This is a genomic window from Sphingomonas aerolata (assembly GCF_023935825.1).
Classification (GTDB): domain Bacteria; phylum Pseudomonadota; class Alphaproteobacteria; order Sphingomonadales; family Sphingomonadaceae; genus Sphingomonas; species Sphingomonas aerolata.
The window spans coordinates 3,451,667-3,509,337 of sequence record NZ_CP098762.1; the positions used below are offsets into that span (position 1 = coordinate 3,451,667).

Here is a 57,671-nt window from a genome sequence, read left to right on the forward strand (position 1 = left end):
AGTCGTGCTCGGCATTGGCATCCCGCAATGCGCGACGCCGCTCGCGCGGCTGTTCTCGCCCGACCTGCTCGCCATGTCGCAGTGGCGGACCCTGTACCTGTTCGAGCTGGGCCTCGCGCTGCTGTCGCTCGCCGCGGTCGCGGCGCTGCGCCTGCCGCCGACGACGCGGAGAAAGGCGTTCGAGCCGCTCGACTTCCTCACCTTCGTGCTGTTCGCGGGGTCGACCGCGCTGTTCGCCGCGGTGCTCGGGCTCGGGCGGATCCTGTGGTGGACCAATGCGCCGTGGATCGGCTGGGCGCTGATCGTCGCGATCCCGATGTTCGCCGCCGCGATCGTCGTCGAGCATCACCGCGTCAATCCGCTGCTCAACACCCGCTGGCTCGGCAGCGCGGATATCTTGCGCTTCACGGTCGTCATCGTGATGGCGCGGATCGTGCTGTCCGAACAGACCTATGCCGCGGTCGGCCTGCTGACCGTGCTGGGGCAGAACAACGACCAGCTCATCCCCTTCTTCCTGATCATCTTCGTCGCCTCGGTCGCGGGCGTGATCGCGAGCGCGGTGACGCTCGACGTCGAGCGGCTCGGCCATCCGATCATGCTCGCGATCGGGCTGGTCGCGGTGGCGGCGTGGTTCGACTCCTATGCGACCAGCCTGACGCGCGCGCCGCAGATGTACGTGACCCAGGCGATCATCGGCTTCTCCGCGACCTTCTTCCTCGGCCCCGCGTTGCTGTTCGGGATGACGCGGGCGCTGAAGGAGGGTGCGGGCCACATCATCAGCTTCATCGCGCTGTTCGGGATCATCAACTCGCTCGGCGGGCTCGGCGGGACCGCATTGCTCGGCAGCTATCAGGTGGTTCGCGAGAAGGCGAACAGCGCGGCGCTGGTCCAGCAGATCTCGCCGACCGACCCGATCGTCGCGCAGCGCATCGCCGCGGGCGGCGCCGCGGTCGGCCGGGTGATCGTCGACCCGACGCTGCGCAGCGCGGAAGGCGCGGCGATTCTGTCGCAGACCACGACGCGCGAAGCAAACGTGCTTGCCTATGCCGACGTCTTCCGCTTGGTCGCGATTCTCGCCGGAGGGACGTTCGGGTATCTCGTCTTCCTGATGGTGCGACGCCAACGACGCGAACGCCGTGCGCGACTTGAGAGGACGACATGACCGACGCCCGCAGCCCGGTGGCAGAAGGACCCGCGACGGAGGAGAAACAGGCGGAGACGGCCGCCGCCCCTACGGCCGCGCCTGCGCCTGCGCCCGCCGCGACGCCCGCCACCCCGGTCGGCTCGGGCTGGCGACCGCAGCCGCCGAGCCCGCGGGTCATCGGCGTCATCGTCCTGCTCGTGATCGCGGGCGTCTGCGCGGTGCTCGCGGCGTGGCGGCTGCCGCCGTTCGCGACCAGCTACCAATCGACCGACAATGCCTATGTCCGCGGCCGCACCACGGTGATCAGCCCGCAGGTCAGCGGCTATGTGACGCAGGTGCTCGTGCGCGACTTCGCGGATGTGAAGGCGGGCGATCCGCTGGTGAAGATCGACGACCGCATCTATCGCCAGCGGATCGACCAGGCGCAGGCGCAGGTCGACGCGCAGGCGGCGACGCTGTCGAACAGCCTCCAGACCGCGCGCAGCCGCCAGGCGAGCCTCGCCGCGCAGGACGCCGCGGTCGCCAATGCCGCGGCGCAGCTGATGCGCGCGCAGGCGGACATGGCGCGCGTCAACGACCTCGTCACCGACGGCTCGGTCAGTCTGCGCGAACGCGACCAGACGCTCGCCGCGCTCCGCCAGGCGGAAGCACAGGTCCAGCAGGCCAAGGCCGCGCGCGAGATCGCCCGGCAGGATATCCGCACCGTCGAGGTCGGGCGCGGCGGCCAGGAGGCGGGCGTCTCGGGCGCGGAGGCGGCGCGCCAGCTCGCGCGGATCGACCTTGCCAACACGGTGATCCGCGCACCCGAGACGGGGCGGCTGAGCGAGGTCGGCGTCCGGCTCGGCCAATATGTGACCGCGGGGTCGCAGCTGATGTTCCTCGTGCCGCCCGAAACCTGGGTGATCGCGAACTTCAAGGAAGCGCAGACCGCGCGGATGGCGGTCGGCCAGCCCGCGTCGTTCACCGTCGACGGGCTCGCGAACGAGCGGCTGACCGGGCACGTCGAACGGATCTCGCCCGCGGCGGGGTCCGAATTCGCGGTGCTGAAGGCGGACAACGCGACCGGCAACTTCACCAAGGTGCCGCAGCGCATCGCGGTGCGCATCCGCGTCGATCCGGGCCAGCCGCTGAGTGCGCGGTTGCGGCCGGGGATGTCGGTGCAGGCGCGGGTCGATACCGCCGGCGGGCCGGGGCCGCGGTGATGTTGCAAACATCCCTCGGTCCCTGTTCTCCAGCCCAGCTTGGATCGCCGCCTTCGCGGGGAGACATTTTGGCAGGGGCGACAAGCCAAACCAAGATTTCCACCCCGGCGAAGGCCGGGGCCCAGTTGAGGGACGGCGATAACGGAGCGTTGTCCGCCCTTACTGCGACCTTCCCAACTGGGCCCCGGCCTTCGCCGGGGTGGTGGCAGGGGGTGCGGGCGATACCCGATGCTTCGTTTGCGTCCTGTTCTCCCGCGAAGGCGGGAGCCCAGACTGGGTCCCCGCCTTCGCGGGGAGACATCTTGAGGGAGGGCGCTGCGCCGCCTCACGCCGCCACCCCTACCAAAACCGCTACCCCGGCGAGTATCCCCACCCCGGCGGAGGCCGGGGCCCAGTTGGGGGACGGCGATGACGGAGCACTGTCCGTCGTTACCGCGGCCTTCCCAACTGGGCCCCGGCCTTCGCCGGGGTGGTGGTTGACAGTGCGGGTGCGGCGCGGCGTGCCGGGGTGGTGGGCACCAGTGCGGGCGTGGGGCGGCGTGCGTGCGTGGCGCCGAAAACACGCATGGCGGACCGCCGCCGCCCTCCCCCTCGCGCTGCTCGCCACCGCGTGTATCGGCCCCCGCCCCGAGGCGCCTGCCGCGACCGCGGTTGCCCCACCCCCCGCGTGGCGGACCGCGCTGGGGCCGGGTACGCCGATCCGGGCGGACTGGTGGAGCGCGTTCGGGGATCCGGTGCTGACGCAGCTGGTCGGGCGGGCGCTCGCCAACAGCCCCGATCTCGGCGCCGCCGCGGCGCGGATCGACGAGGCGCGGGCCGCCGCGCGGCTGGCACGGGCGCAGCAGACGCCGCTGGTCAACGGATCCGCGCCCGGCACCACCGGGCAGACGGTCGGCGCGCTCGGCACGCCGATCGATGCGATCGGCGCGCAGCCCGCGGTCAGCATCAGCTATGATCTCGACCTGTTCGGCCGGCTGCGCCAGGCGAGCCGCGCGGCACAGGCGCAGTTGCTCGCGAGCGAAGCGTCGCGCGACACTGTCCGCCTCGCGATCGCGAGCAGCGTCGCGACCGGCTACATCACGTTGCGTGCGCTCGACCAGCGGCTCGCGGTCGCGCGCCAGACGCTCGACGCGCGCGCCGAGGGGCTGCGCATCGCCCGCCGCCGCGCCGAGACCGGCTACACCTCGAACCTCGAGCTGCGGCAGGCCGAGGCGGAATATCACGCCACCGAACAGCTCGTCCCCGCCGCCGAACTGTCGATCAGCCGCCAGGAAAACGCGCTGAGCCTGCTGCTCGGCGATGTCCCCGGGCCGATCCCGCGCGGCCTGCCGCTCGACCGGCTCGCCGCGCCTGCGATCCCCGATGGGCTGCCCGCCGACCTGCTCCGCCGCCGGCCAGACCTGTATCAGGCTGAGCAGACCCTGGTCGCGACCGACCGCTCGCTCGACAGCGCGCGCGCGGCGATGCTGCCCAATCTCGCGCTCACCGGCTCGGCGGGCGTCGTGCTGTCGAGCGCGCTCGCCGATCCGATCGCGGTGTTCTCGATCGGCGCGAGCGTGCTCAGCCCGATCTTCGACGGCGGGCGGCTGGGGGCGCAGGCCGATGCCGCGACCGCGCGCCGCGACCAGGCGGCGTTCGCCTATCGCCGCACCGCGCTGCAGGCGTTCCGCGAGGTCGACGACAGCCTTGCGGGCGTCCGCCGCTCGGGCGAACAGGCCAATGCCTTCGCCGCACAGCGCGATGCGCTCGCGGGCGCGCTGCGCAACGCGTCGAACCGCTACCGCGCGGGCTATTCGGCCTATATCGACCAGCTCGATGCGCAGCGCGGGCTGCTGACCGCGGAGCTGTCGCTGGTCCAGGCGCGCGCGGACCGGCTGACGGCCTATGTGACGCTCTACCAGGCGATGGGCGGCGGCTGGTCGCGCGACGATGCGGCGATCGTGCGGCGCTGAGGGGCGTGCCCCCAGGGTTACGCAGGCCGCCGCCTGCAACCCTGGGCTCCCGCCTTCGCGGGAGAACAGTTTCTGCCACACCGGATTCGCCACCGTTCCCCCGCGCAGGCGGGAGCCCAGAATCAAAGCAGGACGGCAGGCGCGACTTTGCCCCCCGCATCCACGGACGAAGCGCTGCATTTTCCTGCCACAGTTGATGCATAAGCGGGTGCCATGAAGGCCATCATCCTTGCCGCGGGCCACGGATCGCGGCTCCTGCCGCTGACGCTCAGCACGCCGAAATGCCTGGTGCAGGTCGGCGGGCGGGCGATCCTCGATTCGCAGCTCGACGCGGTCGCGGCGGCGGGGTTCGATGGCGCGGTGATCGTCGGCGGGTACCGTATCGACCAGATCGCCGCGCATCTGGCCGGGCGACGCGGCGATCCGCCGACGACGCTGCTCTTCAACCCCTTCTGGTCGGTCGCCAACAGCATCGGCAGCGTCTGGGCGGCGCGCGCGCATCTCGGCGCCGCGTTCGCGCTGATGAACGGCGACACATTGTTCGACGCCGCGATCCTGCAGGCGGCGCGTGCCGAGGCCGGGCCCGGCGTGACCCTGGTGGTCGAGCCGCTCCACGAACCCGGCCTCGACGACATGCTGGTCGAGGCGGACGGCGAGCGGGTGATCGCGGTCGGCAAGCATCTGGTCGGGCACCAGGCGACCGACCGGTCGCTCGGGCTGATCCTGTCGGGCGGCGGCACCGCCTATGCCGACGCGCTGCGCGCGGTAATCGGCGAGGACGAGGGGATCCACGCCTATCACCACGCGGTCGTCCGCCGCGTCGCCGAAGGGGCCGGCGTCCGCGCGCTGCGGATCCCCGCCGGCGCGCGCTGGCAGGAGATCGACCGGCCCGAGGACATCGCGCATTGGCAGGCGTCATGACCCGGAAGGTCGCGTTCCTGTTCCTCGGCGAGACGCTGCTGATCCCGCATCTCTATCCGATCGTCGAGGCGCTCGCCGCCGCCGAGCCGACGCTGCCGATCGAATTGTGGGTCAGTACGTCGGTGCACGAAGCGCTGCTTGCACGCTGGAGCACGGGGCTTGGGCAGGTGACGATCCGGCGCGCGCCGGGGTTTCGCGCGCTGCCCGGCCGTGCCGAGGGCGACAATCCGCCGCTGCCGCCCAAGCTGCCGACGCTGTTCCGCCTCCTGCCGCATCTGCTGCGCACGCCGGTGGTGGTGTGCGCCGAACAGACCAGCCTGTGGCTGCCCGCGACGCTGCCGCTGCGGACGCGGTTCATCGACACGTTCCACGGCGCGGGGTCGATGATGGCGCGCGGGCACTGGCGGCGGCGCGCAGGGTGGCGCACCTTGGTCGCGGCCGAGCGCGACCGGCAGGCGCTGATCGACGGCGGCGACGCGCCCGAGCGGATCGTCACCACCGGCTATGTGAAGGCCGCATTCCGCCAGCGCACCCCCGCCGCGCGGCTGTTCGCCGATCCGCGCCCGGTGATCCTCTACACCCCGCACTGGCAGGCGCATCGCTCGTCCTGGTGGCGCTGGGGGCCCGAGGTGGTCGACCGGATCCTCGCCGATGGCCGCTACAACCTGATCTTCGCGCCGCACCAGCGGCTCGTCGAGCGCGCGCCCGAGCTGCGCGGCTTCGTCGCCGGGCTCGCCGGCCGCGCGGGCGTGCATGCCGATCTCGACAGCTTCGCGATGGTCGATGGCAGCTACACCGCCGCCGCCGACCTGTATCTCGGCGACACGTCGAGCCAGGTGGTCGAATATATGATGCGCCCGCGGCCGTGCGTGTTCCTGAACGCGCTGGGGGCCGACTGGGTGGACGATCCCTCTTATGCGATGTGGGGCGCAGGCGCGGTGGTCGACAGCCTCGACGCGCTGATCCCCGCGATCGACGCCGCGCCCGCGCTGCATCCCGGATATCGGGATTTCCAGACGCGGTTCGTCGAGACCGCGCTCGGCGACGTGTCGGGCGGCGCGCCCGCACGCGCGGCGCAGGCGGTGCTCGCCGCGCTGCGCTGATCGCGCCCGGGCTCGCAATCCGCGCGTAATCGGCTATCGGGCAGCGGATGCAAGACATGCCAGCACTCGTGCCCCTGGGCGACAATCCGACCCTGCTCTGGGGGATGCGTAACGACGAGCGGCTGCGGCGGATCGGCGTGGCGCAGGGCTTTGCCGGCAGCGACGCGGCGGACGGCCCGGCGATCCTCGCCAACATGGCGTTCGCGTTCGACCCGGTCTGGACCGCGCATCTGAAGACGCGTCCCGGCACCGTGATGACGCGCGCGGGCGTTCCCGTGCTGGCGCATGTCCGGACCGCCGAGGAGCGCGCGCGGGTCGCCGCGGCGATGCACGCGGACGCAACCCTCGACGCCGCCAGCGGGCTGACGATCATCGCCGCCGAGTCGGACGAGGGGATCCTCAACGAGGCGCTGCGCAAACGCGAGAAGCCGTTTGCCGAGCGGCTCGTCCCCGCCGCGGTCCCCGCGATCGAGCGGGCGAGCTATGTCGGCGCGTACAAGGGCGTCACCGACCTGCTGACCAAATATCTCTGGCCCGAATGGGCGCTGGCGATCACCCGGGTCTGCGCGCGCGCGGGGATCACGCCGAACCAGGTCACCGCGATGGGATCGGTGCTGTGCATCGTCGCGACGATCGCCTTCTGGTATGGCTGGTTCTGGACCGGGCTCGCCACCGGGCTCGTCTTCATGGTGCTCGACACCGTCGACGGAAAGCTCGCGCGCTGCACGATCACCGCGTCGAAGCTCGGCAATGCGTGGGATCACGGCGTCGACCTGGTCCATCCGCCCTTCTGGTGGTGGGCCTGGGCCGCGGGCTGCGCGCCCTATGGCCGGCCGCTCGACGATGCGACCTTCTGGGCGGTGATCGGCACGATGCTGTTCGGCTATGTCGCGCAGCGGCTGATCGAGGGCGCGTTCATCGTCCGGTTCGGGATGCACATCCATGTCTGGGAACGGTTCGACAGCTGGTTCCGGCTGATCACCGCGCGGCGCAACCCGAACATGGTGATCCTGTTCGCGGGGCTGGTCGTGACGCGGCCCGACTGGGGGATCATCGGCGTGGCGGCGTGGACCGCGATCTCGCTGGTCGTCCATCTCGTCCGGCTGTTCCAGGCGATGGCGCGGCGCGCGAAGGGCGGCGCGATCACGAGCTGGCTCGCCTGATCGCGTCGCACGCCCCGACCCGCCAGCCGCGACTTGCCGCACCGCACCGCGCGCTTTAGGGGCCGCAGGGCGCATGACCCAGGCCCCCGCCCCTTCCCCCACGACCAAGGATTTCGGTGGCGTGCTGCGTTCGGCGGCGCGCAACCTGGGCTGGCTGCTCGCGAGCCGCAGCGTGCTGGCGATCCTGTCGCTCTTCTATCTCGGCTTTGCGACGCGGACATTGGGGGTCGTCGATTTCGGCCGGTTCGCGCTGATCACCGGCGCGGTCCAGGCGCTGACGACGTTCGTCGGCTTCCAGACGTGGCAGATCATCGTCCAGTACGGCGTCCAGCCGCTCCATGACGGCGACAGCCCGCGGCTCGCACGGCTGTTCCGGCTGGCGGCGCGGCTCGACCTGTCGAGCGCGATTCTCGGCGCGCTGCTGACGATCGGCATCCTCCAGATCTGGGCAAACGCGTTCGGCATCCCGCGCGACCTGATGCACTACACGCTCGTCTTCGCGGTGATCCAGCTGCTGACGATCCGATCGACCCCGCTCGGCATCCTGCGGCTGCGCGACAAATTCTCGCTCTCCGCGCTCGCCGACAGCATGACGCCGGTGATCCGCTTCGTCGGCGCAGGCGCGGCGATGCTGTTCGACCCGACGATCCGCGGCTTCATGATCGCCTGGGCCGCGGCCGAGCTGGTCACCGCGGCGACCTACTGGATCATGGTGTGGCGCAGCGGCGACTTCGCGCTGATGCTCGGCGGGCGCAGCGGCTGGCGCGCGCTGGTCGCGGAAAATCCCGGCGTAGTGAAGTTCGCGCTGAGCACCAACGCCAGCGCGACGCTCGGCCTGTCGAGCAAACAGATCCCGCTGCTGCTCGTCGGTGCGTCGATCGGCCCGGCCGCGGCGGGCGCGTTCCGGCTGGCGGCGCAGGTCGCGCAGGCGCTCGCCAAATTGTCGCAGCTCCTGTCGCGCGCCGCCTTCCCCGAGATCGTCCGCGCGGTGCGGACCGCGGCGCCCGAGCGGCTGCGCTACATTCTGGTGCGGACGATGCTGGCGAGCAGCGCAGCGGCGCTCGCGATCCTCGCGGTCGTCGCGCTGATCGGTGAGCCAATGCTTAAACTGGTCGGCGGCAAGTCGTTCGGCAGCGCCTATCCGGTGCTGCTCTGGCTCGCCGCGGCGGGCTGTTTCGACCTTGCGACCGTCAGCCTCGACACCGTGCTGACCGCGGTCAACCGCGCGGGCACGGTGTTCGCGATCCGCGTCGTCGGCGTCGTCCTGCTGTTCATCGGCGCGTTCGCCTTGATGCCGCTCTACGGTTCGTCCGGGGTGGCGATGGGCGTCGCGATCGGTTCGGTCGCGGTCGCGATCCTGCTCGGCTTTGCCGCGGCGAATCTGACGCGCCGCCGTCCCTGAGGGCGGCACGCCCCGCCGCGGTCGATAAAGCGCGGGTTCACAGAGCCGACGTCATTGGCCTCCAAATTGCCGTTATGCGATTGCAAGGGTCCCCCATGACGAATCTGCCTCTCCTGCTCGCGCTCGCCGCGGGTGCAACGCTCGCCTCGACGTCCGCGGCTGCCGCGGAGACGTGTGTCGGCACGCCCGGGAACGGCGCGGCCAAGCTCGTGCTCGAGGCGACCACGCTGCACAATGCGGCCGGCGAGGTCGCGTTCACCGTCTATCCGGACGACAAGGGCCGGTTCCTGTCCAAGGGCGGCAAGCTGGCGCGCGCGCGCGTGCCCGCCGCGCAGCCGCATGCCTGTTTCTGGCTGAAGCCCGGCTATTACGCGATCGCGCAATATCACGACGAGAACAGCGACCATGATTTCAACCGCACGCTGTTCCTGCCCAAGGAGGGGTTTGGATTTTCGAACGACGCCCCCACATCGGTCGGCCTGCCCTCCTTCGCGTCGGCGCGGGTGGCGCTGCCGGCCGGGGGGACGGTCGTGCGGATGAAGATGCGGTATCGGCGCTAGCGTCGATCAAGGGCAGACGTGCCATAAAAATGTAGCGATACTAGCCTGCGACAGGTAGCCAAGAGTGTGAGCGACGCCGTTTCCAATTTCCAGGCCTTTGATGGCGTGCCGTTTCCAGCGGCCAGACGCGGCGCGGCACCGGACGTGACCGCGCGCAGTGCTGCGTCACAGATCCGCACCGGGATCATCTGCAACCCCAAGAGCCACCGCAACCGCAGCAGCGTCGAGGCGACGCGGCCGTTCGTGTCGGGCACGGTGCTCGCGGTCACGCCGCGGACCCAGGCCGAGCTGGCCGAGGTGCTGACAGATTTCGCGCAGCACGGGATCGAGCTGCTGGTGATCGACGGCGGCGACGGCACGATCCGCGACGTGCTGACCGCGGCGGCGACGGTGTGGACGGGCGCGATGCCGCGCGTCGCGATCGTCCCGTCGGGCAAGACCAACGCGCTCGCGCTCGATCTGGGCATTCCCGATCACTGGACGCTCGACCAGGCGCTCGCCGCGGCGCGCGACGGCGCGAGCATCGTCCGTCGCCCGGTCGAGGTCGAACGCGCCGGCACCGGCCAGAAACTCCGCGGTTTCCTGTTCGGCGCGGGCGCGTTCGTCGAGGCGACCGGACTGGCGCAGCGCGCGCACCGCGCGGGCGCGTTCAAGGGGTTCGCGGTCGGCGTCGCGCTGAGCTGGGCGATCGTCCAGACTTTGTTCGGTCGCGCGTCGGGCATGTGGCGCGCGGGCAACCGGATGCACGTCCGCTACGATGCCGCCGCCGATGCCGGCCGGGTCGCGGATACCGACACGCATCGCTACATCCTGCTCGCCTCGACGCTGACGCGGATGCCGCTGGGCGTCCAGCCGTTCGGCGCGGCGCGCGACGGGCTGAAGACGCTGCTCGTCGATGCGCCGCCGCGCTGGCTCGCCGCCGCCGCACCGCTGATCGTCGCGGGGTCGCCCGCCAAATGGCTCGACCGGGCGGGCTATCACCGGATCGACACGCCCGCGCTCGACGTGACGATGGAGGCGGGCTTCATCCTCGACGGCGAAGTCTATCCGGGCGGCGCGCTGACGATCCGCCAGGCGGCGCCGATCAGCTTCGTCGTCCCGTGAGCGCGACGCTTGGCGCGCTGGTCCGCGACCAGCTCGCCACCCCGGTAATTCCCGCGGTGCGGCGCGTCGCCGAGGCGCTTGCGGCGACGCCCGGCGCGGTCGGCATCCTGTTCTACGGCTCGAACCTGCGGACCGGCGCGACCGAGGGCGTGCTCGACTTCTACGTGCTGACCGCGGGCGCGCCCGAACGCGGCATCTGGCCGACCGTCAGCTACCGCGAGTTCGACGAGGCGGGCGAGACGCTGCGCGCGAAGATCGCGACGATGCGGCTGTCGACCTTCGCCAGGGCGGCGGACGCCGGGACGCTCGACACGACGATCTGGACGCGCTTCGTCCAGCCCTGTGCGCTGGTGTGGTCGCGCGACGAGGCGACGACCACGCGGATCGCCGAGGCGATCGCCGCCGCCGCGCGCTCCGCCGCGCGGTTCGCCGCCGCGCTCGGCCCCGTGACGGGCACCCCGCGCGACTATTGGCGGGCACTGTTCCTCCAGACCTATGCCGCCGAATTCCGCGTCGAAAAGGGCGGGCGCGAGGATCAGATCATCGGCTTCGACCCCGACCGCTATGACCGGCTGCTCCCGCTCGCCTGGGCGGCGGACGGGATCGCGGTGACCGCCGAGGGCGCCGCGTTGCGCCCTGCGCTGCCGGCCGCACGCCGCGCCGCGGTGCTGCGCGCGTGGCGGCTGCGGCGACGTGCGGGCAAGCCGATCAACATCGCCCGGCTGATGCGCGCCGCCTTCACCTTCGACGGCGCCGCCCGCTACGGCGCGTGGAAGATCGAGCGACATACCGGGATCGCCGTGCCGCTGTCGCCCTGGGCCGAACGGCATCCGATCCTTGCCGCGCCCGGCGTGCTGTGGCGCGTCTGGCGCGCGCGGCAGGCGGCATGACGGACGCCGTGACCCGTGGCCGCCCGCCGTTCAACGCGCTGATCCTCGCCGGGTCGCGCGGCGGCGTCGATCCGCTCGCGGCCTATGCGGGCGTCGCGCACAAGGCGCTGATCCTGCTCGAGGGGCGGACCTTGCTCGCGCGGGTCGCGGACGCACTGCGGGAGGCGGGCGCGGGCGTGATCGCGGTATCGGTATCGGACGACGCGGTGCGCGATCATGCGGTCGCGCTGGGGCTGCGGGTGCTCGACGCCGCGACCGGCCCGAGCCTGAGCGTCGGCGACGGGATCGCCGCGCTCGGCACCCCGCTGCTCGTCACCACCGCGGATCATGCGCTGCTCCGGCCCGAATGGATCACGCGGTTCCAGGCCGACATCCCCGCCGACGCCGATGTCGCGGTGCTGCTCGCGCGCCGCGACGTGGTCGAGGCGGCGGCGCCCGGGACGCGGCGCACCTATCTCCGCTTCGCCGATGGCGGCTGGTCGGGGTGCAATTTGTTCCGCTTCGCCACGCCGCGATCGATCGCCGCGATCGATCTGTGGCGGCAGGTCGAGGCGGATCGCAAGCGGCCGTGGCGGATCGTCCGCCGGCTTGGCCCGGGGCTGTTGCTGCGCTATGCACTGGGCCGGCTGACGCTCGGCGATGCGATCGCGCATCTCGGGCGCAAGGCGGGGCTGGTCGCCGCGGCGGTCGCGACGCCGTACGGGCTGGCCGCGGTCGATGTCGACAAGCCCGCCGATCTCGACCTCGTCCGGTCGCTCCCGTCCGTCCCGCGATAACGCTATCGCGCGGATTTGGGGTCTATTCGCGCCCCCCCGCTTCGTGCGAAAGCGCGCGCATGATTGCACCGACCTCGCCTCCGTCCGCCCCCCGGGCCCGCATGACCGCGATCGGCATCTATGGCAGCGCCGGCCGGATGGGCCGCGCGATCACCGACGCGATCGAGACCGCGGGCGCGACGCTCGCGGGCGGCGTCGATGCGGGCGACGACCCCAGCCCGCTCGCGGCAGCCGCCGACGTGCTGGTCGACTTCTCGACCCCCTCGGCGATCGAGGCGCATCTCGCCGCCGCGCGCGCGGCGGGCACCGCGCTCGTCATCGGCACGACCGGCCTGACCCCGCAGCACCAGTCGCTGATCGACGCGGCGGCTGCCGACATCGCGATCCTCCAGACCGGCAACACCTCGCTCGGCGTCACGCTGCTCGGCATCCTGGTGCGCGAGGCCGCGGCGCGGCTCGGCCCCGACTGGGACGTCGAGATCGTCGAGATGCATCACCGTCACAAGGTCGACGCCCCCTCGGGCACCGCGCTCCTGCTCGGCGAGGCCGCCGCCCGCGGGCGCGATTCGACGCTCGCCGAGCTGCGCGTCGACAGCCGCGCCGGGCTGGTCGGCGCACGCAGCGAGGGGACGATCGGCTTCGCCTCGCTGCGCGGCGGATCGGTGATCGGCGACCACAGCGTGATCTTCGCGGGCGAAGGCGAGCGGATCGAGCTCAACCACCGCGGCGACGATCGCAGCATCTTCGCGCGCGGTGCGGTGCGCGCCGCGCTCTGGCTCGCCGACCAGCCCGCCGGCCGCTACCGGATGGGCGACGTGCTGGGGCTGTGAGCCAGTGAAGAAGGCCGACGTCGTCGACTTCTATGCCCGGCTGGCCGAGGCCGATCCGCATCCCGAGACCGAGCTCGAATTCATCAATCCCTACACGCTCGTCGTCGCGGTCGCGCTGTCCGCGCAGGCGACCGACATCGGCGTCAACAAGGCGACGCGCGCGCTCTTCCGCATCGCCGACACGCCGCAGGCGATGCTCGCGCTCGGGATCGACGCGCTGAAGGAGCACATCAAGACGATCGGCCTGTACAACACCAAGGCCAAGAACGTCATCGCGCTGTCGCAGATGCTCGTCGACGAGCATGACGGCGTCGTCCCGAACGACCGCGCCGCGCTCGAACGGCTGCCCGGCGTCGGCCGCAAGACCGCCAATGTCGTGCTCAACGTCGCGTTCGGCGCGGAGACCTTCGCGGTCGACACGCACATCTTCCGCGTCGGCAACCGCACCGGCCTCGCGCGCGGCAAGACTCCGCTCGCGGTCGAGCTGAAGCTCGACGCGGCGACGCCGCAGCCCTTCCGCCTCCACGCGCATCACTGGCTGATCCTGCACGGCCGCTATGTCTGCAAGGCGCGCACCCCCGAATGCTGGCGCTGCCTCGTCGCGGACCTGTGCGCGTTCAAGCCCAAGACCCCGCCGCCCAAGCTCGCCGCCAAGATCGGCACGGCCAAGAAAATGGCTGGCGCACCCGACTAGGCTTTGCTACGCGCACGCCTCAGGCACCCGTAGCTCAGCTGGATAGAGCGCTGCCCTCCGAAGGCAGAGGCCACTGGTTCGAATCCAGTCGGGTGCACCAATTCCGTTCCGCCATGTACGCCGACTGCGCTTAGCCGACCGCCGCCACCCGGTACCGCAAATTGACCGCCCCGGCGGCCAGGTGTTCGCATCCGAGCAGCGACAGCGTCACCTTGCCCTTCAGCCCGTCGCCCGCCGCGACGATCCGCTCCGCATCGGCCCCACCGTCGAGTGCGGGTGCGATGACGAGGCTGAGTTCGTCGACCAGACCGGCGGCGAGGAACGAGCCGTTGATGCCGGCGCCGCCTTCGAGCAACAATGTTTCGATACCGAGTTCGCGGCGCAGCGTTGTGAGCGCACCGGCGAGGTCGATCTCGTCGCTGTCCGACACGAGGTAGGACACGCCATTGGCGGCGAGCTCCGCGAGATGGGCGTCGCTCACACCGCATGCGAGCAGCACGACCACAGGGTCGCCGCCGATGTCGGGACCGGCGAAGCGGGTCTTGCCGGCGCGATCGAGCGTGATCGCGAAGGACGCGGCATCGCGCGCCTGGAACAGCGACGGTCGCGCGGGCGCGTCCGCGGTCGTCGACGCACGCGGCTCTCCCTTCGCCATCTCCGCCATGGTGACGCGTCCGACGATCCAGCCATCGGCGTCGAGGCGCTCGTGCAGCGACTCATAGGCGCGCGTCCACGCCTTGGCGGTGCCATCCGGGCTGTTGGTGTAGCGGCTGGGATGCAGGCCACCATCGACCGACGCGGTCATGAGGCAGATGATGCGGGGACGGTCGGTCATGGTGGGATACTCGCGGGTGCAGATCGGGGATGAACGCCGCTCGGCATCCGCGGTTTCCGCGGTATCGGGCCGGATGACCGCGCCGAGGGAACGGTCCGCGCCGCGGTTCGTCGAGCAGGGATCAGCCCGCCGGCGCCCCCGACCACCGACAAGGATCCGATCATGAGCAACGGTGAAACCTCACGCCGCAGTATCCTGGGCAGTGCCGCCATCGGCCTTGCAGCCGCGGCCGCGCCGGGCATGGCGCGGGTACAATCGACCGAGGCCGCCGCCATCGGGCCCGCCCCCAGCCTGCGCGACCCGCGCAATGCGTACACCCGCACCCCCTTCCCCGAGCAGCGCCAGGCCTGGCCCGCGCTCGCCAGCAAGATGAACCCCCGCCCCGATCATGGCGAGCAGAGCTACCGCGGCAGCGGCAAGCTGGTCGGTCGCAAGGCGCTGCTCACCGGTGGCGACAGCGGCATCGGGCGCGCCGCCGCGATCGCCTTTGCGCGCGAGGGCGCGGACGTCGCGATCAACTATTATCCCAGCGAGGAGCCGGACGCGCGCGAGGTCGCCGACCTGATCCGACAGGCGGGGCGCAAGGCGGTGCTGCTGCCCGCCGACATCCGCACCCAGAAGGCCTGCGAAGACACGGTCAAAAAAGCGATCGCGCAGCTCGGCGGTCTCGATATCCTGGTCAACAATGCCGCCTATCAGCAGTCCAAGGCGGACATCATGGAGATCAGCGACGAACAGTTCGTGCGCACCTACGAGACCAACGTGTTCCACGTCTTCCGCTTTTCGAAGGCTGCGATCCCCGCGATGCCGCCGGGTTCGGTGATCATCAACACGATCTCGCAGAACGCCTATGACCCGAATGACGACCTGATCGATTATGCCTCGACCAAGGCGGCGACCCAGAATCTGACGCGCGGCATGGCCAAGCAGCTCGCCAAGAAGGGCATCCGCGTCAACGCCGTGTCGCCCGGCCCGATCTGGACACCGCTCCAGGTCGCGGGCGGGCAGCTGCCGGGCAAGATGCACGAATTCGGCCAGGACACGCCGCTCGGCCGCGCGGGACAGCCGTCCGAACTCGCGATATTGTTCGTCGCGCTGGCGTCCGGCGAGGCGAGCTACTCGACCGGGACCGCGGTCGGCGCGCATGGCGGTGCGGGCTTCCCCTGATCCCGGACCGCGCCCGCGCCGCCAAGCGCCATGGACATCGACCGCAGCGCGTCCTGCCGCGCTAACCAACTGTAAACACACTGCCGCTAGGGTTCCTTTGACCCTCCGGGACGGATGTCCGTGGACGAGGAAAAGAGGACTGCCGTGGGCATCAGAGCAATCGTCCGCGCAGGGGCACTCGCGATCGCGCTGGCGTCCGCGCTGACCGCTACCGCTGCCGCCGCGCAGGTCCGCGTTCAGATCGGCGGGCAGGTCCAGGACGTCCCGGCGAACACCGTGCGCACCGTCACCACAATCAACGGTCGTACCCGCATCGTCGACACCGCCTGGCGCGGCGGCACGGCGACGCCGGGCATGGCGGTGATCACGACGACCGAGACGACCGACGAGGACGACGAGGGGCACATATTGTCGCGCACCGTCGTCACCTGCATCGAGCCGCAGCGCACGATGGTCGCCGCCGTGAGCTATGCGCCGCCGCCGCCGCCCCGCATCGAGCTCGACCCCGCCGATTTCGACCCCGCCGATTTCGACGAGCCCGTGACCTTCGCGCAGCCACATGTCCTGCGGATCAATCGCGATCCCTGGGGCGGGCATTTCGTCGCGGCGATGATGGTCAACGGCGTCCGCATCCGTGCGATCGTCGATACCGGCGCGGCCTACACCATCCTGTCGGCGGACGATGCGCGCGCGACAGGGGCCGACCGTGCCGTGCAGCGCGAGGAAACCGCGATCGGCATCGGCGGCTATACCCGGCTCGGCGTCGCGCGCGTCGCCTCGGTCGAGATCGGCGGGCAGAGTCTGGGCCGGATGGCGATGCGCATCGGCCAGCGCGGCATGCCCTACACGCTGCTCGGCCAGCCCGAGATCGCGCGGCTGGGACGCGTGACGATCGAGGACGGGGTGATGACGATCACGCCGCGCGCGCTGACAACGCAGCTCGCGATGCGCTGAGTCCCGGGCCACGCGCTGGCCCCGGCAGTTACGAAGCGTCGACCGTCCGGCTCCCGGTCACACCGTGCAGGTCCGGACCGCCTGGGCGAGCGCCGTCAGGGGATCGCCGACCGGCACGAATTCATGCGCGAAATAACCCTGGAATTTGAGATCGGCGACGCTGCGCGCCACCGCCTGCCAATCGACCTCCTGCGTGCCGTCGAGATTATGCCGCCCGGGAACCCCGCCGGTATGGAAATGACCGATCCACTCGATGTTCTTGCGGATCGTGTCGATCAGGTCGCCTTCCATGATCTGCATATGATAGATGTCGTAGAGCAGCTTCACGCGGGGCGAGGCGACTTCCTTGGCGACCCGCACGCCCCAGGCGGTGTGGTCGGCCATGTAATCGGGGTGGTCGACCTTGCTGTTGAGCAGTTCGACGCAGATCGTCACATCATGATCCTCGGCGATCCGCTTGAGACGGTTCAGCCCCGCGACGGCGTTGTCGGCGCCCTCCGCGTCGGACAGGCCGCGGCGATTGCCCGAAAAGGCGATCACATTGGGAACGCCGGCCTTGGCGGCCTGCGGGATACCGATGCGGAACGCCCGTTCGATCGCCGCGTGGTTTTCCCGCCGGTTCAGACCATTGGGGATGGTCATGATGTCGGCGGCATAGCCCATGGTTCAGCGCAGTCCGTGCCGGCGCGGCACCGCATATTCGGCGGGCTGGAGCAGGTCGATGCCGTCCAGCCCGATGCGCGCTGCGGCGGCGCACAGCGCGTCGAGCGGCATGTCCTGATAGCACCAACGGCTGACGGACTGCTTCAGCCGGCCACGCCGTGCGGGCGCCGCGGCGATCGCCGAGGTCGCGCACAGGGCGAGAGAAGAAGCGATGACGGTGCGCCGAGTAATCATGCCCGCACACTAGGCCAGACGGCCCTGCCGGCAAGCGGTATTGCACCCCGAAGCCACACGCCGCGAATGGCGTGCGACCAAGCCCTTGATCACGGGAAGATTTCGTGGTGGTCGGGGGACAAAGCGAACCTCGCTTGTCAGGGACCGGGGGCGCATGATGGAGATGCCGGCGATGTCCGACGATTATGCACGCGGACGGCGGGACGGGCTTCGTCTCGCACTCTCGATCCTGGCCGCTGAAGAGGCCAAATGGGAGGCGCTGCTCGGCGAGAGTTCCTCCTGGCGGACGAACGCGACGCGCGGGATCCGGCACAAGACCTATCAGGTCGCGACCAAGCGCGTGCAGACCGCGCTCAACCGCCTGTTGCCCAAGGCGGAAACCGCGTTGCCGGCCGAGATCGCATCGATGATCGATCAGGCCGGATTATAGGGGAATCGTGTCAGCGGCGGTTGGCGTTGAACGCAGCCTTTTCGGCCTCGGTGGCGCGACGCGGGGCGGATTCGAGCTGGGGCAGGCGCAAGGGCGGGCGTGACGGGTCGCGGCGGGTGGTCGCGGCGTCGGTGCTTGCCGCGCGGCGCGGGGTGGGCGTCGGGGCGGCCGCGGGCGGTGCAGATGGCGGGGCATCCTGCAGCGCATAGGCCTTGGCCTCGACGGCCGCGAGACGGCCCTTGAGCAGGTCGATCTCGACCGTCTCGGGCGTGGTCTGCATCTCCGCGAGCGATTTCTCGAGTGCCTCGATGCGCTTTTCGGCAATCGAGAGGCGGACGGACTCTTCGGTCCGGGCAATATCCTGCGCGACGCGCTGCGTCTCGGTGCGCCTGAAATCGGCATCACGCCGTGCCATCGGGTCGCGGCTGTCCGTATCAGCGCCCCCGCGCGCCCAGCGTGGCGGATCGCAAGCCGACAATGCCAGGGGCAGTGCGAGCGACGGGACGATCAGGGCGCAGCATCGGATGATACGGGTCATGCCCCAGCCCTACACGGCGCGGCCTTGAAACGTCTATCGCCCGATACCGGGCGACAGAGGTTGCGGGGGCGGCGCGACCGCCGCCCCCGCGCTTAACTCAGTTGCTGTCCGAGTTGTCGTCGTCATTTTCCTTGTCGATGACGAGATATGCAACACCGGCGATCACGCCTGCGCCGATGACCAGCGGTGCGATGCTGTCCGCAGCGACCTTGCTCGAACGCTTGGTTGCGGTGCCGGCACGCGCCGACGACGCGACCGACAGCGACTGTGCGGCGTTGCCGGTGACAGGTGCTGCGCTCGCCGCGACGGGGAGGGCGGTCATGGCAAGCGCGGCTGCGCCAAGGATCAATGTCTTCATAAAATTCGCTTTCTCGAAAATGAGCCCGGTTGGGAACCACCGCCCTAACGATTGCGCCAGTAAAGTGTTCCTAATTCAGATCAACGATGCAGGAGGGTCTTCACGGCCCCGCGTGCCTGCCTGGACGACGACGCGCAATCGGCCGCGGCCCGGCCGGGTGGTTGATTCCGGTCGTCCCGTCACCATTTTTCAGCCTGAATTCTTCTGTATCGACGACGATACGTCACCCGAAAATGGTATGATCATGGCAACCGCATTCGTCACGCCCGACCCCCTTGCTGCGACCCTGTCGCGGGCCTCGGCCGCGCTCGCACGCCCCAAGGCGGCGCAGGCGGGTCGCGAGGATATCGCGATGATCAAGGCCGCGGCGTCGCTGACGCGCGACCTGCATGCGGCGCGCCCGATCGTCTATTGGACCGACCTGATCGCGTCGGCGGGTCTGGGCTATGCGGGCATGGCGGTGGCGATCGTCGCGACGCCGCTCTGGGCCAAGCTGCTCGGCGCGGTCGTCGCCGTGCTCGCCCTGTACCGCGCGCTCAGCTTCATCCACGAACTGTCGCACATGAAGCCGAACGCCGTGCGCGGCTTCACCGCGGGGTGGAATATCCTGTTCGGTGTGCCGGTTATGATGCCGTCGCTGATGTATGAGGGCGTCCATACGCTCCACCATGCCAAGACTCGTTACGGCACGAACCGCGATCCAGAATATATGCCGCTCGCTCGTGGGCCTGCGGCGACGCTCGCGATCTTCGTGCTGGTGTCGGCGCTGCTGCCGATCGGGCTGATCCTGCGCTACGGCGTGCTCGCGCCGCTGTCGCTGCTGTCGCCCAAGCTGCGCGAGATCGTCGTCACGCGCTATTCCGCGCTCGCGATCAACCCGCAGTTCCGCCGCAAGCCGCCCGAGGGCGCCGCGCTGCGCAGCTGGCGGATCTGGGAGACCGCGGCTAGCGTCTGGGCGATCAGCTTCGTCGTGCTGACCGCGACCGGCGTGTTCCCGCTGGCCGCGTCGCTCACCTTCCTCGCCATCGTCTCGGCGATCGCGGTGCTCAACCAGGTCCGCACGCTGGTCGCGCATCTGTGGGAGAATGAGGGCGATGCGATGAGCATCACCGACCAGTATCTCGACAGCGTCAACGTGCCGCCGCCGGGCCTGCTCGCCGAGATCTGGGCGCCGGTGGGCCTGCGCTATCACGCGCTGCACCATCTGCTGCCGGGGCTGCCCTATCATGCGCTGCCCGAGGCGCATCGCCGCCTGACGGGCGAGCTTGGTGACGGGTCGTCCTATCACCACGCCAATTACTCGACGCTGTCGGGGCTGATCGTCAATCTGGTCAAGGCCTGCCGCAAGGCGGTGCGCGGCTGATCACGCCGGTATCGCTGCGCCGATCATCACGGTAAGCCCCCGCCCGGGCAGCACCCTGCCCGCGGCGGAGGCTCTACGTGTTACCCAAACTCTACCATCAGTGGATCGACTGGGTCGGCGACGGCACCGGGCTGCCCGACACCATCCTGCACATCCATGCGGGCATGGCGCTGCTGATGATCGCACGGCTGATCACGCGGCGCTCGTTCGGCACCTTCATCCCCTGGACCGTGGTCGCGGCGGGCGAGGCGTTCAACGAGATCATGGACCGGCTGAACTACGGGTCGTGGCGCTGGGACGACACGCTGGTCGATGTCGCGAACACGATGTTCTGGCCGACGGTGATCTGCCTCGGCGTCCGCCTGCGGCCGATCATCGCGCGGCGCGGCTAGCGCCGGACGACTTGCGGTCCCTCCCTCTTCCCGTTCGTCCCGAGTAGCTGCTGAGCGAAGTCGAAGCGGCGTATCGAAGGACAGGTTGGCGGATAAAACCTGTGCTTCGATACGAGCCCTCGATACGCCCCTTCGGGGCTACTCGATCTCTACTCAGCACGAACGGGAGAGCGGGCCTCAGGCAGCCCTGGCGAGGTCGATATAGCGCTGGAGATGATGATCCTCGTCGCCAAGCTGGTGGTCGATCATCACCAGTCGCTTGGCATAATGCGACACCGCATATTCCCAGGTCATGCCGATCCCGCCGTGGAGCTGGATCGATTCCTCCGCGACCAGCGCGCCCGTCCGGCCGATCGTGTATTTCGCCGCCGCCAGTGCGCGCGCGCGCGCGGTCGCATCGTCGCCGTCGAACGCCGCCGCCGCGTTGATGACGGCGGACTGCGCCTGTTCGATCTCGAGCAGCACGGTCGCCATGCGGTGCTGGAGCGCCTGGAACTTGCCGATCGGCACGCCGAACTGCTTGCGGTCGCGCAGATAGCCGAGCGTCGCCTCCTTGACGAACGCCATCGCACCGAGCGCCTCGGCGGACAGCGCGAGCAGCCCCGCCTCGATCGCCGCGTCGACGACCGCACGCCCCTGCCCGTCCGCGCCGATCCGGGCGTCCGGGCCGAGCGCGACGCCGTCGAACGTCACCTCGCCCGCGCCGCCACCCTCGACGACGCTGTAGCGGCGGACCGACACCCCGGCGGCGTCGGCGGGGACAAGCAGGACGAGCGGATCGCCCGGCTGTTCGACGCTGACGACGAAGACCGATGCGGCGCCTGCCTGGTGCACGACCGCCTTGGTGCCGCTGAGCGTCCAGCCGTCGCCAGCGCGCGTTGCGGTCACGGGCGCTTGCGCATCCTCGTGTGCGAAGGCGGCGATCGTCTCGCCAGCGACGATTGCCGCGAGCACCGCGTCGTGCCCACCGGCCGCGGCGAGCGCGCGTCCGGCCATAAGCGCGCCGAGGAACGGCTCGACCACCAGCGCCCGGCCGAGCGCCTCGAACACCACCATGATGTCGAACCCGCAGCCGCCGAACCCGCCCGCGGCCTCGTCGAACAGCGCGGAGACGATGCCGAGTTCGGTCAGCTGCTGCCAGACGGCGGGGTCATACCCCGCCTCGCCATAGGCACCAGCGTTGCGCGTCTCGATCGGATAGCCGTCGCGGAGTGCCCGGACGAGCGTGTCGGCCAGCATCCGTCGGTCATCGCTATGCTCGAAGTTCATATGCTCAGAGACCCAATATGGCTTTGGAGATGATGTTCTTCTGGATCTCGTTGGATCCGCCGAAGATCGACAGCTTGCGGTTGTTGAAATAGCTCGGCGACGCGGTCGCGGCATCGTCGGGCCCGACCGGCTCGCCATTCCACCCCGCCTCGAGCGCCTCGGGGATATAGGGCGCGGCATAGGCGCCATAGGCGCGCCGCGTCAGCGCGGTGATCTCCTGGCGGATCTCGGTCCCCTTGATCTTGAGCATCGAGCTTTCCGCGCCCGGCGCACCGCCGCCCGCCACCGCCGCGACGACGCGCAAGTTGGTGGTCTGCATGTTGGCGAGGTCGATCTCGACGCGCGCCATCCGCGCCGCGAACAGCGGATCGTCGGCGAGCGGCCGGCCATTCTTCGTCTGCGTGCGCGCGACCGTCTTCAGCTGCTCGAACGACGCGATCGAGAAGCCGACGCCGGCGATGTTGGTCCGTTCATAGGTCAGCAGATATTTGGCATAGGTCCAGCCGTCATTCTCGGTACCGACCAGATTCTCGACCGGCACCTCGACATCGGTGAAGAACACCTCGTTCACCTCCTGCTCGCCGTCGATCAGCGTGATCGGGCGGACCTCGATGCCGGGGGTCTTCATGTCGATCAGCAGGAAGCTGATCCCCTCCTGCTTCTTGGCGGCGGGATCGGTGCGGACGAGGCAGAAGATCATGTCGGCATGCTGGCCCAGCGTCGTCCAGGTCTTCTGCCCGTTGACGACATAGACCTCGCGGCCATCCCGCGTCTCGCGCACCGCGGTGGTCTTGAGCCCGGCGAGATCGGAGCCGGCGCCGGGTTCCGAATAGCCCTGGCACCACCAGTCGGAGCCGTCGAGGATGCGCGGCAGCCAGTGGCGCTTCTGCTCTTCCGACCCGTATTTGATCAGCACCGGCCCCAGCATGTTGACGCCGAACGGCACGACGCGCGGCGCGTGCGCGAGCGCGGATTCATTGTCGAAGATGAACCGCTGGATCACGCTCCAGCCCGGCCCGCCCCATTCGCGCGGCCAGTGATTGGCAAGCCAGCCGCGGTCGTTGAGGATCGCGTGCCATTCCTCCATGTCGGCCTTGCGCAGCCGGCGGCCCTCGCGGACCAGCGTCGAGAGACGCGCGGGGAGTTTTTCGCGGAAGAAGTCGCGCACCTCCTCGCGAAAGGCCTCTTCGTCGGGTGTGAAGCTCAGATCCATGACCATGTGACTCCTGATGATGGAGTCCATGTGCCACAGTCGATCACGAAATTGAAGGACCGGTATGGTCGTAAGGACGGAAAATACGGGTGGGTGCGACGCAGGTTAATCCTGACGGTATCGCGTGCCGTCACGATCCTCCCCCGCCAGGGGGAGGATCGAGGTCATCAGAAGCGGTAGCTGAGCCAGCCGGCGAGGAAGTCCGAGTTCTTGTACCCGGCGCGGGTCAGGGACGACCCAGCGATCAGATGCTCGTAACGGCCCGTGAAGGACAGCCGCGACGAGATCGGATAGACCGCCTGGAAGCGGATCGTGTCGGCGATCTTGCTGCCCGACACATTCTGCGTGCCGGCAAAGGCGCTGCCATTGGCGCGGTACACCGCGTCATTCTGCGAATCGCGCCACGACAGCTGATATTCCGCGGTCAGACGCAGCTTGTCGAGCACGGTGAAGCTGACGTTCGGCGCGACCGCGATCAGGTTGGTCGGCGTCGCGAACAGCTGATAGCTGTAATAGATGTTGTTGCCGAACGGTGCGAGCGCGGTGCGCAGCGTGCCGTTCCCGTAGGCACCACCACCGCTGGCATAGTCTGCATGGAAGCCGACGCGCGGCGCGTTGCGCCCCTTGCCGAGCTTGTAGGTCTGCGCGAGCAGGATCAGCCACGCCTTGATCGAGCGGTTGTCATAGCTGCCGCCCTGATAATTGACGGTCCAGTCGAGATTGACCGGCCCCGCATCGCCCCAGAAATGCAGGCCGTAGAAATTGCGGACCTCGCGCGCATTGTCGGTGCCCCAGACCGCGTTGCGGTTGCGCAGCCGCCAGAGGAACGGGTCGAGATAGAGCTTTGACCCGCCGAACAGCGTGTCGGGCAGGACGACGCCGGTTGAGATGCCCGAGAAGCGCCGTGCGCTCTCCGCATCGTCGTCGCGCGTGCCCTGCGTGCCGTAGGCGGTCGGCTTGAAGTCGAACACGTCGGCGCGCACGCCCGCGGTCCGCGCCCAGGCGCGAAAGCCGTTGAACCCGAAATACAGCGTGTTGTTGTCGCGCGGGACGACCATCAGGTTCGGGCCGTCAGCAAAGGTCTGGCGACCATAGCGGACGCCGACATCGACATCGGCGACCGTCCCGGTCAGGTCGACGAACGCCTGCTGCACCGCGAGCTTGTTGCGCAGGTTCGGCAGCACGTTGCCGAGATTTTCACCCTCGAGCGTGCCGTGCGCGACTTCGCCATAGAAGCGCAGATGCTCGCCGACATGCAGGTCCGCGCCGCCGAACAGGCGAAGGATGTCCTGCCGCTGTGCCTCGCTGTCGCGCAGATTGGGGTTGGTGGTGTGGTTGACGCGCAACCGCGCCTCGCCCGACAGCGTCAGGTAGACGTCGCCGTCGCCCGCGATCGAGATGAATTTCAGCTGGTCGATGATGTCCTTGCGCTTGGCGGGGTCGCGCAGTTTCGACCAGTCCTCCGCCCAGCGTGACTGGTTGTAGCCGCCCGCGGTGACGCCGTCGCCGACCGCGGCATTGGGATAGCTCTCGGCGATCGGCGAGGCCGCGCTGGTGCCGGCCGCGTCCTTGGACACGGGACCAAGCCGTTCGCGCGCCTTGGGCGGTGCACTCTCGGGAGCAGCCTGTTGCGGCGCGGCCTGGGCGAGCGCCATTGCGGGAAGGGTGGCGACGGCAAAGCCGGCCGCATGGCGCACGCGGCGCATCATCATCGAGGCCATAAAAAAGCTATCCGGTACTGGTCGCGGGGCCGGCCAACGCCGGCCCCGTCGGGATCATGCGGCAGGAGCGGCGGCGGTCGTGATCGGCGCCGGCGCGAGTTCGGGCAGCTGGCCCGACAGCGCCGCGTTCAGCTTGTCGCGGTCGAGCGCACCTTCCCAGCGGGCGACGACGATCGTCGCGACCGCGTTGCCGATGAAGTTGGTCAGGCTACGGCACTCGCTCATGAAGCGGTCGACGCCGAGGATCAGCGCCATGCCCGCGATCGGCACGGTCGGCACGATCGACAGCGTGGCCGCCAGCGTGATGAAGCCCGCACCGGTGACGCCCGCGGCGCCCTTGGACGAGATCATCGCGACGACGAGCAGCAACAGTTCCTGGCCCAGCGTCAGGTCGGTGTTCGTCGCCTGTGCGATGAACAGCGCGGCCAGCGTCATGTAGATGTTGGTACCGTCGAGGTTGAACGAATAGCCGGTCGGCACGACCAGCCCGACGACCGACTTCTCGCAGCCCGCAGCCTCCATCTTCTGGATCAGGTTCGGAAGCGCGGCCTCCGACGACGAGGTGCCGAGCACCAGCAGCAGTTCGGCCTTCAAATACTTGATCAGCTTGAAGATCGAGAAGCCCGTCAGACGCGCGACGGTGCCGAGGATGACGACGACGAACAGCGCCGCGGTCAGGTAGAAGGTCGCGACCAGCGCGCCGAGATTGGCGAGGCTGCCGATCCCGTATTTGCCGATCGTGAACGCGATCGCGCCGAACGCACCCAGCGGGGCGGCGCGCATCAGGATGCCGACCAGCTTGAAGACGATCAGGCTGAGACGCTCGAGGAAGTTGAGCACGGGCTTGGCAGGCTCGCCGACCAGGCTCAGCGAAATGCCGAACAGGATCGCGATCAGCAGGATCTGCAGGATGTTGCCGTCGGTGAACGCGCTGACCATCGTGTCCGGGATGATGCTCATCAGGAACCCGGTGATCGTCGTCTCATGCGCCTTGACCGTATAGTCGGCGATGCCCTTGGTATCGAGCGAGGCGGCGTCGATGTTCATCCCCGCGCCCGGCTGGACGACATTGGCGACGATCAGACCGACGATCAGGGCGAGCGTCGAGAAGAACAGGAAATAGGCGAACGCCTTGCCCGCGACGCGACCGACCGCGCCCAGTTCCTTCATCCCGGCGATACCCGTGACGAGCGTCAGGAAGATCACCGGGGCGATGATCATCTTCACCAGCTTGATGAACGCGTCGCCGAGCGGCTTCAGCGCCGCGCCGTACGTCGGATAGAAATGCCCGAGCGCTGCACCCAGCGCGATCGCGATCAGCACCTGGATATAGAGCTGGCTGGTCCAGCCTTTGCGTGCCGGCGTTTCCGCGACCGCATATGTCTGGGATGGTAGGGTCAACATCGCCTCCTGAAAGTCTCGTCCACTCACGCGGGACGTTAGTGAGGGCGGTAATGCCGGGCCGGACCCCGGACTACAAGTGATCACGTCAAGCGCGTCAAACCCTTGGATTCGCGTGAGTTTGCTCCGTACCGATGCTTCGAATGTGCGGAAAATGCACATTTTTGCCGATGGCGTCACACGAATGTGTGTGATAATCCGCACAGATGAGACGGACTCGATCCTCGCTGGTGACGACCGCGTTGGCGGTGCTGATGGCGTTCGCCGCGCTCGGCGTGATCGTCTCGGTGGTCGCCTCCGTCTATGGCCGGCGGACGGTGGCGGATGCGACCGCCGCGGTCCGGCTGCGGGCGATGCAACAGACGCGCAGCAACCTGCGGCTGCTGGAATCGGAGCTGCAGACCTACCGCCTGCTCCCGGTCATGCTCGGCGAATATACCGATGTCCGCGCGGCACTCGCATCGGGCACGGTCGATCCGGCGCTCAATGCCAAGCTCGCGCTGCTCGCGGCGCGTACCGGTGCACCGGTCATCTATGCGCTCGATACACAGGGGATGACGATCGCCGCGTCGAATGCGGACCGCCCCGACAGCTTTCTCGGGCATGATTATCGCTACCGCGACTATTTCACCAAGGCGATGGCGTCGGGCACGACCGAATTCTTCGCGCTGGGCAGCGTCAGCGGACGCCCCGGCCTCTATCTCTCGCGACGGATCGACCGCGCGGGACGGCCGCTTGGCGTCGTCGTCGTCAAGGTCGAGTTCGACCGCATCGCGCAGGCCTGGATCCAGGATCACATGGCGACCTTCGTCGTCGATGCGGACGGCGTGATCCTGATCTCCAGCGACCCGCGACTCGAGTTCCACACGACACGCGCGCTCTCTCCTGCGCGGCGTCGGACACTCGCGCAGACGCGGCAGTTCGGCACGCTGCCGCTGCTCCGCGCACCGCTGACGCTGGCGGACGACCGGTCGCGGCTCGGCGACGGGACGCCCGCGGTGACGGTGTCGCTGCCCGTGCCGATCGCGGGCTGGCATCTGGTCCATATGGAGCCGCTCGACGCGGCGCTGCGCAGCGCGGCCGTGCGGACGCGCTCGGCGACGACGATCGCCGCGCTGGCGACGATCGCGGCGATGCTCGGCGCATGGTGGCTGCATCAGCGCCGCAAGCGCAACGCGGGCGCGCGTGCCGAACTCGAGGCCGAGGTCGCACGCCGCACCGCCGAGCTCAGCGCCACCGCCGACCGGTTGCAGATCGAGGTCGAACAGCGCGAGGCCGCCGACCAGCGTTTCCGCCAGGCGCGCGAGGAGCTCGCCCATGCCAATCGCGTCGGCTCGATCGGCACGATCACGGCGAGCGTCGCGCACGAGATCAACCAGCCGGTCGCCGCGATCCGCACCTTTGCCGACAATGCCGCCGCGTTCCTCGCGCGCGACGAACCCGCGCGCGCCGCGACCAACCTGCAGGCGATCGTCGAGCTGACCAGCCGGATCGGCACGATCACCGCGGGGCTGCGGCGCTATGCCAGGCGCGGCGCGGGCTCGATCGGCCCGGTCGCGCTCGACGCGGCGATCGACGGCGTCCGCCTGCTGATCGGCGACCGCTTCCGGGCGAAGGGCGTGACGCTCGACCTGCCGAGCGGACCCGAGGCGCGGCTGACCGTGATCGCCGGCCGCGTCCGCCTCGAACAGGTGCTCGTCAACCTGCTCCAGAACGCGCTCGACGCGGTTGCCGAGCGGCCCGATGCGCGCGTCGACGTCACGGTCGGGCGCAAGGGCCGCGATGTCGTGCTGACCGTCGCCGACAACGGCCCCGGCATCGATCCCGGCATCGCCGACGACCTGTTCACACCGTTCGCGACCAGCAAGACCGACGGCCTCGGCCTCGGGCTCGGCATCGCGCGCGACATCATGACCGAGTTCGGCGGCACGCTCGACCTCGTCCCTGCTCCACGAGGCGCCGTCTTTCGCATGATCCTGGTAAAAGCATGAGCGAGCAAAGCGTCCTGCTCGTCGACGACGACGACGTGCTGCGCGGTGCGCTCGAACAGTCGTTCGAACTCGCCGGGATCGCGGTGATCGCCGAGCGCGACCCGACCGTCGCACTCGCGCGGATCGATGCGGGGTTCGACGGCGCGGTGGTGTCCGACATCCGCATGCCCAAGATGGACGGGCTGGAGCTGTTCCGCCGCATCGCCGCGATCGACCACGAGATCCCCGTGCTGCTGATGACCGGCCACGGCGACGTCGCGATGGCGGTGGCCGCGCTCAAGAACGGTGCGTTCGACTTCATCCCCAAGCCGTTTGCGACCGACCATCTGATCGCCGGAGCCCGGCGGGCGCTCGAGATGCGCCGCCTCGTCCTCGACAATCGCCGGCTGCGCGCCGCCGCCGAGGAGACGATCGGCGCCGAACCGCTGATCGGCGAGACCCCGGTGATGGTCCGGCTGCGCGAGACGATGCGCCAGATCGCGCAGGCCGATATCGACGTGCTGGTCGAGGGCGAGACCGGCACCGGCAAGGAACTCGTCGCGGTGCTGCTCCACCGCTGGAGTAACCGCCGGTCGCGGCCGTTCGTCGCGGTCAACTGCGCCGCGCTGCCCGAGGCGGTCGCGGAGATCGAGCTGTTCGGCCATGACGGCGATTCGCGCCTCCCGCGCACCGGCCGGATCGAGGCGTCGAACCGCGGCACATTGTTCCTCGACGAGATCGAGAGCACCTTGCCCGCGGTCCAGGCCAAATTGCTCCGCGTGCTCGAGGAGCGCGAGGTCATGCCGGTCGGCGGCGACCTGCCCCGCGCGCTCGACCTGCGGGTAATCGCGGCGGCGAAACCCGGGCTCGACCAGGCGGTCGAGGATGGCCGGTTCCGCGCCGAACTGCTGTTCCGGCTCGACGCGGTGCGGCTGCGCATCCCGCCGCTGCGCGAACGGCGCGACGACGTGCCCTTGCTGTTCGGGCATCTGCTGCACCAGGCCGCCGAGCGGTTCGGGCGCGAGGTGCCGACGATCGACACCGCGACGCTCGCCTATCTCGGCCAGCATGACTGGCCGGGCAATGTCCGCGAGCTCGACAATCTGGCGAAACGGCTAGTGCTGCGCGTCGAGGCGGATGCGCCGGCGGACGAGGATGGTGACCTGCCGCTCCCCGCGCGTGTCGACAAGTTCGAGGAAGCGACGATCCGCGCGACGTTGCACCAGGTCAGCGGCGACGTCCGCTCCGCGCTCGCCGCGCTCGGCATCCCGCGCAAGACCTTCTACGACAAGCTGAAACGCCACGAGATCGACGTCGAGGCCTATCGCCCGACCAAGGGGTGACGCTCCCGACCCCGTTCGCCCTGAGCGAAGTCGAAGGGCAGGCCGAGACTACCGGTAACGCCCCCAACCCCGTTCGCCCTGAGCGAAGTCGAAGGGCAGGTCGCGCGCGCAGGTGCTTCGACTTCGCTCAGCACGAACGGACGGGGGTTCGGTACGCGGGTACGGCGTGTCAGGTCGGAATGACCGGCGGCACCCCGCCCTGCCGCGTCGCGACGAACCGCGCGAGCGGCGGTCCGATCAGCAAGACGCCCAGGAACCGCATCACCTGCAACGCCATCACGAACGGCACGTCAACCGGGCTCGACGCGGCGATGATCGCGACCGAATCCATCCCGCCGGGGCTCGACGCGAGATAGGCGGTGACCGGGTCGATCCCCGCCCAGCGTGTCAGCGCCGCCGCGATCCCGCCACAGAACGCGATCAGCAGCCCGACCGACAGCAGGATCCGCGGCATCGCCTTGCCGGCGACCCGGAGCGTATCGCGCGTAAACGACAGTCCGATCTTCCACCCGACCACCGCATAGCTGATCGCGAGCAGCCATTGCGGCAGCACCGGCTGCGCGATCCCGGTGACGTTGAGCACCCCACCCAGCACGAGCGGTCCGAGCAACGCGCCCGCGGGCAGGCGCAGCTTGACGCCAAGAATCGCGCCCACGCCCGCGATCGCCACCGTCCGCAGCACCGCAACCGGATCGACGCCCACGAACCACGCCGCGGCCGGATGGTGCCCGCTGCCGCCGCCGACCATCACCGCCGCCAGCACCGAGGCAACGACCGCGACGCACACGACGCGCGTATAGGTCATCACCGCGACCAGCCGCGAATCCGCGCCATAGGCCTGTGCCATCAGCACCATCGCGCTCGCCGCCCCCGGCGTCGAACCCCATACCGCGACCGTCCCCGGCAGCACCTGCCAGCGGCTGAGCAGATAGCCGAGCACACTGCTGGCCGCGAGCGTCGCGACATTGACCGCGAGGAACACCGGCCAGTGCTGCGCGACGGTCGCGACGATGCCGGTGGTGATCGACCCCGCGATCAGCGTCCCCACCGCCGCCTGTGCGCCGCGAAAGGCGAGGATCGGCACCCCCAGCGACCAGCCGCGCACCGCGAGCACGACCGCCGCGATCATCGGTCCGAGCAACAGTCCGGCGGGCAGTCCGATCCATTCCAGCGCCCCCGCCACCAGCGCCGACAGCGCGACCAGCAGAGCCCAGCGCCAGATCATGCCTTGGTCGCGAACCAGATCACGTGACGCGCCCCGCCCTTGCGCGTCGCGCGCGCGACGACCTCGTCGACCGCGAACCCCGCCTCGTCGAGCCGCCTGGCGAACGGCTTGCTCGGCGCCGACGACCACACCGCGAGCACCCCGCCCGGCCGCAGCGCCGCGCGCGCCCGCGCGAGCCCCGAAGCGCCGTAGAGCCGGTCGTTGCCCGGCCGCGAAATCCCGTCGGGGCCATTGTCGACGTCGAGCAGGATCGCGTCCCACTCCCCGTCCGCGATCGCCGCCGCCACGTCACCCTCGAAGATCCGAGTCCGCGGGTCGGTCAGGCTGTCGCCGTGCAGCGCCGCCATCTGCCCGCGCGCCCATTCGACCACCGCGGGCACGATCTCGGCGACCGCCACCTCGGCATCGGGCCCCAGCCGCGCGAGTGCTGCGCGCAGCGTGAAGCCCATGCCGAGCCCGCCGATCAGCATCCGCACGCCCGGCCGCGCGCCGATCCGTTCGCACGCCTGCTCGGCCAGCGCCTCTTCGGACCCGCTCAGCCGGCTGTTCATCAGCTCGTTCGCGCCGAGCATGATCGAGAATTCCGCGCCGCGCTGGAGCAGCCGCAACTCGCCGCCCCCCGGCACCTGCGCCGTCCCGAGAAGAACCCGCGGGATCACGCAGACCACGCCGCGATGTCGTCCTGCTCGCCAATCAGCGCGAGGCCGTGCGCGATCGAGGTCAGCTCGCCGCCGCTCATGATCGCCGCCTCGCCGAACCGCTCGACGAAGATCTGCCGCACCCGCGGGATCAGCGACGACCCGCCGGTCAGGAACACGCGGTCGATATCGCCGCCGCCGACCTTCGCCGCGGCCAGCGCGCTGTCGACCGTCGCCTCGATCCGCGCGACATCGTCGGCGATCCAGCCCTCGAACCGCGCGCGCGTCACCTCCGCCTCGATCTCCAGCCCCGCGCCCGCAAAGTGGAAATGCGCGTCCTCGCCCTGCGACAAGGCCCGTTTCAGCGTGCCGACCGCGTCGTACAGCGGATAGCCGAGCTCGTTCTCGATCACCGCGATCATCCGCCCGATCGCATCCGGGTCGATCGCGGTCTTCTGCAACCGCTCGAGCTCGGTCATCGTCTTGCGGTTGCGCATCAGCGCGAGCCTGGACCAGTCGGCGAAATCTGCGAAATAGGCGCGCGGGATCTCGAGCTCCTTGCCGAACGACCTGTACGCGCCGCCCTTGCCCAGCATCGGCAGCACCAGCCGGTCGAGGATGCGGTAGTCGAACCGGTCGCCCGCAATGCCGATGCCCGCATGGCCGAGCGGCGTACAGCGTCGCGCCGCGCCCGGCTCGGCGACGCGCACAACCGAGAAGTCGCTCGTGCCGCCACCGAAATCCGCGACCAGGATCGTCGCCGGCTCGGTCAGCCGCGTCGCATAGCTGTACGCAGCGCCGAGCGGTTCGTAGACATAATGGATCTCCGCGCCGAAGCCCTTGAACATCGCGTCGTAGCGCGTCCGCGCCAGCGCCTCGTCGGGCCGCGCGCCGGCATATTCGACCGGCCGCCCGACCACGATCCGCTGCGGCCGCGTGTCGAGCTTGCCGCCCGCATGCGCGATCAGCTTGTCGAGGAACAGCTTGCCCATTTCCTCGAAGCGATAGCGCTTGTCGAAGACCGAGGCCTGCTCGAACGTCTTCATCGCCGCGACCGACTTGAACGACTGAATGAACCGGCTGTCGAGCGGATATTCCATATATTCCGCGATCGCCCACGGCCCCGCATCGACCGCGAGCCCCTTGCCGCTGTCGTCCTGCCAGAAGCAGAGCGCGGAGCGGAACACCGGGCTGGTCTCGGCGGGGGCGGCGAAGGTCACGAGTTCGGGCGTGCCCCCGGGCGTCCCGAGCGCCACGACGCTGTTGGTCGTGCCGAAGTCGAGCCCCAGGGCGGGACTCGCGGCTGGCGTTTGCATGAAGGTCTCCGGGAGCGGGTGGCGCCTGCCTATGCCGACCGGGGCCCCGGGATGGCAACCGGTAAAGTCACGCGCAGCGCGTCTTCGCGCTCGCCCGGGGTCAGCGCGCGACCATCTCGCGGATCCGTTCGGCGAGCACGTCGAGCGCGAACGGCTTGGTGATCATCTCCATCCCCGCACCCAGAAACTCGCCGCGCACCGCCGCCTTTTCGGCATAGCCGGTGACGAACAGGATCCGCAGATCGGGCCGATGCCGCCGCGCGACCTCGGCCAACTGGCGCCCGTCCATCCCGGGCAGGCCGACATCGCTGACCAGCAGGTCGATCCGCCGCTCGCTTTCGAGGATCGGGATCGCCGCGTGCGCGTCGCCCGCCTCCATCACGCCATAGCCGAGGCTGCCGAGGATATCGACGATCAGCATCCGCACTGCGACATCGTCCTCGACCACCAGCACGCATTCGCCGTCCGCGCGCGGCAGGTCGCGGTCCGCGGTCGGCACGCTGACCGCGGCGGTGCCGTGGAAGCGCGGCAAGTACAGCTTGACCGTCGTGCCCTCGCCCTCCTCCGAATAGATCCGGACATGCCCGCCCGACTGGCGCGCAAAGCCATAGATCATCGACAGGCCGAGCCCGGTGCCCTGCCCGATCGGCTTGGTCGTGAAGAACGGGTCGAACGCCTTCTCGATCACCGCCTTCGACATGCCCGTGCCGGTGTCGCTGACGCCGATCGCGACATAGTCGCCGGGCGCGAGATCGCCGATCGCCTCGGTATAGTGCGCGTCGAGATGCGTGTTCTCGGTCTCGATCGTCAGCCGCCCGCCCTCGGGCATCGCGTCGCGCGCGTTGATCGCGAGGTTGAGCAGCGCGCTTTCGAGCTGGTTGGCATCCGTCGTCACCGGCCAGGTCGCGTCCTGCCGCCGGATCTCGAGCCGCGCATTCTCGCCGAGCGTCCGTGCGAGCAGATCCTCCATGTCGGCGATCAGCCGGTCGACATCGGTCGCCTTCACGTCGAGCGACTGGCGCCGCGAAAAGGCGAGCAGCCGCTGCGTCAGGCCCGCGGCGCGCTGCGCGGAGACCGTCGCCGCCTCCAGATAGCGGTCGACCTTGTCCGGGCGCGGTTCGGGCACGTTGCGCCGGACCATGTCGAGCCCGCCCAGGATACCGGTCAGCATGTTGTTGAAATCATGCGCGATACCGCCGGTCAGCTGGCCGACCGCCTCCATCTTCTGCGCCTGGCGCAGCGCATCCTCGGCGCGCGCGAGCTGTGCCTCGCGCTCCTTGTCCGCAGTGACGTCGCGCCCGACCGCGTTGATCAGCCCGTCGCCCGGCCGCGCCGCCCAGCTGATCCAGCGATAGCTGCCATCCTTGTGGGCATAGCGATTGTCGATCCGCGCGACCGCCTCGCCGCGGGCGATCCCCGCCGCGGCCAGGCCGGTATGCGCGACGTCGTCGGGGTGGAGCAGCGAGAAGAGCTGGCGTCCGACGATCTCGTCCATCGACCAGCCCAGCATGTCGGTCCAGGCGGGATTGGCGGCGACGATCGTGCCGTCGAACTCGGCGCGCAGCATGATGTCGGACGACAATTCCCACAACCGGTCGCGGTCGGCGGTCGACACCTCGACGGCTTCGGCCAGTCCCTCGTTGATCGCGCGCAGCTGGCGCTCCGCCGCCTTGCGCGTCGACTGGTCGAGGATCGCGCCGATCATCCGCGTCGGCGCGCCGTCCTCGTCGCGGATGACGTAGCCGCGGTCGAGCACATCGGCATAGCGGCCGTCGGCGCAGGCGAAGCGGTATTCATCGGTCCAGTCGCTGTCCTGCCCGTAAATCACCGCATCGATGCTCGCATGGATCCGCGCGCGGTCCTCCGGATGGACTTGGTCCAGCCACCAGTCGCCGGTCGACTTCGCATCGGGCAGGACATGGCCATAGGCGCGCGTCAGCGCCTCGTTCCACAGCACCGAATTGCTCCGCAGGTCCCAGTCCCAGATCGCGTCGTTGGTCGCGCGGCTGGCCAGCCGCAGCCGCTCGCTCGTCTCGCGTAGCGCCGCCTGTGCGCGGCGATCGTCGCTCATGTCGACGACCGTCCCGACCAGCCGGATCGGGATATCGCCATCGAAGAACGCGATGCCGTGCGCGACGATATGGCGCTCGACGCCGTCGCTCTGGCCGATCGTGCGATATTCCGAATCGAACATCCGCGTGCCCCGCGGATCAAGCGCGGCGGCGACTTGCGCATCGGCGGCCGCGCGGTCGTCGGGGTGGAGATTGGCGAGGAAGGCGGACTCGTACTCGACCGGCGCGCCCGCCGGGATCCCGAACAGCGCGCGGCACCGGTCGTCCCAGCGCAGCATGCCGTCCGCCGGTCGATAGTCGAACCGCCCCAGCCGCGCGACCCGCGTCGCCAGTTCCAGCTCCTCACGGCTTTCGGACAGCGCGACCTCGTTGCGGCGGCGCTCGCTGATGTCGTTGAACAGCACCGCGACATGATGCAGCTCGGGCGCATCGACGCGGTAGGCATAGACCTCGAACCAGCGATCCTGCAGCGCGGAGGCGGGATCCTCGAACCGCAGCGGCTCGCCGGTCGTCGCGACATGGCCGTACAGGTCGAACCAGCGCTGTTCCATGTCGGGCGCGACGTCGCGCATCGTCCGCCCGATCATGTCGTCGAGCCCGGTGTTGCGCGCGAACGCCCGGTTCACCTCGAGGAAGCGATAGTCGTACGGCGCACCGTCGGCGAACAGCACCTCGATCACGCAGAACCCCGCATCGATCGATTCGAACAGAGAGCGATAGCGTGCCTCGCTCGCCTTCACCGCGATCTCACCGCGCACCCGGTCGACCGCGTCCGAGGTGCGCAGCGCGACGTCCTCGACCAGCGCGATATCCGCCCTGGTCCAGTCGCGCGGCGTGGCCTCGTGCAGGTACAGGACCGCCGCCAGCCGCCCGTCGCGGAGCAGCGGCGCGGCGATCAGTGCGCCGACGCCGGCCTGCGCCCAGCACCGCGCGGTCGCGGGATCACGCGCGCGTGCGTCGGTCGCGCAATCGTCGACGATCACCGTGTGCCCGCGCCGCAGATCGGTGATCACGCCCGCGCCCAGCGCCGCGTCCCCGTCCCCGTCTCCGTCTGGCGTCGCGGCGAGGCCGGGCAGCGTCCCGTTCGACCAGTCGCTGACGCCCTGGGTCATCGCGCCGTCCGCCGACACCTCGTAATAGCCGCAGCGCGCGACGTCGAGATGCGAGCCCAGCGCCGCGGCGGCCGCCGCCATGATGTCGTCGGGCCGCGCCATCGTGCGGAACAGGTCGACCAGCGCGAGCTGGAACGCCTGTCGCGCGAGCAGTTCATCACGATCGAGCAGAGGGGGACGCATAACCTATGTGTGCCCGGAGAGACCGGGGAAGTCGAGCCATGCGTGGCTCAGCCGCGCTTCAGCCGGACCAGCGCAGCGTCGAGCGCGGACAGGAAGCGCGACCGGTCCGCCTTGGCGAAGGGTGCAGGGCCACCGATCACGTCGCCGCCCGCGCGCAGATCGGCCATGATCGCGCGCGTCGCGATCGCACCGCCGATCGAGCTGGTGGTGAACGGCTTGCCGGTGTTGGCAAGCACGGTCGCCCCCGCTTTCACGCAGCGATCGGCGAGCAGGATGTCCGCGGTGATCACCACCGCCTTCGCATCGGACTGCTCGGCGATCCAGTCGTCGGCGGCGTCGAACCCGTCGCTGACCACGACGCGGTTGACCAGCGGGTGGACGGGTATCCGAAAATGGCTGTTCGCGACGATGGTGACGGGCACCTCGTGCCGCCACGCGACCTTGTAGATCTCGTCTTTGACGGGACACGCATCGGCGTCGACGAGGATGCGGAGCGAGGGTGGCGTGTCGGTCATGGTCATTTTCCGCCCCTACCCCTCCCGTCATCCTGACGAAAGTCAGGATCCAGGATCAAGCAGGACGGCGTCCGCGGCTCTGGATCCTGACTTTCGTCAGGATGACGGGGCTGGAGGCGGCCGGCGCCCTCACCCCGTTCGCCCTGAGCGAAGTCGAAGGGCATGCCCCAAGCCGGGGTGCTTCGACTTCGCTCAGCACGAAAGGAAAGCGGCAGGTTCAGCTACGCTCGCGATTGCCGCGATACGGCGCCTTGCGCGCCGGGGCCGGACCGCCACGCGGGGCCGCGCGGTGCAGCGTCGAGCGCGGGGCGCCCGCGTTGCTGCGGCCACCGCCGCCGGCATGGCGTGCGGTGCTCTCGGGCGCGCCCTGCATCGCCTCGATCGCGACGCCGCTCTCCTCTTCGCCCGCCTGCGCGGTGCGCTGGATCGCCGCCGAGAAGCGCGACGCGACGGCGCGCGGGATCTCGAACGCGGTCTCGTTCGGGCCGATGCGGATCGCACCGATCTCGGACTTGGTGATGTGCCCGCGACGGCAGATCAGCGGCAGGATCCAGCGCGGATCGGCGTTCTGGCGACGACCGATGTCCATGCGGAACCAGACGGTGTCCTCGAACCCGGCGCGCGGCCCCTGCGAACGATCGTCGCTGACCGACTGCTTGCTCTGGTCGATCAGATCCTCGGCCTGCGGCATCGTCGCGCGGTGCATGTGGACCAGCGCCGCGGCAATATCCTCAGGGGTCTTCTCGGCCATCAGGCGGGTCGCGAGCTCGCGATCCTCGTCCTCGACCTCGACCGGCTGCATCAGCATCGTGATCAGCCGCTCATGATCGTTCTTGCGGATGTCCTCGGCGGTCGGGGCGTTGACCCACTCCGCGTTGATCTTCGCACCTTTCAGCATCATGTCGACGCGACGGCGACGCGGGAACGGCACGATCAGCACGGCGGTGCCCTTCTTGCCCGCACGACCGGTACGACCCGAGCGATGCTGGAGCGTCTCGGCATCGCGCGGCAGCTCGACGTGCACGACGAGGCTGAGCGTCGGCAGATCGATGCCGCGCGCGGCGACGTCGGTCGCGACGCAGACACGCGCACGACGGTCACGCAGTGCCTGAAGCGCGGCGTTACGCTCGTTCTGCGAATGCTCGCCCGACAGCGCTACCGCGGCGAAACCGCGCTCGACGAGGCTCGCATGCAGATGGCGCACGTTATCGCGCGTCGCGCAGAACAGCATCGCCGTCTCCGCTTCGTGGAAGCGCAGCAGGTTGATCACCGCATGCTCGATCTCGGACGGCGAGACCGTGACGGCCTGGTACGAGATGTCGCCATGACCGCGATCCTCACCGACGGTCGAGATCCGCACCGCGTCGCGCTGGTAGCGCTTGGCGAGCGCGACGATCGGCCGCGGCATCGTGGCCGAGAACAGCAGCGTCCGGCGCTGCTCGGGCGACGCGTCGAGGATCTGCTCGAGGTCTTCGCGGAAACCCATGTCGAGCATCTCGTCGGCCTCGTCGAGCACCGCGACCTTCAGGGCCGACAGGTCAAGCGCGCCGCGCTCGAGATGGTCGCGCAGACGGCCGGGCGTGCCGACGACGATATGCGCGCCGTGTGCGAGGCTGCGACGCTCCTTCGACGCGTCCATGCCGCCGACGCAGGTCGAGATGCGCGCACCCGCCTTGGCATAGAGCCACATCAGCTCGCGGCTGACCTGCAGCGCGAGTTCGCGCGTCGGGGCGATGCAGAGCACGAGCGGCTTGTGCGGGGCCGGCAGGCGCTGGACGCCGTCCTCACCTGCTTCACCGAGCAGTTCGCCGGCCATCGCCAGGCCGAACGCGACGGTCTTGCCCGAGCCGGTCTGTGCCGACACGACGAGATCGCGACCGACCGCGTTCTCTTCGATCACATGCGCCTGGACGGGGGTGAGCGCGGTATAGCCACGCGCGGCGAGCGCTTCGGAAAGAAGCGACGGAATATTTGAAAAAGGCATGTACGTCCTAATTGGTGGCCGGCTTGACGCTACGGCAAAGCACTGGCGTGGTGGTCCCTACAGGACTTGGCCCGCGGCCCACCCGCTCGCCCATGCCCATTGGAAGTTGTAGCCGCCGAGCCACCCTGTGACATCGACCGCTTCGCCGACCGCATACAGGTTTTTTACGCGTTTGGCTTCCATTGTTTGTGAAGAAAGCTCAGCAGTGCTGATTCCGCCCGCCGTCACCTCCGCCTTGGCATAGCCTTCGCTGCCATTTGGCGTGAATTGCCAATGGCTTAGCGCACGCTCCGCGTCCTGCAGCCGGCGATCGGTGAGCGTGGAAATCTCCCCCGTCATCCCCAGCCGCTCGCTCAGCGTCTCGGCGAGTCGGTCGGGCAACGTCCCCCCGAGCAGCTTGCGCAGCGTCGTGCGCGGCGTGGTGCGCTTGGCCGCGGGGAGCCAGCCGGAGTCGCGGTCGGGAACGAAATCGATGCCCACCGGCTGACCGTGCCGCCAATAGGACGAGGCCTGCAGGATCGCCGGGCCCGACAGTCCGCGATGCGTGAACAGCGCCGCCTCGCGAAACGCGGTCTTGCCGGCCGTCGCAACGACGTCGGCGGCGACGCCCGACAATTCGCGGAACAGGATCTCGTCGCCGCCGAGCGTCAGCGGGACGAGCGCGGGCCGCGGCTCGACCACCTTCAACCCGAATTGCCGCGCCAGATCATAGGCAAAGCCGGTCGCGCCCATTTTCGGGATCGACGGCCCACCGGTCGCGATCACCAGCGCGGGCGCGGTGACCGCGCGGCCGTCGATCGCGACGCGGTAGCCGCCGTCACCCTGCTCGACCGCGGTGACGCCGCGTCCCAGCGACAGGTCGACCCGCCCCTTGTCGCATTCGTCGAGCAGCATCTCGACGATCTGCTTCGCCGAGCCGTCGCAGAACAGCTGCCCCAGCGTCTTTTCGTGCCACGCGATCCCGTAGCTCTCGACGAGCGCGAGGAAATCCTGCGCGGTGTAGCGGCCGAGCGCGGACTTGGCGAAATGCGGATTGGCGGAGATATAGCGGTCGGCGGCGGTGTGCATGTTGGTGAAATTGCACCGCCCGCCGCCCGAGATCAGGATCTTCTTCCCCGCCTGCTCGGCATGATCGACGAGCAGGATCCGCCGCCCGCGCTGGCCCGCGACCGCGGCGCACATGAGCCCGGCGGCGCCCGCCCCGAGGATGATCGCGTCGTAATCGGACAAGGTTCGCTCCGTGCGGCGCGGGGTGCGGGCCGCTGGTCAAAGGTGTTTCCCTGCGAAGGCGGGACCCAGGCTGGGCTCCCGCCTTCGCGGGAGAACAAGGCCGGATTCAGCGCGTTCGGGATCGCCCATATAGGCGCCACCGGCTCCTAACAAAAGCACCACCCCGGCGAAGGCCGGGGCCCAGTTGGGGGACGGCAATGACGCACGTCGCGCGCCGTTACCCCCACCTCTCCAACTGGACCCCGGCCTCCGCCGGGGTGGTGAATTCTAGAATCGTCATCCTGACGAAAGTCAGGATCCAGAGCCACAAGCGGCGACGCCAGCTGCTCTGGATCCTGGATCACGTCCAGGACGACGAGCGGCTACCGCAGCTTCGCGATATTCAGCGAATCTTCCTTCGCGCGCGTCTTCACCGATTCCTCGCTCCGCGTCAGCGCCTTGGCGATCGCCTTCAGCGCCATGCCCTTCTTGGCGAGCGTGTGCAGCTTCTGGATCTCGTCCTGGGTCCAGGGCTGGCGATGCCGTTCGAATTTTGCCTCGGCCATTATGCGATCTCCATTATCTCGATCGCATCCGCCTTGCCGGCAAACGCCACCGTCTCGCCCACCGCGGCGCCCATCAGCGCGCGCGCGAGCGGGGCGGAGAAGGCGAGGCGATCCTCGCCCGGCTCCGCCTCGTCGCCGCCGACGATTGCAATCGTCCGTTCCGCGCCATTCATCCGCACGCGCACCGATGATCCGATCCCGACCTCACCCTCTTCGGGCTCCGGCGCGAGCTCGGCAGTCGTCTGGCGCGTATGCCAGTAGCGCAGGTCGCGCAGCAGGACCTTGCGTGCTTCCTCGTCCGTCTCGGCCGCCACCGCCGCCTCGATCGTCTCGACGCGCTCGCCGATCAGCGCAAGGCCGCGCGCCGTGACCAGATTGGGCCCCGGCGCGATCGGCTGTTCGAACTTCGGCTCGAGATGTTCCTCGTCGCTTTCACGGCGAAACGCGACGCTCATGCGCTTACTTCAGACATGCGACGATCCCGGCGATCGCCGCCAGCGTGCCGTCGACATTCTTCACCTTCACGACGTCGAGCCCGAGCTGCTCGGCCGGATAGTCGTTGCCGCCCGGGAAGATCGCGTCGCCGATGAACATCATCTTGTCGAGCGCGATGCCGCTCGCTTCGTTGAGCTTCTTCAGGCCGTACGCCTTGTCGACACCCTCGCGCGTGATGTCGATCGAGGTCGCGCCGCCCATGTTGATCGACAGACCCGGCAGACGCTGGCGCAGATCGGCCTGGATCACCTTGCGCTTGGCGAAGTCGGGATCCCAGCTGTGCTTGGCATCGATCGGCGCTTCCTGGCCGAGCGCGGAGAAGGTGATCTGGCTCCCGCGATCCTCGATCCGCTCGCCCCAGGTCTGCTCGGGGACGAACCCGGTCGCCTCGAGCGACTCGTCGAATGCCTTGAGGATCTTCTGCTTCTCGTGTTCCTCGAACAGCTCGGCATAGACCGCACGCCAGGCGTCGTCGAACCGGTACAGCTTGGTGCCGGTCGTCGGCATCAGCCACAGCTTGGTGCGGTCGGCGCGCTCGGGCAGACGGCTCGCGACCTGCTTTTCGAACTGCGGCCAGTCACCACCCGAGATCACCGCGACATGCGCGACGTCGAGCAGGTCGGCGAGCGCCTCGCCCATCGGCTCCTGCAAGGGCTGCTTGCTTTCGGCCAGCGTTCCGTCGAGGTCAAAGGCAACCAACTCTTTCATGCGGAAACTCCAGTCAGGATAAATGTGTCGATCGCGTGCGCGACGCCATCGGCATCGTTCGCGGTGGTAATCTCGTGCGCGACGTCACGGACATTTTGCGGCGCATTGCCCATCGCGATCGCCAGCCTGGCCCGCTTGAGCATCGCGATGTCGTTCGCCTGGTCGCCGATCGCCGCGGTCTGCGTCAGGCTGATGCCGAACGCGTCCGCGAGTTCCTCGATCCCGCTGCCCTTGTTGCCCGCCACGGGCGTGATGTCGAGATAATAGGTCTGGCTCTGGACGATCGTCGCCTGCGCGTCGAACTTCGCCGCGACCTTGGCGTGCAGGTCGCGCAGCAGATCCTCGTCGTCGCTGACGAACGTCACCTTGTCGGCCTTGCCCAGCAGGTCGGTGAAGTCGGCGACGATCACCGGATCCTGCGCCGAGGCCTTGCGCTCGCTGTCGACATGCCCGCCCTGGTCGGTGCTGGCGTACCAGACGTCGTCGGCGAAGATCCAGGTATCGACGGGGGCGTCACCGATGATGTCCATCGCGCCGCGCACGACGTCGACATCGACCATGTGATGCTCGATCACCGTCCCGTCGCGCTTGAACACGATCCCACCGTTGAACGCGCCCATCGGCTCGTCGATGCCGAGCAGTTCGGCGATCGGCATCATCCCCGATCGCGGCCGCGCGCTGATGATCGTGAAGCCCAGGCCCGCCGCCTTCAGCCGTTTGACCGCATCGACGGTCGCGGGTGCGACCTTCTTGTCCTTGTCGACGAGCGTGCCGTCGACGTCGGACACGAGCAGCTTGATATTCACTGGGGCATCTCGACATGCCCGCCGAAGCCGAAGCGCATCGCCGACAACAGCTTGTCGCCGAACGTGTGGTCGACCCGGCTGCGATAGCGTGCGTAGAGCGCGGCGCTCAGCACGTTGGCCGGCACCTTCTCTTCCATCGCCGCGTCGATCGTCCACTGGCCCTCGCCCGAATCCGCGACGCTGCCGCTGAACCCTTCGAGCGTGCCGTCCTTGGCGAGCGCGATCGCCGACAGGTCGAGCAGCCACGACGAGATCACGCTACCGCGACGCCACACTTCGGCGACGTCGGTCAGGTTGATGTCGAAACGCTGGTCCTCCGCGACATGCTCGCCCGACTTGCCCTTGAGGATGTCGAAGCCCTCGGCATAGGCCTGCATCAGGCCGTATTCGATGCCGTTATGGACCATCTTGACGAAGTGCCCGGCACCCGGAGGGCCGGCGTGGATATAGCCCTTTTCCGCACGCGGATCGGCCTGCCCCTCGATGCGGCCCGGCGTGCGGACGATCTCGCCCATGCCCGGTGCCAGCGTGTCGAAGATCGGATCGAGATAATCGACCGTCTCCGTCTCGCCGCCGATCATCATGCAATAGCCGCGCTCAAGGCCCCAGACGCCGCCCGACGTGCCGACGTCGACATAGCGGATGCCCTTTTCGGCGAGGTCCTTCGCACGGCGGACGTCGTCCTTGTAGAAGCTGTTGCCGCCATCGATGATGATGTCGCCCTCGGCGGCCTTTTCGGCGATCGCCTGTACGGTCTGCTCGGTCGGCTCGCCGGCGGGCACCATCACCCACCAGATCGCGGGCGTGTCGAGCTTCCCACGCATGTCGTCGAGCGAGTCCGCGCCGATCGCACCATCCGCCGCGAGCTTCTTCACCGCCTCCGCATCGCGGTCGAACGCGACGACCTCATGGCCGTTCTTCATCAACCGGCGCGCGATATTGCCGCCCATCCGGCCGAGGCCGATCAGTCCGATCTTCATGATTCACTCCGCGCTTTCGCTGGAAAATACCTGCCGTTCGTCCCGAGTAGACGTCGAGCGTGTCGAGACGACGTATCGAGGGACATGTATCTCGATACGGTCTCTCGGCTTCGCTCGATCCCTACTCGGCACGAGCGGGAACGTGTCTTACGCCGTCGCCGGCTGCTTCTTCGCGATCGACCCGAGCAGATCGTCGAACGCCTTCACGAACGAGGCGACGCCCTCTTCGACCAGCGTGCCGGTCACGCCGGTCAGGTCGAGGCCCAGCCGCTCGGCTTCCGCCAGCACATGCTTCGCGCCGTCGACATCCGCGGTGATCGTCTCCGCCGCGGTGCCATGGTCGCGAAACGCGTCCATCGTCTTTGGCGGCATCGTGTTGACCGTGTCACGGCCGATCAGCGTGTCGATGTAGAGCGTGTCGGGATAGCTCGGATCCTTGACCCCGGTCGACGCCCACAACAGCCGCTGCGGCTGTGCGCCCTTGGCGGCGAGTGCCTGCCAGCGGTCCGACTTCAGGAACTCGAGATACCATTGATACGCCATCTTCGCATTGGCGATCGCGACCTTGCCGCGCACTGCCTTCAGCGCCTCGGCCTCGGCATCACCCTTTTCGAGCCGTGCATCGATCTGCTTGTCGATCATCGTATCGATCCGGCTGACGAAGAAGCTCGCGACGCTGGCGATCCGGTCGATCGGCTTGCCCTCGGCAACGCGCTTCTCGAGACCTGCCGCATAGGCCTCGGCGACGCGGACATAGGCGTCGATCGAGAACAGCAAGGTCACGTTGACGTTGATCCCTTCCGAGATCGCGGTCGAGATCGCCGGGCCGCCCGCGAGCGTTCCCGGGATCTTGATCATCAGGTTCGGCCGGTCGACCGCCGTCCACAGCTTGCGGGCCTCGGCGATCGTCGCGTCGGTATCGTCCGAGATATAGGGCGACACTTCGAGGCTGACATAGCCGTCCTTCGCGTCGAGCTTGTCGTACACGGGCTTCAGCGTCTCCGCCGCCGCCTTGATGTCCTGGATCGCGAGATGCTCGTAGCGGTCGATCGTCGCCGCGCCGGGATTCTCCTTGTCGAACTTGGCGAGCGTCGAGTCATAGGCCTCGCCGTGCCCCATCGCCTTTTCGAAGATCGACGGGTTGGAGGTGACACCGGTCAGCCCGTCCGCGTCGACCAGCTTCTGAAGGCCACCGGCCTCCAGGAACTTCCGGTCGACGAAATCGAGCCACACCGCCTGGCCGAAGCCTTCGAGATCGTTGAGCGCACCCATCACTTGGTCTCCATAACCTGGCGGGCAACCTTGACGACATTGTCGACGGTGAACCCGAACTTGTCCTGCAGTTTGGCGAGCGGTGCCGAAGCACCGAAGGTCGACATCGTCACGGTCGCGCCGTCGAGCCCGACATAACGGTCCCAGCCGATCGACCCGGCCATCTCGATCGCGACGCGTGCCCGCACGCCCCGCGGCAACACGCTTTCCTTGTAGGCGGCGTCCTGCAGTTCGTAGCGATACCAGCTCGGCATCGACACGACCCGGCTCTTCACGCCGTCCGCGACCAGCTTCTCATGTGCGTCGACCGCGAGCGACACTTCGCTGCCCGTCGCGATCAGGATCACGTCGGGTGTGCCGTCACAATCGGCGAGCACATACCCGCCCTGCGCAACGCCGTCCGCGCTCGCATATTTGGTCCGGTCCAGCGTCGGCAAAGCCTGGCGCGACAGGATCAGCGCGGCGGGCGTGCTGGCGTCCTTCAGGACCGCCTTCCACGCCGCGACAACTTCGTTCGCGTCGCTCGGACGGATCGTGTCGAGACCCGGGATCGCGCGCAGCGTGGCCAGATGCTCGATCGGCTGGTGCGTCGGGCCGTCCTCGCCGACGCCAATCGAATCATGCGTGAACACCCAGACCGCGCCCACTTCCATGATCGCCGACAGCCGCACCGGTGCGCGCATGTAATCGACGAAGACGAGGAAGGTGGAGCCGTAGGAGCGCAGATGCGACAGCGCCATGCCGTTGACGATCGCGCCCATGCCATGTTCGCGAATGCCGAAATGGAAGTTGCGGCCGGCATAGTTGTTCGCCTCGAACGAGGGCTGGCCCTTGATGTCGGTCTTGGTCGACGGCGCGAGATCGGCCGAACCGCCGATCAGCCACGGCACCTTGGCGGCGATCGCGTTGAGCACCTTGCCGCCCGAATCACGGCTGGCGACACCCTTGGGATCGGCCTCGAACACGGGAATGTCCGCGTCCCAGCCCTCGGGCAGCTCGTCCTTGAGCAGCAGGTCGAGCTCGGCCGACAGCTCGGGATATGCGTCACTATACTTGTCGGTCAGCGCGACCCATTCGTCGCGCAGCTTGGCGCCGCGCTCTGCGATCGCACCGTTGAAATGCTCGATCACGCCGTCCGGCACGTAGAAGGACTTGTCCTCGGGCCAGCCATAGGCCTGCTTGGTGAGGCGGATATTCTCGTCGCCGAGCGGCTCGCCATGCGCCTTCTCGCTGCCCGCCTTCGGGCTGCCGTAACCGATCACCGAATGCACGACGATGAAGGTCGGCTTGTCGGTGGTCGCCTTGAACGTCTCGATCGCACGGCTGAGCGCGGCGGTGTCGTTGGCGTCGTCGATATGGATGACGTTCCAGCCATAGGCGTCGAAGCGCAGGCCGACATCCTCGTCGAACGCCAGATCGGTCGCGCCCTCGATCGAGATGTGGTTGCTGTCGTAGATCCAGCACAGATTGCTGAGCTTCAGATGTCCGGCCATGCTCGCCGCCTCGGCGGAGACGCCCTCCATCATGTCGCCATCGCCACAGATGGTGTAGACGTCATGGTCGAACAGCGTGAAGCCGTCCTTGTTGTAGCGCGCCGCGAGCCAGCGCTCGGCGATCGCCATGCCGACCGAGTTGCCGCAACCCTGGCCGAGCGGCCCGGTCGTGGTCTCGACGCCCGTGGTGTGGCGATATTCGGGGTGGCCCGGGGTCTTGGACGAGAGCTGGCGGAACTGCCGGATGTCCTCGAGGCTGACGGCCTCCTTGCCGCTCTTCTCACCGTCCGCGCTGATCTCTTCGATCTTGGCGAGGTGGATCAGCGCATAGAGCAGCATCGACGCATGGCCGACCGACAGGACGAACCGGTCGCGATTGGGCCAGTCGGCATGCTTGGGATCGTAACGCAGGAATTTCGACCAGAGCGTGTAGCCGACCGGCGCGAGCGCCATCGGCGTGCCGGGATGGCCCGAATTGGCCTTCTGCACCGCGTCCATCGACAGCGTGCGGATCGTATCGATCGTCAGACGCTCGGGCGAACCGTCCTCGTGCAGGTTCGGATCCGCCTTCATCGTGGGGGCGGTTGCGGTATCGGTCATGAAAGAAAGCCTCGCTCTAGACGGTGACCGAACGCCGCGCATCCGATCTGGTTGCCAACATAGGATGCCTTTAGGCGGATGCACCCGAGCGTTCCAGTCGCGTAACGACGCCTTTCGATGCAATATACGCGGCATCGACCTCGTCGAGGAACAGTCCGTGGCCCAGCACGCCCGGAATCGCCGCCAGCACCGCCGCCAGCGCGTGCGGGTCGTCGAGCGTCGGAAATCGGCAATCCGCGACAAGATTGTCCTGATCCGTCCGATAGTTGGGGCGAATCACCGGCGCTCCGCCAAGATCGCTCAGCACGCGCATCACATAGGCCCGTGCGAAGGGCAGCAGCTCGACCGGCAGCTTGGCCGCACCGATCCGTTCGACCCGCTTCGATCCGTCCGCAATCACGACCATCCGTGCCGAGCTTGCGGCGACGATCTTCTCGCGCAGCATCGCCCCGCCCGCGCCCTTGATCGCGAAACAGCGCGCATTGATCTCGTCCGCGCCGTCGATCGTCAGGTCGACCTGCGCGATATCGGCAAAGTCGAGCACTGCGATACCCACCTGCCGCGCCAGCATGCCGCTCGCCTCGGACGTGACGACCGCGCGGACGTCGAGCCCCGCCGCGACCCGCTCGCCCAGCGCGCGGATCGCGAACGCCGCGGTCGACCCGGTGCCCAGCCCGACCAGCATCCCGTCCCGAACCTCCGCCACCGCCGCCACCGCCGCCGCCTGCTTGTCGTCATCGATCATGTGTTGCGCCTTTTCAAATCAACTGCCCCCGCCCCCTCACCGTTCGCCCCTCCCGTTCGCCCGCCCCCTCCCCTTCCGTTCGCCCGCTCCCTCCCCGTTCGCCCTGAGCGAAGTCGAAGGGCACGCCCCGAGAGAAGGTGCTTCGACTTCGCTCAGCACGAACGGGGGGGGGGACGAACGGATAAACGAAACGAACGGATTGGGGCGACACGAACGGGTTGGGGGAAACTAACGGGTTGGGGGGAACGAACGGATCAGGAATACGAACCAGTCACGGGTACCATCGCACCCCCCCCAAATCACCCGTCATCCTGACGAAAGTCAGGATCCAGAGCCACCAACGATCCCGTCGCAACCCCGGATCCCGACCTCCGTCAGGATGACGGACCACCGAAACCGGCATGACGGAAACCGGGAAAAACACCCCCACCAACAAACCAGGTTACTCTTTCTTCCCTATTTTTCGCGTCCGCTTTTCAACTGACATACTTCTGGTACATCCGCATGGTTTAGCCGGCCCTCATCTGATCGCGGATACCCCACTTGATAGCCAAACGACTTACCCCTTGGCGCTACGCCGTGATGGCACCCGCGCTGATCGGCCTCGCGGCCTGTTCCGGCGGCGACGGCGATGCCGCAAAAGGCAAGGGCAAGGGCGGTCAGCCGGGTCAGGGCACCCCCACTGTCGGCTATGTCGTCATCCAGCCGTCGAGCGTCGCGATGACCACCGAGCTGAGCGGCCGCACCACCGCGTTCGAAAGCTCGGACGTCCGGCCCCAGGTCACCGGGATCATCCGCCGCCGCTTCTTCACCGAGGGCACGCTCGTCAAGAAGGGCCAGCCGCTCTACGAGATCGACCCGCGCCTCTACCGCGCCGCCGCCAACGAGGCGCAGGCGAACCTGCAGAGCGCGCGCGCCAATGCCGAGGCGCAGGGCATCCTTGCGCAGCGCTACAAGCCGCTCGCCGAGATGGAGGCGATCAGCAAGCAGGATTACACCAACGCGATCGCGACCTCGCGCCAGGCGACCGCCTCGGTCGCACAGACCCGCGCCGCGCTCGAGACCGCGCAGATCAACCTGAAATTCACGACCGTCCCCGCGCCGATCACCGGGCGGATCGGCCGCTCGCTGTTCACCGTCGGTGCGCTCGTCTCCGCGACGCAGACCGATCCGCTGTCGCAGATCCAGCGGCTCGACCCGATCTTCGTCGACATCCAGCAGGCCTCGGGCGACCTGCTCGCGCTGCGCCGCTCGCTCGGCCAGAACGGCATCGTCCCGACCCGCGCCGAGGTGCGCCTCAAGCTCGAGGACGGCAGCGATTACGGCGCGACCGGCTCGGTCGAATTCGCCGAGGCGCTGGTCAACACCGAGACGGGCACCGTGACGCTGCGCGCGCGCTTCCCCAATCCCCAGGGGCTGTTGCTGCCCGGCATGTTCGTCCAGGCGAAGTTCGCGCAGGCGATCAACCAGCGCGCCTTCCTGGTGCCGCAGGCGGGCGTCGCGCGCGACGCGAAGGGCAATGCGACCGTCTATGTCGTCAGCGCCGACAACAAGGCGGTGCAGAAGACGATCAAGGCCGACCGGACGCAGGGCCCCTATTGGGTCGTCACCAGCGGGCTCAACCCCGGCGACCGGATCATCACGCAGGGGCTGTCGAAGATCGCCCCCAATCAGAGCGTGAAGCCGGTCCCCGAAAACACCGCGCAAAAGATCGAAGCGCCCAAGGGCGACTCCTCGGGTGGCGATAAGGCCAGCCAGAAAAAGGCCGGCTAGACCCTTATGTTATCCCGTGTCTTCATCGATCGCCCGATCTTTGCCTGGGTGCTCGCGATCATCGTGATGCTCGGCGGCATCGGCGCGATCATGAGCCTGCCGATCGCGCAATATCCCGACGTCGCGCCACCACAGGTGACGATCCGCGCCACCTTCCCGGGCGCCAACGCGCAGACGATCCAGAACAGCGTGACGCAGGTCGTCGAACAGTCGCTGACCGGGATCGACGGGCTGATCTATTTCAGCTCGTCCTCGTCGTCGCGCGGCTCGGTGACGGTCACGGTCACGTTCGAAAAGGGCACCGATCCCGACATCGCGCAGGTCCAGGTCCAGAACCAGGTCCAGCAGACGCTGTCGCGCCTGCCCACCCAGGTGCAGCAGCAGGGCCTCGTCGTCCGCAAGTCGAACCCGGACAACCTCCTGATCGTCGGCGTCTATGACGAGACCGACAAGCTGACCAACCAGGACGTCTCGGACTATCTCGTCTCGAACCTCCAGGATCCGCTCGGCCGTATTCCGGGCATCGGCGACAGCAACGTGTTCGGCGCGCAGTATGCGATGCGGATCTGGCTCGACCCGAACAAGCTGGCGAGCTTCCAGCTGATCCCGAGCGACGTGACGACCGCGATCCAGGCGCAGAATACCGAGGTCGCGGCCGGCGAACTCGGCGGCCAGCCCCAGCCCGACACGCAGATGCTCAACGCGACCGTCACCGCCCAGTCGCGTCTCCAGACGCCCGAGCAGTTCGCCAACATCATCCTGAAGACGACCAACACCAGCGCAACGGTCAAGCTGCGCGACGTCGCGCGGATCGAGCTGGGCGCGGAGAACTACAACGCGCGCAGCCGCGTCAACGCGCATCCGGGCGCGGGCATCGCGGTGCTGTTGGCCCCCGGCGCCGACGCGCTCAAGACCGCCGAGCTGGTCAAGGCCTATGTCGAGAAGTCGGCCAAGAGCTTCCCGCCCGGCCTCAAATTCGCCTACGCCAACGACACGACCAACTTCATCAAGCTGTCGATCGAAGAGGTCATCAAGACGCTGATCGAGGCGGTCATCCTCGTGGTCATCGTCATGTTCGTCTTCCTGCAGAGCTGGCGTGCGACGCTGATCCCGACGATCGCGGTGCCGGTCGTGCTGCTCGGCACGTTCGGCGTCTTCTATCTCGCGGGCTTCTCGATCAACACGCTGACGCTGTTCGGGCTCGTGCTCGCGATCGGCCTGCTCGTCGACGACGCGATCGTCGTCGTCGAGAATGTCGAGCGCCTGATGGAGGAAAACCCCGACATGTCGCCGCGCGAGGCGACGATCGAGTCGATGAACGAGATCACCGTCGCGCTGGTCGCGATCGCGCTCGTCCTGTCGGCGGTGTTCCTGCCGATGGCGTTCTTCGGCGGGTCGACCGGCGTGATCTACCGCCAGTTCTCGCTGACGATGGTGTCGGCGATGGTGCTGTCGGTGCTCGTCGCGCTGATCCTGTCGCCGGCGCTGACCGCGACGTTGCTCAAGCAGAAGAAGAAGGATGCCGACGGCAATCCCGAACAGAGCTGGGGCGAGCGCAAATTTCCGAAGGTCGCGCATTTCTTCACGCGCGCGGGCGACAAGTTCAACGACACGTTCGAAAAGGGTACCAGGAAATACGTCGGCGCCGTCCAGTCGGTGGTCAATCGCAAATGGCTGTTCCTGCTGATCTATGCCGCGGTCGTCGCGCTGCTCGCGGTGATGTTCCTCCGCCTGCCCACGGGCTTCCTGCCGACCGAGGATCAGGGCACCGGCATCGTCCAGTTCCAGCTGCCCGCGGGCGCGACGCAAGGGCGTACCTTCGCGCTGCAGAAGCAGATCGAGAAATATTACTTCACCAACGAGAAGGCCAATGTGAGCACGATGTTCACCGTCAGCGGCGGCGGTGGCGGTGGTGCAAGCGGCCAGAACACCGGCCAGGGCTTCGTCTCGTTCGCGCCGTGGGAAAACCGTGAGGGCAAGGAAAACACCGCCGAGGCGATCACGGGCCGCGCGGCCCAGGCGTTTGCGGGTTTCCGCGATGCGCAGGTCTATTCGCTCGTCCCGCCGGCGATCCGCGGTCTCGGCTCGTCGAACGGCTTCACGATGCAGCTGCAAAACAGCGGCAGCCTGAGCCAGACCGAGTTCAACGCTGCGCGTGACAAGCTGCTCGCGCTCGCTCGCGCCGATTCCTCGCTGACCGCGATCCGCCTGACCGAGCTGCCCGACGTCGCCACGCTGCGCGTCGATGCCGACCAGCAGAAGCTCTCGACGCTCGGGCTGACCCAGGCCAACGTGAACTCGACGCTGTCGACCGCCTGGGGTGGCCAGTATGTCAACGACTTCATCGACCGCGGCCGCGTCAAGCGCGTCTATGTCCAGGGCGACGCGCAGTTCCGCGCGGCACCCTCGGACCTGAGCCAGTGGTTCGTCCGCGGATCGAACGGCCAGATGGCGCCCTTCTCCTCGTTCGCGCGCACCAGCTGGTCACAGGCGCCGACGACGCTGTCGCGGTTCAACGGCATCTCGTCCTACGAGATCCAGGGCTCGGGCGCGGCGGGCGTCAGCTCGGGCGACGCGATGACCCGGATCGCCGAGCTTGCCGGGCAGATCCCCGGCACCTCGGTCGCGTGGTCGGGGCTCTCCTATCAGGAACGCCTGTCCTCGGGTCAGGCGCCGATCCTCTACGGTCTGTCGCTGCTCGTCGTTTTCCTGTGCCTCGCCGCGCTCTATGAGAGCTGGTCGATCCCGATCGCGGTGCTGCTCGTCATCCCCTTGGGCCTCGTCGGCGCGATCCTCGCGGTGACGCTGCGCGGGCTCATCAACGACGTGTATCTCCAGATCGGGCTGCTCACGACGATGGGGCTCGCGGCGAAGAACGCGATCCTGATGATCGAATTCGCCGAACAGGAAGAGCGCAAGGGCAAGCGCGTCATCGAAGCCGCGCTGTCCGCCGCCAAGATCCGTCTTCGTCCGATCCTGATGACCTCGTTCGCGTTCATCCTCGGCGTGCTGCCGCTCGCGCTGTCGACCGGTGCGGGCGCGAACAGCCGCATCGCGATCGGCACCGCGGTGGTCGGCGGGATGCTGACCGCGACCCTGCTCGCGATCTTCTACATCCCGCTGTTCTTCGTGCTCGTCCGCCGCGGCGCGCGCGACGGCATCGCCAAGCTGCGTGGCAAGCCCACCGGCTTCCACGGCGGCGAGGATGACCATGACGGTCGCGATTCCGAAAAGCTCGGCCCTCCCGAACAACCAGGCCCCCACCGGCCGGAGCCCGCATGATGCGTTCGCCACTCCTGATCCTCGCCGCGTCGACCGCGCTCGCGGGCTGTTCGCTCGCCCCCAAATATGTCCGGCCCGAGCTGCCGACGCCGGTATCCTGGCCGGTCGGCGACGCCTATCTCCGCCAGTCCGAAGCGGCGCTGCCGGCCTTCACCTACCGCGACGTGTTCCGCGACCCGCGGCTCCAGCAGATCATCGTCCAGGCGCTGGCAAACAACCGCGACCTGCGCGTCGCCGCCGCGAACATCGCCGCGACCCGCGCGCAATATCGCATCCAACGCGCCGACCTGCTCCCCCAGCTCGATGCGAGCGGCCGCTACAGCTATTCGGGCGGCGGCAATGGCGCGCGCAGCACCGCGACGAGCAACACGGGCACGGGCACAGGCACGGGCGGGACAGGCACCGGCACAGGCGGCACCGGCACGGGGACCGGCGGCACCGGCACGGGCGGGACCGTCGTCAGCGCGTCCAGCTCGAACAGCGCCTTCTCGGTCGATCTCGGTACCACCGCGTTCGAGCTCGACCTGTTCGGCCGCATCCGCTCGCTCACCGGTGCCGCGCTCAACCGTTATTTCGAGACCGAGGCCGCCGCGCGTGCGACCCGGCTGACGCTGGTCGGCGACATCGCCGATGCGTGGCTGACCTATGCCTCGGACCAGAGCCTGCTCAAGATCGCGCAGGACACCGTCGCCAGCTCGCAGCGCAGCGTCACGCTCACCCAGGCGAGGCTCCGCGGCGGCGTCGCGCCGCGCACCGACCTGCGCCAGGCCCAGCAGATCCTGTTCACCGCGCAATCCGATCTCGCGACTCAGAAGACCGCGCTCGCCCAGGATATCAACGCGCTGCAACTGCTCGTCGGCGCGCCGGTCGACGCCGCACTGCTGCCCGCCTCGATCGAGCAGGCGCTGCCGACCGTCGCCACCCTGCCCGCCGGCCTCGACAGCGGCATCCTGCTCCGCCGGCCTGACGTCGTTCAGGCGGAATATGAGCTGCGTGCGACCAATGCCGAGATCGGCGCCGCGCGTGCCGAGCTGTTCCCGCGCGTGTCGCTCACCGGCCTGCTCGGCTTTGCCAGCAGCGCGCTGACCTCGCTGTTTTCGGGCGGCGCGTTCAACTATTCGGTCGCGCCCTCGATCAGCTACCCGATCTTCCGCGCCGGCGCGGGCGTCGCCAATGTCGAATATACCAAGGCGCAGCGCGACGCCGCGCTCGCGACCTACGAAAAATCGATCCAGACCGCGTTCCAGGAAACCGCCGACGCGCTCGCGCGCCAGGGCACGATCGCCGATCAGCTCGCCGCCAACGTCAATTTCGCCGCGGCGGCGCAGGACACCTATCGCCTGTCCGACGCGCGCTATCGCGGCGGGATCGACACCTTCCTCAGCTCGCTGGACGCGCAGCGCTCGCTCTACACCGCGCAGCGCAACCTCGTCGCGACGCAGTTGGTCGGCGCGAGCAACCGCGTCACGCTCTACCGCGTGCTCGGCGGCGACTCGACGCTCGAGGCGACCGCCAACGGGCCACGGCCGGTCACCGCCACCGGCACCCCGCGCACGGAATAGGCCGGTCGCGCCGGACCGATCCGGTCGGCCCGGCGCGGGGTAAGGATCAGCCGCCCTTCATCGGCGTGACCGCGTCGCGCCCGAACCGCATGATCAGCTCGCCGATCTCGCGCGCCTGGCTCATGCTGCGCTCGCTCTGTGTCCGCAGATAGTCGCTCTGGATCTTCATCACGTCGGTCAGGTCCTTGGCGGACGCCGCCTCGCGCATCGCCGCGAACGCCTCACGCGTGTTCTGCTCGGCCTGGTCGATCATCTTCGCGCCGATCGTCGACCCGTTCTCCGCCATCTTGCGTCCCGATTCCTTCAGCGCCTCGCCGGCGCGCTTGGCGGGTTCACCGAAATGATCCGAAAACGCGGCCTGCGCGCTCTGCGCATCCGCCTGCATCCGGTCGGTCGCGGTCTTCGCGGCGTCGGCGGCCTGGTCGGTTGCCGCCTTTGCCCGACCAGCACCCTTGTCGATCGCGGCTTTGACATCGTCTGACATATTTATGGTCCTCTCCATTCCGGCGTGCTTGCTGCATCGACCTTCGACGGACCCGAAGCATAACCGGTTGTGGCCCGGTCGCAATGTCGGTCGCAATGTTAGTCGCGCACGCGAAACCGCGTCTCAATCAAAACCCGCCCTTCCCCCGCCCGCCCCCCCTTGCTAAGGCCCCGGCAGTAACCGCATTCAGGTCGGTCCCCTACGCGCCCCCGCGGTCCCATAGGCCGCTTTCCCCTCGGCGCCCGGCGGCCCGACGCCCACGGGAAGGACCCCTATGACTGCCATCGGCCAGGACACCCTCAAGACCCGCACGAGCCTTTCGACCGGCGGCAAGTCCTATGACTATTACAGCCTCGCCAAGGCCTCCGAACAGCTCGGCGACATCAGCCGCCTGCCCTTCTCGATGAAGGTGCTGCTCGAGAACCTGCTGCGCTTCGAGGACGGCGTCACCGTCACGCGCGACGACATCCAGGCGATCGTCGACTGGCAGAAGGAGCGTCGCAGCGACCGCGAGATCCAGTATCGCCCGGCGCGCGTGCTGATGCAGGATTTCACCGGCGTACCCTGCGTCGTCGATCTCGCCGCGATGCGCGACGCGATGACCAAGCTCGGCGGCAACCCCGAGAAGATCAACCCGCAGGTCCCCGTCCACCTCGTCATCGATCACTCGGTGATGGTCGACGAGTTCGGCACGCCCAAGGCGTTCGAGGATAACGTCGACCTCGAGTACGAGCGCAACATCGAGCGCTACGAGTTCCTGAAGTGGGGTTCGAAGGCGCTCGACAATTTCCAGGTCGTGCCCCCCGGCACCGGCATCTGCCACCAGGTGAACCTCGAATATATCGGCCAGGCCGTCTGGTCGTCGGCCTCGTCGGGTGATCATGGCGACGGCACGATGATCGCCTATCCCGACACGCTGGTCGGCACCGACAGCCACACGACGATGATCAACGGTCTCGGCGTGCTCGGCTGGGGCGTCGGCGGGATCGAGGCCGAGGCCGCGATGCTCGGCCAGCCCGTGTCGATGCTGATCCCCGAAGTCGTCGGCTTCAAGCTGACCGGCGCGCTGAACGAGGGCATCACCGCCACCGATCTCGTGCTCACCGTCACGCAGATGCTGCGCGCCAAGGGCGTGGTCGGCCGCTTCGTCGAGTTCTTTGGCCCAGGCCTGTCGTCGATGACGCTCGCCGATCGCGCGACGATCGCCAACATGGCGCCGGAATATGGCGCGACCTGCGGCTTCTTCCCGATCGACGACAAGACGCTCGATTACATGCGCCTCACCGCGCGGTCTGACGAGAATGTCGAGCTGGTCGAGGCGTACGCCAAGGCCAACGGCTTCTGGCGCGACGAGAATGCCGAAGACCCCGTCTTCACCGACACGCTCGAGCTCGACATGGGCTCGGTCGTCGCATCGCTCGCCGGCCCGAAGCGCCCGCAGGACCGCGTCAGCCTCAACAAGGTCGACGAGGTGTTCAACAGCGACCTCCACAAGCTCTACCACAAGGAGCAGCCCGAGCGCGTCGCGGTCGAGGGGCGTGAGCACGACATCGGCGACGGCGACGTCGTGATCGCCGCGATCACCAGCTGCACCAACACGTCGAACCCGTCGGTGCTCGTCGCCGCCGGCCTCGTCGCCCGCAAGGCAAACGCTCTGGGCCTCAAGTCGAAGCCCTGGGTGAAGACCTCGCTCGCGCCGGGTTCGCAGGTCGTCACCGACTATCTCGACAAGGCCGGCCTCACCGCCGATCTGAACGCACTCGGCTTCAACCTCGTCGGTTACGGCTGCACGACCTGCATCGGCAATTCGGGCCCGCTGGCGCCGGCCATCTCGTCGGCGATCAACGAGAACGACCTCGTCGCCGCGTCGGTCCTCTCGGGCAACCGCAACTTCGAGGGCCGCGTCTCGCCCGACGTCCGCGCCAACTTCCTCGCATCGCCGCCGCTCGTCGTCGCCTATGCGATCAAGGGCACCGTCACGACCGACATGATCGAGACGCCGCTGGGTCAGGGCACCGACGGTCAGGACGTGTATCTGCGCGACATCTGGCCGACCAACGAGGAAGTCCGCAGCACGATGGACGCCAACATCGACGCGTCGATGTTCGGCGCGCGCTACGGCGACGTCTATGCGGGCGATTCGAAGTGGCGCGAGATCGACGTCACGGGCTCGGACACCTACGCCTGGCGCGCAGGGTCGACCTATGTCGCCAACCCGCCGTACTTCGAGGGCCTCAGCATGACGCCGTCGCCGGTGCAGGACATCATCGACGCCAAGCCGCTCGCCATCCTCGGCGATTCGATCACCACCGATCACATCTCGCCCGCAGGCTCGATCAAGGCAGACAGCCCGGCCGGCCGCTTCCTCCAGGAGCATCAGGTCAGCAAGGCCGACTTCAACAGCTATGGCGCACGCCGCGGCAACCATGACGTGATGATGCGCGGCACCTTCGCCAACATCCGCATCAAGAACGAGATGGTCCCCGGCGTCGAGGGCGGCATGTCCAAGTATGACGGCGAGGTCATGGCGATCTACGACGCCGCGATGCGCTTCAAGCAGGACGGCACGCCGCTCGTGATCGTCGCGGGCAAGGAATATGGCACCGGTTCGTCGCGCGACTGGGCGGCCAAGGGCACCAACCTGCTCGGCGTCCGCGCGGTCATCACCGAGAGCTTCGAGCGTATCCACCGCTCGAACCTGGTCGGCATGGGCGTGCTGCCGCTGCAGTTCGCCGAAGGCACCGATCGCAAGACGCTCGGCCTCGACGGCTCGGAGACGTTCACCATCCTCGACGTGGCAAGCATCCGCCCGCGTCAGGACGTGAGCGTCAAGATGACTCGCGCCGACGGCACCAGCGAGACGTTCCAGACCAAGTGCCGGATCGATACCGTCAACGAGCTGGAATATTTCCTCAACGGCGGCATCCTGCACTACGTCCTGCGCAAGCTGGCCGCCTGATCCGGCGACGTCGTCCCGGCGCAATCCGGGACGACGCCTGCCCCCTGAACTACCGTCATCCCAGCGAAAGCCGGGATATCCCCGTGAGGCTCATATTGCC

The 57,671-nt window shown here is 68.5% G+C and carries 49 protein-coding genes and 1 tRNA gene (1 of these 50 cut by a window edge); 25 read left to right on the forward strand and 25 right to left on the reverse strand.

The genetic code is table 11. The features are described 5' to 3' along the window. The 14 genes from NEF64_RS15820 to NEF64_RS15885 all read left to right on the forward strand — a co-directional run. Positions 1 to 1,162, forward strand: the 3' portion of a protein-coding gene (locus NEF64_RS15820) for an MFS transporter (RefSeq protein ID WP_056405165.1). Its footprint begins 497 nt before the window's first position; 1,162 of the gene's 1,659 nt are visible here — the last part of the coding sequence; its start codon lies beyond the left edge, outside the window; the stop codon is at positions 1,160 to 1,162. Further along, complete coding sequence (locus NEF64_RS15825; RefSeq protein ID WP_056405163.1) at positions 1,159 to 2,346, forward strand: HlyD family secretion protein; 1,188 nt, start codon at positions 1,159 to 1,161, stop codon at positions 2,344 to 2,346. The genes NEF64_RS15820 and NEF64_RS15825 overlap by 4 nt, the downstream gene beginning before the upstream one ends. A 596-nt stretch (positions 2,347 to 2,942) precedes the next feature. Then, positions 2,943 to 4,298 (forward strand): efflux transporter outer membrane subunit, encoded by a 1,356-nt coding sequence (locus NEF64_RS15830; protein ID WP_156360246.1) that lies wholly within the window; start codon positions 2,943 to 2,945, stop codon positions 4,296 to 4,298. A 213-nt stretch (positions 4,299 to 4,511) separates the two neighbouring features. After that, positions 4,512 to 5,219, forward strand: a complete 708-nt coding sequence (locus NEF64_RS15835) for a phosphocholine cytidylyltransferase family protein (RefSeq protein WP_056405158.1) — start codon at positions 4,512 to 4,514, stop codon at positions 5,217 to 5,219. Continuing rightward, positions 5,216 to 6,322: a hypothetical protein gene (locus NEF64_RS15840; RefSeq protein ID WP_056405156.1), complete on the forward strand. Its 1,107-nt coding sequence runs from the start codon at positions 5,216 to 5,218 to the stop codon at positions 6,320 to 6,322. Before NEF64_RS15835 ends, NEF64_RS15840 begins: the two co-directional genes overlap by 4 nt. A 47-nt stretch (positions 6,323 to 6,369) precedes the next feature. Further along, the gene (locus NEF64_RS15845; protein WP_199848926.1) at positions 6,370 to 7,485 is read left to right on the forward strand and encodes a CDP-alcohol phosphatidyltransferase family protein; all 1,116 of its coding nucleotides are present in this window, start codon (positions 6,370 to 6,372) and stop codon (positions 7,483 to 7,485) included. A gap of 73 nt (positions 7,486 to 7,558) precedes the next feature. Beyond that, positions 7,559 to 8,887 carry a lipopolysaccharide biosynthesis protein gene (locus NEF64_RS15850; RefSeq protein ID WP_056405151.1) on the forward strand — a complete coding sequence of 443 codons (1,329 nt, stop codon included), beginning with the start codon at positions 7,559 to 7,561 and terminating at the stop codon, positions 8,885 to 8,887. A gap of 95 nt (positions 8,888 to 8,982) precedes the next feature. Further along, entirely contained in the window at positions 8,983 to 9,447 is a 465-nt protein-coding gene (locus tag NEF64_RS15855) for a DUF2141 domain-containing protein (RefSeq protein ID WP_056405149.1), read from the forward strand. Positions 9,448 to 9,513: 66 nt separating this feature from the next. Continuing rightward, the gene (locus NEF64_RS15860) at positions 9,514 to 10,551 is read left to right on the forward strand and encodes a diacylglycerol/lipid kinase family protein (protein ID WP_056405148.1); all 1,038 of its coding nucleotides are present in this window, start codon (positions 9,514 to 9,516) and stop codon (positions 10,549 to 10,551) included. Then, positions 10,548 to 11,441, forward strand: coding sequence for a hypothetical protein (locus NEF64_RS15865; protein WP_056405146.1), 894 nt, complete (start codon positions 10,548 to 10,550; stop codon positions 11,439 to 11,441). The genes NEF64_RS15860 and NEF64_RS15865 overlap by 4 nt, the downstream gene beginning before the upstream one ends. Continuing rightward, entirely contained in the window at positions 11,438 to 12,217 is a 780-nt protein-coding gene (locus NEF64_RS15870; protein WP_056405634.1) for a nucleotidyltransferase family protein, read from the forward strand. Before NEF64_RS15865 ends, NEF64_RS15870 begins: the two co-directional genes overlap by 4 nt. 101 nt (positions 12,218 to 12,318) lie before the next feature. Continuing rightward, complete coding sequence (dapB, locus tag NEF64_RS15875) at positions 12,319 to 13,047, forward strand: 4-hydroxy-tetrahydrodipicolinate reductase (RefSeq protein ID WP_056405144.1); 729 nt, start codon at positions 12,319 to 12,321, stop codon at positions 13,045 to 13,047. Positions 13,048 to 13,051: 4 nt separating this feature from the next. Next, positions 13,052 to 13,741: an endonuclease III gene (gene nth, locus NEF64_RS15880; RefSeq protein ID WP_056405141.1), complete on the forward strand. Its 690-nt coding sequence runs from the start codon at positions 13,052 to 13,054 to the stop codon at positions 13,739 to 13,741. 23 nt (positions 13,742 to 13,764) lie between these two features. Then, positions 13,765 to 13,841, forward strand: a tRNA-Arg gene (locus NEF64_RS15885). Positions 13,842 to 13,871: 30 nt separating this feature from the next. On the opposite strand, the gene NEF64_RS15890 is transcribed toward NEF64_RS15885, so the two are convergent. Next, positions 13,872 to 14,576: a dihydrofolate reductase family protein gene (locus NEF64_RS15890; RefSeq protein WP_056409215.1), complete on the reverse strand. Its 705-nt coding sequence runs from the start codon at positions 14,574 to 14,576 to the stop codon at positions 13,872 to 13,874. A 162-nt stretch (positions 14,577 to 14,738) separates the two neighbouring features. Between NEF64_RS15890 and NEF64_RS15895 the strand changes: the two genes are divergently transcribed. After that, complete coding sequence (locus NEF64_RS15895; RefSeq protein WP_056409212.1) at positions 14,739 to 15,743, forward strand: SDR family oxidoreductase; 1,005 nt, start codon at positions 14,739 to 14,741, stop codon at positions 15,741 to 15,743. A gap of 144 nt (positions 15,744 to 15,887) precedes the next feature. After that, on the forward strand, positions 15,888 to 16,697 hold the full coding sequence (locus tag NEF64_RS15900) for a retropepsin-like aspartic protease family protein (protein ID WP_056409210.1): 810 nt from the start codon (positions 15,888 to 15,890) through the stop codon (positions 16,695 to 16,697). Between the two features lie 57 nt (positions 16,698 to 16,754). On the opposite strand, the gene NEF64_RS15905 is transcribed toward NEF64_RS15900, so the two are convergent. Both NEF64_RS15905 and NEF64_RS15910 read right to left on the reverse strand, forming a co-directional pair. Continuing rightward, positions 16,755 to 17,339, reverse strand: coding sequence for a TIM barrel protein (locus tag NEF64_RS15905; RefSeq protein WP_235516514.1), 585 nt, complete (start codon positions 17,337 to 17,339; stop codon positions 16,755 to 16,757). Between the two features lie 24 nt (positions 17,340 to 17,363). Further along, positions 17,364 to 17,594 (reverse strand): hypothetical protein, encoded by a 231-nt coding sequence (locus NEF64_RS15910; RefSeq protein WP_200912212.1) that lies wholly within the window; start codon positions 17,592 to 17,594, stop codon positions 17,364 to 17,366. 154 nt (positions 17,595 to 17,748) lie between these two features. Here NEF64_RS15910 and NEF64_RS15915 point away from each other — a divergent pair, with 154 nt between their 5' ends. After that, on the forward strand, positions 17,749 to 18,024 hold the full coding sequence (locus tag NEF64_RS15915) for a hypothetical protein (RefSeq protein ID WP_235516513.1): 276 nt from the start codon (positions 17,749 to 17,751) through the stop codon (positions 18,022 to 18,024). A gap of 10 nt (positions 18,025 to 18,034) precedes the next feature. On the opposite strand, the gene NEF64_RS15920 is transcribed toward NEF64_RS15915, so the two are convergent. Together NEF64_RS15920 and NEF64_RS15925 are read right to left on the reverse strand one after the other, a co-directional pair. After that, positions 18,035 to 18,562, reverse strand: coding sequence for a hypothetical protein (locus tag NEF64_RS15920; RefSeq protein WP_056409208.1), 528 nt, complete (start codon positions 18,560 to 18,562; stop codon positions 18,035 to 18,037). Positions 18,563 to 18,659: 97 nt separating this feature from the next. Next, complete coding sequence (locus tag NEF64_RS15925) at positions 18,660 to 18,920, reverse strand: hypothetical protein (RefSeq protein ID WP_031393857.1); 261 nt, start codon at positions 18,918 to 18,920, stop codon at positions 18,660 to 18,662. A gap of 244 nt (positions 18,921 to 19,164) precedes the next feature. Here NEF64_RS15925 and NEF64_RS15930 point away from each other — a divergent pair, with 244 nt between their 5' ends. Continuing rightward, the gene (locus tag NEF64_RS15930; protein ID WP_031441697.1) at positions 19,165 to 20,283 is read left to right on the forward strand and encodes a fatty acid desaturase family protein; all 1,119 of its coding nucleotides are present in this window, start codon (positions 19,165 to 19,167) and stop codon (positions 20,281 to 20,283) included. Between the two features lie 77 nt (positions 20,284 to 20,360). After that, positions 20,361 to 20,675, forward strand: a complete 315-nt coding sequence (locus NEF64_RS15935; RefSeq protein WP_031393859.1) for a hypothetical protein — start codon at positions 20,361 to 20,363, stop codon at positions 20,673 to 20,675. Between the two features lie 177 nt (positions 20,676 to 20,852). On the opposite strand, the gene NEF64_RS15940 is transcribed toward NEF64_RS15935, so the two are convergent. From NEF64_RS15940 to NEF64_RS15955, 4 genes are all read right to left on the reverse strand, one after another. Then, positions 20,853 to 21,914 (reverse strand): acyl-CoA dehydrogenase family protein, encoded by a 1,062-nt coding sequence (locus NEF64_RS15940; protein ID WP_252574127.1) that lies wholly within the window; start codon positions 21,912 to 21,914, stop codon positions 20,853 to 20,855. A 34-nt stretch (positions 21,915 to 21,948) separates the two neighbouring features. Beyond that, positions 21,949 to 23,157 (reverse strand): acyl-CoA dehydrogenase family protein, encoded by a 1,209-nt coding sequence (locus NEF64_RS15945; RefSeq protein ID WP_056409311.1) that lies wholly within the window; start codon positions 23,155 to 23,157, stop codon positions 21,949 to 21,951. A gap of 167 nt (positions 23,158 to 23,324) precedes the next feature. Continuing rightward, complete coding sequence (locus NEF64_RS15950) at positions 23,325 to 24,878, reverse strand: alginate export family protein (RefSeq protein ID WP_252574130.1); 1,554 nt, start codon at positions 24,876 to 24,878, stop codon at positions 23,325 to 23,327. 54 nt (positions 24,879 to 24,932) lie between these two features. Next, a complete protein-coding gene (locus NEF64_RS15955) occupies positions 24,933 to 26,279 on the reverse strand; it encodes a dicarboxylate/amino acid:cation symporter (protein ID WP_260171256.1) in 1,347 nt (448 codons plus the stop codon). A gap of 230 nt (positions 26,280 to 26,509) precedes the next feature. Here NEF64_RS15955 and NEF64_RS15960 point away from each other — a divergent pair, with 230 nt between their 5' ends. Next, a complete protein-coding gene (locus NEF64_RS15960; protein WP_252574132.1) occupies positions 26,510 to 28,270 on the forward strand; it encodes a sensor histidine kinase in 1,761 nt (586 codons plus the stop codon). Further along, positions 28,267 to 29,592 carry a sigma-54-dependent transcriptional regulator gene (locus NEF64_RS15965; protein ID WP_056409201.1) on the forward strand — a complete coding sequence of 442 codons (1,326 nt, stop codon included), beginning with the start codon at positions 28,267 to 28,269 and terminating at the stop codon, positions 29,590 to 29,592. The genes NEF64_RS15960 and NEF64_RS15965 overlap by 4 nt, the downstream gene beginning before the upstream one ends. A 169-nt stretch (positions 29,593 to 29,761) precedes the next feature. Here NEF64_RS15965 and NEF64_RS15970 read toward each other — a convergent pair whose 3' ends face one another. From NEF64_RS15970 to rpiA, 15 genes are all read right to left on the reverse strand, one after another. Next, positions 29,762 to 30,817 (reverse strand): AbrB family transcriptional regulator, encoded by a 1,056-nt coding sequence (locus tag NEF64_RS15970; RefSeq protein ID WP_056409198.1) that lies wholly within the window; start codon positions 30,815 to 30,817, stop codon positions 29,762 to 29,764. Next, a complete protein-coding gene (locus NEF64_RS15975) occupies positions 30,814 to 31,476 on the reverse strand; it encodes a spermidine synthase (RefSeq protein WP_056409309.1) in 663 nt (220 codons plus the stop codon). The genes NEF64_RS15970 and NEF64_RS15975 overlap by 4 nt, the downstream gene beginning before the upstream one ends. Beyond that, complete coding sequence (locus NEF64_RS15980) at positions 31,473 to 32,771, reverse strand: Hsp70 family protein (protein WP_056409196.1); 1,299 nt, start codon at positions 32,769 to 32,771, stop codon at positions 31,473 to 31,475. The genes NEF64_RS15975 and NEF64_RS15980 overlap by 4 nt, the downstream gene beginning before the upstream one ends. Before the next feature lie 100 nt (positions 32,772 to 32,871). Continuing rightward, a complete protein-coding gene (locus tag NEF64_RS15985) occupies positions 32,872 to 36,138 on the reverse strand; it encodes a PAS domain-containing protein (protein ID WP_056409194.1) in 3,267 nt (1,088 codons plus the stop codon). Positions 36,139 to 36,185: 47 nt separating this feature from the next. Continuing rightward, complete coding sequence (locus tag NEF64_RS15990) at positions 36,186 to 36,653, reverse strand: YaiI/YqxD family protein (protein WP_056409307.1); 468 nt, start codon at positions 36,651 to 36,653, stop codon at positions 36,186 to 36,188. Between the two features lie 217 nt (positions 36,654 to 36,870). Further along, positions 36,871 to 38,637 carry a DEAD/DEAH box helicase gene (locus NEF64_RS15995; protein WP_056409192.1) on the reverse strand — a complete coding sequence of 589 codons (1,767 nt, stop codon included), beginning with the start codon at positions 38,635 to 38,637 and terminating at the stop codon, positions 36,871 to 36,873. Positions 38,638 to 38,694: 57 nt separating this feature from the next. Continuing rightward, complete coding sequence (locus tag NEF64_RS16000) at positions 38,695 to 39,867, reverse strand: BaiN/RdsA family NAD(P)/FAD-dependent oxidoreductase (protein ID WP_261362608.1); 1,173 nt, start codon at positions 39,865 to 39,867, stop codon at positions 38,695 to 38,697. A 362-nt stretch (positions 39,868 to 40,229) separates the two neighbouring features. Further along, positions 40,230 to 40,412 carry a hypothetical protein gene (locus NEF64_RS16005; RefSeq protein WP_031396458.1) on the reverse strand — a complete coding sequence of 61 codons (183 nt, stop codon included), beginning with the start codon at positions 40,410 to 40,412 and terminating at the stop codon, positions 40,230 to 40,232. After that, on the reverse strand, positions 40,412 to 40,867 hold the full coding sequence (locus tag NEF64_RS16010; protein WP_056409187.1) for a GreA/GreB family elongation factor: 456 nt from the start codon (positions 40,865 to 40,867) through the stop codon (positions 40,412 to 40,414). The genes NEF64_RS16005 and NEF64_RS16010 overlap by 1 nt, the downstream gene beginning before the upstream one ends. 4 nt (positions 40,868 to 40,871) lie before the next feature. Continuing rightward, positions 40,872 to 41,615 carry an HAD-IIB family hydrolase gene (locus NEF64_RS16015; RefSeq protein WP_056409185.1) on the reverse strand — a complete coding sequence of 248 codons (744 nt, stop codon included), beginning with the start codon at positions 41,613 to 41,615 and terminating at the stop codon, positions 40,872 to 40,874. Further along, complete coding sequence (locus NEF64_RS16020; RefSeq protein WP_056409183.1) at positions 41,612 to 42,421, reverse strand: Cof-type HAD-IIB family hydrolase; 810 nt, start codon at positions 42,419 to 42,421, stop codon at positions 41,612 to 41,614. Before NEF64_RS16020 ends, NEF64_RS16015 begins: the two co-directional genes overlap by 4 nt. Beyond that, positions 42,418 to 43,401, reverse strand: coding sequence for a phosphogluconate dehydrogenase (NAD(+)-dependent, decarboxylating) (gene gnd, locus NEF64_RS16025; protein ID WP_056409181.1), 984 nt, complete (start codon positions 43,399 to 43,401; stop codon positions 42,418 to 42,420). Before gnd ends, NEF64_RS16020 begins: the two co-directional genes overlap by 4 nt. A gap of 147 nt (positions 43,402 to 43,548) precedes the next feature. Continuing rightward, on the reverse strand, positions 43,549 to 44,673 hold the full coding sequence (tal, locus tag NEF64_RS16030; protein WP_056409179.1) for a transaldolase: 1,125 nt from the start codon (positions 44,671 to 44,673) through the stop codon (positions 43,549 to 43,551). Beyond that, entirely contained in the window at positions 44,673 to 46,766 is a 2,094-nt protein-coding gene (tkt, locus tag NEF64_RS16035) for a transketolase (protein ID WP_252574136.1), read from the reverse strand. Before tkt ends, tal begins: the two co-directional genes overlap by 1 nt. Before the next feature lie 70 nt (positions 46,767 to 46,836). Continuing rightward, positions 46,837 to 47,511, reverse strand: coding sequence for a ribose-5-phosphate isomerase RpiA (rpiA, locus tag NEF64_RS16040; RefSeq protein WP_056409174.1), 675 nt, complete (start codon positions 47,509 to 47,511; stop codon positions 46,837 to 46,839). A 582-nt stretch (positions 47,512 to 48,093) separates the two neighbouring features. Between rpiA and NEF64_RS16045 the strand changes: the two genes are divergently transcribed. The 3 genes from NEF64_RS16045 to NEF64_RS16055 are packed head-to-tail and all read left to right on the forward strand — an operon-like array spanning position 48,094 to position 54,128. Further along, positions 48,094 to 49,284 (forward strand): efflux RND transporter periplasmic adaptor subunit, encoded by a 1,191-nt coding sequence (locus NEF64_RS16045; protein ID WP_056409172.1) that lies wholly within the window; start codon positions 48,094 to 48,096, stop codon positions 49,282 to 49,284. 6 nt (positions 49,285 to 49,290) lie between these two features. Next, positions 49,291 to 52,566, forward strand: coding sequence for a multidrug efflux RND transporter permease subunit (locus NEF64_RS16050; RefSeq protein ID WP_056409170.1), 3,276 nt, complete (start codon positions 49,291 to 49,293; stop codon positions 52,564 to 52,566). Then, positions 52,563 to 54,128 (forward strand): efflux transporter outer membrane subunit, encoded by a 1,566-nt coding sequence (locus NEF64_RS16055; protein WP_056409168.1) that lies wholly within the window; start codon positions 52,563 to 52,565, stop codon positions 54,126 to 54,128. Before NEF64_RS16050 ends, NEF64_RS16055 begins: the two co-directional genes overlap by 4 nt. A 46-nt stretch (positions 54,129 to 54,174) precedes the next feature. Here NEF64_RS16055 and NEF64_RS16060 read toward each other — a convergent pair whose 3' ends face one another. Beyond that, positions 54,175 to 54,612, reverse strand: coding sequence for a phasin family protein (locus NEF64_RS16060; protein ID WP_056409166.1), 438 nt, complete (start codon positions 54,610 to 54,612; stop codon positions 54,175 to 54,177). 274 nt (positions 54,613 to 54,886) lie between these two features. On the opposite strand from NEF64_RS16060, the gene acnA reads away from it, so the two are divergent. After that, positions 54,887 to 57,571, forward strand: a complete 2,685-nt coding sequence (acnA, locus tag NEF64_RS16065) for an aconitate hydratase AcnA (RefSeq protein ID WP_031396444.1) — start codon at positions 54,887 to 54,889, stop codon at positions 57,569 to 57,571. Positions 57,572 to 57,671: the final 100 nt, after the last annotated feature.

What these genes read in the sequence shown, in the direction of transcription:
- NEF64_RS15825 (WP_056405163.1), top strand. Translation starts at nt 1,159, where the DNA reads ATGACCGACGCCCGCAGCCCGGTGGCAGAAGGACCCGCGACGGAGGAG.
- NEF64_RS15835 (WP_056405158.1), top strand. Translation starts at nt 4,512, where the DNA reads ATGAAGGCCATCATCCTTGCCGCGGGCCACGGATCGCGGCTCCTGCCG.
- NEF64_RS15840 (WP_056405156.1), top strand. Translation starts at nt 5,216, where the DNA reads ATGACCCGGAAGGTCGCGTTCCTGTTCCTCGGCGAGACGCTGCTGATC.
- NEF64_RS15845 (WP_199848926.1), top strand. Translation starts at nt 6,370, where the DNA reads ATGCAAGACATGCCAGCACTCGTGCCCCTGGGCGACAATCCGACCCTG.
- NEF64_RS15850 (WP_056405151.1), top strand. Translation starts at nt 7,559, where the DNA reads ATGACCCAGGCCCCCGCCCCTTCCCCCACGACCAAGGATTTCGGTGGC.
- NEF64_RS15855 (WP_056405149.1), top strand. Translation starts at nt 8,983, where the DNA reads ATGACGAATCTGCCTCTCCTGCTCGCGCTCGCCGCGGGTGCAACGCTC.
- NEF64_RS15870 (WP_056405634.1), top strand. Translation starts at nt 11,438, where the DNA reads ATGACGGACGCCGTGACCCGTGGCCGCCCGCCGTTCAACGCGCTGATC.
- dapB (WP_056405144.1), top strand. Translation starts at nt 12,319, where the DNA reads ATGACCGCGATCGGCATCTATGGCAGCGCCGGCCGGATGGGCCGCGCG.
- NEF64_RS15890 (WP_056409215.1), bottom strand. Translation starts at nt 14,576, where the DNA reads ATGACCGACCGTCCCCGCATCATCTGCCTCATGACCGCGTCGGTCGAT.
- NEF64_RS15895 (WP_056409212.1), top strand. Translation starts at nt 14,739, where the DNA reads ATGAGCAACGGTGAAACCTCACGCCGCAGTATCCTGGGCAGTGCCGCC.
- NEF64_RS15905 (WP_235516514.1), bottom strand. Translation starts at nt 17,339, where the DNA reads ATGACCATCCCCAATGGTCTGAACCGGCGGGAAAACCACGCGGCGATC.
- NEF64_RS15910 (WP_200912212.1), bottom strand. Translation starts at nt 17,594, where the DNA reads ATGATTACTCGGCGCACCGTCATCGCTTCTTCTCTCGCCCTGTGCGCG.
- NEF64_RS15915 (WP_235516513.1), top strand. Translation starts at nt 17,749, where the DNA reads ATGATGGAGATGCCGGCGATGTCCGACGATTATGCACGCGGACGGCGG.
- NEF64_RS15920 (WP_056409208.1), bottom strand. Translation starts at nt 18,562, where the DNA reads ATGACCCGTATCATCCGATGCTGCGCCCTGATCGTCCCGTCGCTCGCA.
- NEF64_RS15925 (WP_031393857.1), bottom strand. Translation starts at nt 18,920, where the DNA reads ATGAAGACATTGATCCTTGGCGCAGCCGCGCTTGCCATGACCGCCCTC.
- NEF64_RS15930 (WP_031441697.1), top strand. Translation starts at nt 19,165, where the DNA reads ATGGCAACCGCATTCGTCACGCCCGACCCCCTTGCTGCGACCCTGTCG.
- NEF64_RS15940 (WP_252574127.1), bottom strand. Translation starts at nt 21,914, where the DNA reads ATGCTGGCCGACACGCTCGTCCGGGCACTCCGCGACGGCTATCCGATC.
- NEF64_RS15945 (WP_056409311.1), bottom strand. Translation starts at nt 23,157, where the DNA reads ATGGATCTGAGCTTCACACCCGACGAAGAGGCCTTTCGCGAGGAGGTG.
- NEF64_RS15950 (WP_252574130.1), bottom strand. Translation starts at nt 24,878, where the DNA reads ATGGCCTCGATGATGATGCGCCGCGTGCGCCATGCGGCCGGCTTTGCC.
- NEF64_RS15965 (WP_056409201.1), top strand. Translation starts at nt 28,267, where the DNA reads ATGAGCGAGCAAAGCGTCCTGCTCGTCGACGACGACGACGTGCTGCGC.
- NEF64_RS15970 (WP_056409198.1), bottom strand. Translation starts at nt 30,817, where the DNA reads ATGATCTGGCGCTGGGCTCTGCTGGTCGCGCTGTCGGCGCTGGTGGCG.
- NEF64_RS15980 (WP_056409196.1), bottom strand. Translation starts at nt 32,771, where the DNA reads ATGCAAACGCCAGCCGCGAGTCCCGCCCTGGGGCTCGACTTCGGCACG.
- NEF64_RS15985 (WP_056409194.1), bottom strand. Translation starts at nt 36,138, where the DNA reads ATGCGTCCCCCTCTGCTCGATCGTGATGAACTGCTCGCGCGACAGGCG.
- NEF64_RS15990 (WP_056409307.1), bottom strand. Translation starts at nt 36,653, where the DNA reads ATGACCGACACGCCACCCTCGCTCCGCATCCTCGTCGACGCCGATGCG.
- NEF64_RS15995 (WP_056409192.1), bottom strand. Translation starts at nt 38,637, where the DNA reads ATGCCTTTTTCAAATATTCCGTCGCTTCTTTCCGAAGCGCTCGCCGCG.
- NEF64_RS16005 (WP_031396458.1), bottom strand. Translation starts at nt 40,412, where the DNA reads ATGGCCGAGGCAAAATTCGAACGGCATCGCCAGCCCTGGACCCAGGAC.
- NEF64_RS16010 (WP_056409187.1), bottom strand. Translation starts at nt 40,867, where the DNA reads ATGAGCGTCGCGTTTCGCCGTGAAAGCGACGAGGAACATCTCGAGCCG.
- NEF64_RS16015 (WP_056409185.1), bottom strand. Translation starts at nt 41,615, where the DNA reads ATGAAAGAGTTGGTTGCCTTTGACCTCGACGGAACGCTGGCCGAAAGC.
- gnd (WP_056409181.1), bottom strand. Translation starts at nt 43,401, where the DNA reads ATGAAGATCGGACTGATCGGCCTCGGCCGGATGGGCGGCAATATCGCG.
- tal (WP_056409179.1), bottom strand. Translation starts at nt 44,673, where the DNA reads ATGGGTGCGCTCAACGATCTCGAAGGCTTCGGCCAGGCGGTGTGGCTC.
- tkt (WP_252574136.1), bottom strand. Translation starts at nt 46,766, where the DNA reads ATGACCGATACCGCAACCGCCCCCACGATGAAGGCGGATCCGAACCTG.
- rpiA (WP_056409174.1), bottom strand. Translation starts at nt 47,511, where the DNA reads ATGATCGATGACGACAAGCAGGCGGCGGCGGTGGCGGCGGTGGCGGAG.
- NEF64_RS16045 (WP_056409172.1), top strand. Translation starts at nt 48,094, where the DNA reads ATGGCACCCGCGCTGATCGGCCTCGCGGCCTGTTCCGGCGGCGACGGC.
- NEF64_RS16050 (WP_056409170.1), top strand. Translation starts at nt 49,291, where the DNA reads ATGTTATCCCGTGTCTTCATCGATCGCCCGATCTTTGCCTGGGTGCTC.
- NEF64_RS16055 (WP_056409168.1), top strand. Translation starts at nt 52,563, where the DNA reads ATGATGCGTTCGCCACTCCTGATCCTCGCCGCGTCGACCGCGCTCGCG.
- NEF64_RS16060 (WP_056409166.1), bottom strand. Translation starts at nt 54,612, where the DNA reads ATGTCAGACGATGTCAAAGCCGCGATCGACAAGGGTGCTGGTCGGGCA.
- acnA (WP_031396444.1), top strand. Translation starts at nt 54,887, where the DNA reads ATGACTGCCATCGGCCAGGACACCCTCAAGACCCGCACGAGCCTTTCG.